The 57,671-nt window shown below is 35.7% G+C and carries 48 protein-coding genes, 2 tRNA genes and 1 other RNA gene (2 of these 51 cut by a window edge); 25 read left to right on the plus strand and 26 right to left on the minus strand.

Annotated features, from left to right (window positions below):
* Nucleotides 1-466, minus strand: partial view of an ABC transporter ATP-binding protein gene (locus GQ45_RS06520; RefSeq protein ID WP_047416113.1) — the beginning only. 1,301 nt of this gene lie to the left of the window's left edge; the window shows 466 of its 1,767 coding nt (coding positions 1-466); the start codon lies at nucleotides 464-466; its stop codon lies off the left edge, out of view.
* 3 nt (nucleotides 467-469) lie between these two features.
* Nucleotides 470-1,210, minus strand: coding sequence for a tRNA pseudouridine(38-40) synthase TruA (gene truA, locus GQ45_RS06525; protein ID WP_047416114.1), 741 nt, complete (start codon nucleotides 1,208-1,210; stop codon nucleotides 470-472).
* A 77-nt stretch (nucleotides 1,211-1,287) separates the two neighbouring features.
* On the opposite strand from truA, the gene GQ45_RS06530 reads away from it, so the two are divergent.
* Nucleotides 1,288-1,788 carry a metallophosphoesterase gene (locus GQ45_RS06530; protein ID WP_047416115.1) on the plus strand — a complete coding sequence of 167 codons (501 nt, stop codon included), beginning with the start codon at nucleotides 1,288-1,290 and terminating at the stop codon, nucleotides 1,786-1,788.
* A gap of 273 nt (nucleotides 1,789-2,061) precedes the next feature.
* On the opposite strand, the gene GQ45_RS06535 is transcribed toward GQ45_RS06530, so the two are convergent.
* Entirely contained in the window at nucleotides 2,062-2,472 is a 411-nt protein-coding gene (locus tag GQ45_RS06535; protein ID WP_047416116.1) for a DUF4293 domain-containing protein, read from the minus strand.
* A gap of 191 nt (nucleotides 2,473-2,663) precedes the next feature.
* Here GQ45_RS06535 and rho point away from each other — a divergent pair, with 191 nt between their 5' ends.
* The 3 genes from rho (at nucleotide 2,664) to GQ45_RS06550 (ending at nucleotide 5,882) form a co-directional block, all read left to right on the plus strand.
* Complete coding sequence (rho, locus tag GQ45_RS06540; protein WP_047416117.1) at nucleotides 2,664-4,343, plus strand: transcription termination factor Rho; 1,680 nt, start codon at nucleotides 2,664-2,666, stop codon at nucleotides 4,341-4,343.
* A 166-nt stretch (nucleotides 4,344-4,509) separates the two neighbouring features.
* On the plus strand, nucleotides 4,510-5,181 hold the full coding sequence (locus GQ45_RS06545; RefSeq protein WP_047416119.1) for a hypothetical protein: 672 nt from the start codon (nucleotides 4,510-4,512) through the stop codon (nucleotides 5,179-5,181).
* 2 nt (nucleotides 5,182-5,183) lie between these two features.
* Nucleotides 5,184-5,882 carry a hypothetical protein gene (locus tag GQ45_RS06550; protein WP_047416120.1) on the plus strand — a complete coding sequence of 233 codons (699 nt, stop codon included), beginning with the start codon at nucleotides 5,184-5,186 and terminating at the stop codon, nucleotides 5,880-5,882.
* Nucleotides 5,883-5,947: 65 nt separating this feature from the next.
* Here the strand turns inward: GQ45_RS06550 and rpsT are convergent, their stop codons facing one another.
* The 4 genes from rpsT to proS form a co-directional block, all read right to left on the minus strand.
* Complete coding sequence (gene rpsT / locus GQ45_RS06555) at nucleotides 5,948-6,199, minus strand: 30S ribosomal protein S20 (RefSeq protein ID WP_047416121.1); 252 nt, start codon at nucleotides 6,197-6,199, stop codon at nucleotides 5,948-5,950.
* Nucleotides 6,200-6,300: 101 nt separating this feature from the next.
* A tRNA-Glu gene (locus tag GQ45_RS06560) sits at nucleotides 6,301-6,372 on the minus strand.
* A 46-nt stretch (nucleotides 6,373-6,418) separates the two neighbouring features.
* Nucleotides 6,419-6,490: transfer RNA gene (locus tag GQ45_RS06565), tRNA-Glu, on the minus strand.
* Between the two features lie 76 nt (nucleotides 6,491-6,566).
* A complete protein-coding gene (gene proS, locus GQ45_RS06570) occupies nucleotides 6,567-8,042 on the minus strand; it encodes a proline--tRNA ligase (protein ID WP_047416122.1) in 1,476 nt (491 codons plus the stop codon).
* 92 nt (nucleotides 8,043-8,134) lie between these two features.
* Between proS and GQ45_RS17995 the strand changes: the two genes are divergently transcribed.
* Nucleotides 8,135-9,415, plus strand: a complete 1,281-nt coding sequence (locus tag GQ45_RS17995; protein ID WP_156125369.1) for a hypothetical protein — start codon at nucleotides 8,135-8,137, stop codon at nucleotides 9,413-9,415.
* Between the two features lie 26 nt (nucleotides 9,416-9,441).
* Nucleotides 9,442-10,941: an OmpP1/FadL family transporter gene (locus GQ45_RS06580; RefSeq protein ID WP_047416123.1), complete on the plus strand. Its 1,500-nt coding sequence runs from the start codon at nucleotides 9,442-9,444 to the stop codon at nucleotides 10,939-10,941.
* Between the two features lie 47 nt (nucleotides 10,942-10,988).
* Here GQ45_RS06580 and GQ45_RS06585 read toward each other — a convergent pair whose 3' ends face one another.
* Nucleotides 10,989-12,428 carry a T9SS type B sorting domain-containing protein gene (locus tag GQ45_RS06585; RefSeq protein WP_047416125.1) on the minus strand — a complete coding sequence of 480 codons (1,440 nt, stop codon included), beginning with the start codon at nucleotides 12,426-12,428 and terminating at the stop codon, nucleotides 10,989-10,991.
* Nucleotides 12,429-12,747: 319 nt separating this feature from the next.
* Between GQ45_RS06585 and folE the strand changes: the two genes are divergently transcribed.
* The 6 genes from folE (at nucleotide 12,748) to GQ45_RS06615 (ending at nucleotide 18,091) form a co-directional block, all read left to right on the plus strand.
* Entirely contained in the window at nucleotides 12,748-13,428 is a 681-nt protein-coding gene (gene folE / locus GQ45_RS06590) for a GTP cyclohydrolase I FolE (RefSeq protein ID WP_047416127.1), read from the plus strand.
* A 16-nt stretch (nucleotides 13,429-13,444) separates the two neighbouring features.
* A complete protein-coding gene (gene cysS / locus GQ45_RS06595; RefSeq protein ID WP_047416129.1) occupies nucleotides 13,445-14,926 on the plus strand; it encodes a cysteine--tRNA ligase in 1,482 nt (493 codons plus the stop codon).
* Between the two features lie 63 nt (nucleotides 14,927-14,989).
* Nucleotides 14,990-15,211 carry a membrane protein insertion efficiency factor YidD gene (yidD, locus tag GQ45_RS06600; RefSeq protein WP_047416130.1) on the plus strand — a complete coding sequence of 74 codons (222 nt, stop codon included), beginning with the start codon at nucleotides 14,990-14,992 and terminating at the stop codon, nucleotides 15,209-15,211.
* Nucleotides 15,212-15,304: 93 nt separating this feature from the next.
* Entirely contained in the window at nucleotides 15,305-16,285 is a 981-nt protein-coding gene (gene lgt / locus GQ45_RS06605) for a prolipoprotein diacylglyceryl transferase (protein WP_047416131.1), read from the plus strand.
* A gap of 1 nt (nucleotide 16,286) precedes the next feature.
* On the plus strand, nucleotides 16,287-16,781 hold the full coding sequence (locus GQ45_RS06610; RefSeq protein ID WP_047416132.1) for a DUF192 domain-containing protein: 495 nt from the start codon (nucleotides 16,287-16,289) through the stop codon (nucleotides 16,779-16,781).
* A gap of 68 nt (nucleotides 16,782-16,849) precedes the next feature.
* Complete coding sequence (locus GQ45_RS06615; protein WP_047416134.1) at nucleotides 16,850-18,091, plus strand: ATP-binding cassette domain-containing protein; 1,242 nt, start codon at nucleotides 16,850-16,852, stop codon at nucleotides 18,089-18,091.
* A gap of 91 nt (nucleotides 18,092-18,182) precedes the next feature.
* Here the strand turns inward: GQ45_RS06615 and secDF are convergent, their stop codons facing one another.
* Together secDF and GQ45_RS06625 are read right to left on the minus strand one after the other, a co-directional pair.
* Entirely contained in the window at nucleotides 18,183-21,146 is a 2,964-nt protein-coding gene (gene secDF / locus GQ45_RS06620; protein ID WP_047416135.1) for a protein translocase subunit SecDF, read from the minus strand.
* 145 nt (nucleotides 21,147-21,291) lie between these two features.
* Complete coding sequence (locus GQ45_RS06625) at nucleotides 21,292-22,218, minus strand: malate dehydrogenase (protein WP_047416136.1); 927 nt, start codon at nucleotides 22,216-22,218, stop codon at nucleotides 21,292-21,294.
* A gap of 236 nt (nucleotides 22,219-22,454) precedes the next feature.
* Between GQ45_RS06625 and GQ45_RS06630 the strand changes: the two genes are divergently transcribed.
* A complete protein-coding gene (locus GQ45_RS06630) occupies nucleotides 22,455-22,814 on the plus strand; it encodes a hypothetical protein (protein ID WP_047416138.1) in 360 nt (119 codons plus the stop codon).
* Between the two features lie 87 nt (nucleotides 22,815-22,901).
* Here GQ45_RS06630 and GQ45_RS06635 read toward each other — a convergent pair whose 3' ends face one another.
* From GQ45_RS06635 to asnB, 3 genes are all read right to left on the minus strand, one after another.
* Complete coding sequence (locus GQ45_RS06635; RefSeq protein ID WP_047416139.1) at nucleotides 22,902-23,912, minus strand: DUF6588 family protein; 1,011 nt, start codon at nucleotides 23,910-23,912, stop codon at nucleotides 22,902-22,904.
* Nucleotides 23,913-23,986: 74 nt separating this feature from the next.
* A complete protein-coding gene (gene gyrB / locus GQ45_RS06640; RefSeq protein ID WP_052188359.1) occupies nucleotides 23,987-25,915 on the minus strand; it encodes a DNA topoisomerase (ATP-hydrolyzing) subunit B in 1,929 nt (642 codons plus the stop codon).
* A 319-nt stretch (nucleotides 25,916-26,234) separates the two neighbouring features.
* The gene (asnB, locus tag GQ45_RS06645; RefSeq protein WP_047416140.1) at nucleotides 26,235-27,908 is read right to left on the minus strand and encodes an asparagine synthase B; all 1,674 of its coding nucleotides are present in this window, start codon (nucleotides 27,906-27,908) and stop codon (nucleotides 26,235-26,237) included.
* Nucleotides 27,909-28,149: 241 nt separating this feature from the next.
* On the opposite strand from asnB, the gene GQ45_RS06650 reads away from it, so the two are divergent.
* Nucleotides 28,150-28,695: a DUF2911 domain-containing protein gene (locus GQ45_RS06650; protein WP_047416141.1), complete on the plus strand. Its 546-nt coding sequence runs from the start codon at nucleotides 28,150-28,152 to the stop codon at nucleotides 28,693-28,695.
* A gap of 78 nt (nucleotides 28,696-28,773) precedes the next feature.
* On the opposite strand, the gene GQ45_RS06655 is transcribed toward GQ45_RS06650, so the two are convergent.
* A complete protein-coding gene (locus tag GQ45_RS06655) occupies nucleotides 28,774-30,393 on the minus strand; it encodes an amidohydrolase (RefSeq protein ID WP_047416142.1) in 1,620 nt (539 codons plus the stop codon).
* Nucleotides 30,394-30,725: 332 nt separating this feature from the next.
* Here GQ45_RS06655 and GQ45_RS06660 point away from each other — a divergent pair, with 332 nt between their 5' ends.
* Entirely contained in the window at nucleotides 30,726-32,360 is a 1,635-nt protein-coding gene (locus GQ45_RS06660; protein WP_047416143.1) for an ABC-F family ATP-binding cassette domain-containing protein, read from the plus strand.
* Between the two features lie 63 nt (nucleotides 32,361-32,423).
* On the opposite strand, the gene GQ45_RS06665 is transcribed toward GQ45_RS06660, so the two are convergent.
* The 5 genes from GQ45_RS06665 to GQ45_RS06685 form a co-directional block, all read right to left on the minus strand.
* Nucleotides 32,424-33,032, minus strand: coding sequence for a YkgJ family cysteine cluster protein (locus GQ45_RS06665; protein WP_047416145.1), 609 nt, complete (start codon nucleotides 33,030-33,032; stop codon nucleotides 32,424-32,426).
* 80 nt (nucleotides 33,033-33,112) lie between these two features.
* A complete protein-coding gene (locus GQ45_RS06670) occupies nucleotides 33,113-33,679 on the minus strand; it encodes a PepSY domain-containing protein (RefSeq protein WP_047416147.1) in 567 nt (188 codons plus the stop codon).
* A 331-nt stretch (nucleotides 33,680-34,010) separates the two neighbouring features.
* Nucleotides 34,011-35,096 (minus strand): OmpA family protein, encoded by a 1,086-nt coding sequence (locus tag GQ45_RS06675; protein ID WP_052188144.1) that lies wholly within the window; start codon nucleotides 35,094-35,096, stop codon nucleotides 34,011-34,013.
* A 113-nt stretch (nucleotides 35,097-35,209) separates the two neighbouring features.
* Nucleotides 35,210-36,967, minus strand: coding sequence for a TonB-dependent receptor (locus GQ45_RS06680; protein ID WP_047416149.1), 1,758 nt, complete (start codon nucleotides 36,965-36,967; stop codon nucleotides 35,210-35,212).
* Between the two features lie 25 nt (nucleotides 36,968-36,992).
* The gene (locus GQ45_RS06685) at nucleotides 36,993-40,010 is read right to left on the minus strand and encodes a tetratricopeptide repeat protein (protein WP_047416151.1); all 3,018 of its coding nucleotides are present in this window, start codon (nucleotides 40,008-40,010) and stop codon (nucleotides 36,993-36,995) included.
* A gap of 149 nt (nucleotides 40,011-40,159) precedes the next feature.
* Here GQ45_RS06685 and GQ45_RS06690 point away from each other — a divergent pair, with 149 nt between their 5' ends.
* The 4 genes from GQ45_RS06690 to ppgK all read left to right on the plus strand — a co-directional run bounded on the left by GQ45_RS06690 (nucleotide 40,160) and on the right by ppgK (nucleotide 43,129).
* Complete coding sequence (locus tag GQ45_RS06690; protein WP_047416153.1) at nucleotides 40,160-40,843, plus strand: cell division ATP-binding protein FtsE; 684 nt, start codon at nucleotides 40,160-40,162, stop codon at nucleotides 40,841-40,843.
* A 98-nt stretch (nucleotides 40,844-40,941) separates the two neighbouring features.
* A complete protein-coding gene (locus tag GQ45_RS06695) occupies nucleotides 40,942-41,259 on the plus strand; it encodes a YbjQ family protein (protein ID WP_047416155.1) in 318 nt (105 codons plus the stop codon).
* A 103-nt stretch (nucleotides 41,260-41,362) separates the two neighbouring features.
* Nucleotides 41,363-42,178, plus strand: coding sequence for an NUDIX domain-containing protein (locus GQ45_RS18355; RefSeq protein WP_369798274.1), 816 nt, complete (start codon nucleotides 41,363-41,365; stop codon nucleotides 42,176-42,178).
* A gap of 207 nt (nucleotides 42,179-42,385) precedes the next feature.
* Nucleotides 42,386-43,129, plus strand: coding sequence for a polyphosphate--glucose phosphotransferase (gene ppgK / locus GQ45_RS06705; protein ID WP_047416157.1), 744 nt, complete (start codon nucleotides 42,386-42,388; stop codon nucleotides 43,127-43,129).
* A gap of 55 nt (nucleotides 43,130-43,184) precedes the next feature.
* On the opposite strand, the gene GQ45_RS06710 is transcribed toward ppgK, so the two are convergent.
* Together GQ45_RS06710 and typA are read right to left on the minus strand one after the other, a co-directional pair.
* Complete coding sequence (locus GQ45_RS06710; protein WP_047420136.1) at nucleotides 43,185-44,087, minus strand: hypothetical protein; 903 nt, start codon at nucleotides 44,085-44,087, stop codon at nucleotides 43,185-43,187.
* 108 nt (nucleotides 44,088-44,195) lie between these two features.
* Complete coding sequence (gene typA / locus GQ45_RS06715; protein WP_047416158.1) at nucleotides 44,196-45,995, minus strand: translational GTPase TypA; 1,800 nt, start codon at nucleotides 45,993-45,995, stop codon at nucleotides 44,196-44,198.
* Between the two features lie 439 nt (nucleotides 45,996-46,434).
* Here typA and kdsA point away from each other — a divergent pair, with 439 nt between their 5' ends.
* Nucleotides 46,435-47,253: a 3-deoxy-8-phosphooctulonate synthase gene (kdsA, locus tag GQ45_RS06720; protein WP_047416160.1), complete on the plus strand. Its 819-nt coding sequence runs from the start codon at nucleotides 46,435-46,437 to the stop codon at nucleotides 47,251-47,253.
* A 194-nt stretch (nucleotides 47,254-47,447) separates the two neighbouring features.
* Here kdsA and GQ45_RS06725 read toward each other — a convergent pair whose 3' ends face one another.
* Nucleotides 47,448-48,650, minus strand: a complete 1,203-nt coding sequence (locus GQ45_RS06725) for an NAD(P)-dependent oxidoreductase (RefSeq protein ID WP_047416162.1) — start codon at nucleotides 48,648-48,650, stop codon at nucleotides 47,448-47,450.
* Between the two features lie 426 nt (nucleotides 48,651-49,076).
* Between GQ45_RS06725 and ssrA the strand changes: the two genes are divergently transcribed.
* Nucleotides 49,077-49,474: a transfer-messenger RNA gene (gene ssrA, locus GQ45_RS17780) on the plus strand.
* A 194-nt stretch (nucleotides 49,475-49,668) separates the two neighbouring features.
* The gene (locus GQ45_RS18360) at nucleotides 49,669-49,854 is read left to right on the plus strand and encodes a DUF5694 domain-containing protein (RefSeq protein WP_047416164.1); all 186 of its coding nucleotides are present in this window, start codon (nucleotides 49,669-49,671) and stop codon (nucleotides 49,852-49,854) included.
* Nucleotides 49,855-49,988: 134 nt separating this feature from the next.
* Here GQ45_RS18360 and GQ45_RS06735 read toward each other — a convergent pair whose 3' ends face one another.
* The gene (locus GQ45_RS06735) at nucleotides 49,989-51,548 is read right to left on the minus strand and encodes an amidohydrolase family protein (RefSeq protein ID WP_047420138.1); all 1,560 of its coding nucleotides are present in this window, start codon (nucleotides 51,546-51,548) and stop codon (nucleotides 49,989-49,991) included.
* A 469-nt stretch (nucleotides 51,549-52,017) separates the two neighbouring features.
* Here GQ45_RS06735 and GQ45_RS17525 point away from each other — a divergent pair, with 469 nt between their 5' ends.
* Both GQ45_RS17525 and GQ45_RS06745 read left to right on the plus strand, forming a co-directional pair.
* Nucleotides 52,018-52,881: a BspA family leucine-rich repeat surface protein gene (locus tag GQ45_RS17525; RefSeq protein ID WP_052188145.1), complete on the plus strand. Its 864-nt coding sequence runs from the start codon at nucleotides 52,018-52,020 to the stop codon at nucleotides 52,879-52,881.
* 318 nt (nucleotides 52,882-53,199) lie between these two features.
* A complete protein-coding gene (locus GQ45_RS06745; RefSeq protein ID WP_047416167.1) occupies nucleotides 53,200-54,498 on the plus strand; it encodes a dipeptidase in 1,299 nt (432 codons plus the stop codon).
* A gap of 95 nt (nucleotides 54,499-54,593) precedes the next feature.
* Here GQ45_RS06745 and GQ45_RS06750 read toward each other — a convergent pair whose 3' ends face one another.
* The 3 genes from GQ45_RS06750 to GQ45_RS06760 all read right to left on the minus strand — a co-directional run bounded on the left by GQ45_RS06750 (nucleotide 54,594) and on the right by GQ45_RS06760 (nucleotide 56,742).
* Entirely contained in the window at nucleotides 54,594-55,049 is a 456-nt protein-coding gene (locus GQ45_RS06750; protein ID WP_047416169.1) for a GNAT family N-acetyltransferase, read from the minus strand.
* Nucleotides 55,050-55,052: 3 nt separating this feature from the next.
* On the minus strand, nucleotides 55,053-56,345 hold the full coding sequence (locus tag GQ45_RS06755) for a phosphoribosylamine--glycine ligase (protein ID WP_052188146.1): 1,293 nt from the start codon (nucleotides 56,343-56,345) through the stop codon (nucleotides 55,053-55,055).
* Nucleotides 56,346-56,424: 79 nt separating this feature from the next.
* Nucleotides 56,425-56,742 (minus strand): hypothetical protein, encoded by a 318-nt coding sequence (locus tag GQ45_RS06760; protein WP_047416171.1) that lies wholly within the window; start codon nucleotides 56,740-56,742, stop codon nucleotides 56,425-56,427.
* A gap of 409 nt (nucleotides 56,743-57,151) precedes the next feature.
* On the opposite strand from GQ45_RS06760, the gene GQ45_RS06765 reads away from it, so the two are divergent.
* Nucleotides 57,152-57,671, plus strand: the 5' end (the start) of a protein-coding gene (locus GQ45_RS06765) for an exonuclease domain-containing protein (protein ID WP_047416173.1). Its footprint extends 869 nt past the window's final position; only the first 520 of its 1,389 coding nucleotides appear in the window; its start codon is at nucleotides 57,152-57,154; the stop codon falls past the right edge of the window.

A 57,671-nucleotide genomic window follows, 5' to 3' on the forward strand; every position in this document is an offset into this window, starting at 1 on the left:
CGGCCATCTTTAATAAATCAGCGACAATAACAAAAAAACCTTGGCTAAAAATTTCACCGATTCGTTGCATATCAGCAACGGCCCTTGTGACTAAAATTCCGATCGAGGAGTTGTCAAAATATTTCATTTTAAAACCCATCATTTTCGAAAACAAATCGATCCGAACATCTTTAATTACCGATTCGCCCAACCAATTGGCATAATAATTAAACCCTAACTGACTTACTACCTGCCCTAGTAAAACACCAAGCATAGCCATCGTTAAATACCATAGTTTGTCAACATCTTTTAGGGTGATGGCTTCATCCACAATATCTCCCACAATAATAGCGGTCATTACCGCAAAACCTGATAATAAAATAGCAGCGATAGCCACACCATAAAAAGTAGTTTTATAAGGCTTAGTGTAGTTTACTAATCTTTTAAACAAGCTAAAGTCAAAAGCTTTTCCTGATTTGTTGTCCATGTACTATTTAGTTCTTTTTGGATATGAAACTTGTGTCAAATATAAGCCTTTTGCGGGTACTGATGGGCCTGCATTACTTCGGTTTTTACTTTTTATAATTGTTTTAACAGCCTCAATTTCTAATTTGCCCAAGCCTACTTCAAGTAAGGTACCTACAATAGCTCTGACCATATTTCTTAAAAAACGATCTGCAGTAATCGTAAAAACCAGCACATCCTTGTTAAGGACCCATTGCGCATGGCTTATGGTACATAAATATGTGTTTACATCAGTGTTCGACTTTGAAAAACATTCAAAGTCCTTATAGGTTAACAATAGTTCTGCCGCTTGATTCATTTTCTCAATGTCTAAAGGATATTTTACATAGTGTGCAAAGGGTATCAAAAAAGGATTTTTTTCTTGTACCAACCAATATTCATAGGTTCTTGAATGCGCATCAAACCGGGCGTGGGCATCGTCAGCTACCTTGTAAATATTCTGCACTGCGATATCCGCAGGTAAAAAAGCATTTAAGCGATATAGTAAATCTTCAATATCCCTACTTATAACAGCATCAAAATGTGCAACCATTTGTTTTGCATGTACGCCTGCATCTGTTCTACCTGCGCCAATTAAATCGATTTTTTCTCCTAAAAGTGTTGAAAAAGCTTCTTCCAAAACTTCTTCAACCGTAATAGCATTGGGCTGAATTTGCCAACCATGGTATTGTTTTCCGGAGTACGAAAACACAACAAAATATCTCAATGGAATAGGTTATTTTTGTGAAAAACAAAGATAGTACCATTTCAACATGTAGACCCTAGACATTTGACATATTTTTAATGAAACGAATACTTTTACTTTCTGATACCCATAGCCACATGGATGATACTATTTTAAAATATGCAAAAAAAGCAGATGAAATATGGCATGCTGGCGACATTGGTAATTTAGTGGTTACAGATACCTTACAAAAGCTAAAACCTTTACGCGCTGTATATGGTAATATTGATGACCATAAGGCCCAGTTAGAGTTTCCCTTAGATAATAAATTTATGTGCGAAGGTGTGGCTGTTTGGATCACACACATTGGCGGTTACCCTAACCGCTATAATCCTAGAATTAAAGAAGAAATAAAAAAAAATACGCCTAAATTATTTATTACCGGACATTCGCATATTCTAAAAGTGATGTGGGATAAAAAACTTAACTTATTGCATATGAACCCTGGAGCTTGCGGTAAACACGGTTTTCATCAAATAAGAACAATGTTACAATTTGTAATTGATGGAGATAGCATCAAGGATTTAGAAATTATTGAGCTAGGACAAAGAGCCGGTTAATTTAAAAAAATCGCAAGGAAAATATGAAAACTTGAGGGCTGAGTAAAGCCTACAAATAGATTTATTAGGTTATGCCCTCAAATCCTAATTAAGGATAATATCCTGAAAAAAAGAGGTATGCCTTATAAAACAGATTCCAGTTTCGGCAAAAAATAAACATACATGCAAGGCGTATTTTAAATTCATGGCTTGAATACTTTTCAAAATAATACCAAATAAAAAACCCGGGAACAACCCCGGGTTTAACGCACTAATACTACTAAGATGTTAGGTTTAACGTAAGCGATCAACAGATTTTACAAGATCCTCATCCTTTCTAATAGCCTTGTTGGCCAAGACTAAAAATACGATAGAAAAAACAGGAATCAGCATCCCAATACCTTTCTCAGAAACCTCAATTTCTCCAGATAAATTTAGCGACCGATAAACGAAAAATCCTAGTAAAAAAAGATTTAATATCATATTCAATCTGTTTACTACAAATTGGTTTTGTCGTTTCTTATACCATAAAATAGCAACTATTGCTAATACTGCGGCACCCATAAATGCGCCTGAAATTAAAATTTCATTTTGGGCAAAAATTTCTTTCCCATTAGCATCAGACCATAGATTTACCCAAAACGGTAAAGCACCCGTTAAAAGTATCACTAATAACAAATAAAATGTCTGTATTCTTTGAATCATTTCTCAATTCTATGTTAGAGACTGCAAAATAACTGTCTTTTTAAGAAATATCAATGAAATATTGAAAATAATTTGTAATATTGCCTTGTTATAATCTAACACTTACCAATTTTAAGGACTTCGTTCCTATAAATATATCTAGATTTACTACACTTCAATTATTTAGAGACGTATAATTTATTCAACAATTAATGTTTGAGATTTCAGATTTAAAATCAAAAAAGCTTCCTGAGTTGCAGGAAATTGCAGACGGTTTAAAAGTACCCAAGTACAAAACCTTAAAAAAATTAGACCTAGTTTATCAAATTTTAGACGTTCAGGCTGCAAACCCAAAAGTAGTTCAAGAGGCACTCGGTAAAACAGTAACTGCCCCTGCCGAAAAACCACAAGTCAGAACACCAAGACCTAAGAAACCAAGAGTTCAAAAAACGGCAAATAATCCTGAAAAAAAAGAGGACAAAAAGGAAAGGATTGTCGCTAACAAACCAAATCCAAGACCTGTAAATAAGGACAATACTTCAAAACCAGCACAAGAACAAAAGGCTGAAACTACAAAAGAAGTACCAACCGCTCCAAAAAAGAATACGAACAATCCGAATCAAAAAAAGGATTTTCAAAAAAAGACACCGGTTCACACCAATCAGAATCAAAATACCAATCCGAATCAAAATAAACCTAATCCACGCCAAAAGCAGGAAAAGAACAATAATTTTGATAAAGATCTTAAAAACAGGTATAAAGAGCCTGAATATGAGTTCGACAGTATTATTGCTAGTGAAGGAGTTTTAGACATTATGCAAGACGGCTATGGTTTCTTGCGCTCCTCAGATTATAACTATTTATCATCTCCCGATGATATTTATGTTTCACAATCACAAATTAGATTGTTTGGATTAAAAACTGGTGACACCGTTTTAGGAAATGTACGTCCACCAAAAGAAGGTGAGAAATATTTTCCTTTAATAAAAGTGAATAAAATAAATGGTATAGATCCTCAAGTGGTTCGTGATCGAGTTTCTTTTGAGCATTTAACACCTTTATTCCCTCAAGAAAAATTTAATTTATCAGACCGTCAAGGCACTATATCCACCAGAATTATCGATTTGTTTTCTCCCATAGGAAAAGGACAAAGGGGTATGATTGTAGCGCAACCAAAAACGGGTAAAACCATGTTGCTAAAAGACATTGCAAATGGTATTGCAGCCAACCACCCTGAGGTATATCAGATTATTTTATTAATAGATGAACGCCCGGAAGAAGTTACAGATATGCAACGCAATGTGCGTGGTGAAGTAGTGGCTTCGACTTTTGATAAAGAAGCAACAGAGCACGTTCGCGTAGCCAACATTGTTTTAGAAAAAGCAAAACGACTGGTAGAATGTGGGCACGATGTGGTTATTTTATTAGATTCTATTACAAGACTCGCAAGAGCTTACAATACAGTTCAACCAGCCTCCGGAAAGGTACTAAGTGGTGGTGTTGATGCCAATGCACTGCACAAGCCCAAACGTTTTTTCGGTGCGGCTAGAAATATTGAAGGTGGCGGATCACTATCTATCATCGCTACCGCCCTAACCGAAACTGGATCTAAAATGGACGAAGTTATCTTTGAAGAGTTTAAAGGAACAGGAAATATGGAACTTCAGTTAGATCGTAAAATATCGAATAGAAGAATTTTCCCTGCTATTGATCTTACTTCTTCTAGCACCCGTAGGGATGATTTACTTTTAGATGAAACTACCATACAGCGCATGTGGATTTTACGTAAATATTTAGCAGATATGAACCCAGTAGAAGCAATGGAGTTTATTGAGCAACGCATTAAACAAACTAAAAATAATGAAGAGTTTTTATTGACTATGAGTCAATAAAAACAAACCTTATAGTATTAAAAGCCCGATAGTAACTTCTATCGGGTTTTTGTTTTTTTACCAAATCCTGTTTATTTCGTATATTTTCAAATATATTTACGGAGCATTAGAATAATCCCCCCTAAAATCAAATGTATTTTTATGTCGTACCTTAAACACTTAAAATATGAAAAATTTAGGACTCACCCTGGCCGCTTTTGTGTTTCTTTTAGCCTGTAATACAGAAAAGAAACATACCGACGATACCGATCAAGAACCCCAAGAAGTAAAAGCTCCAAAACAGCTCATTAGTATACCCGAGGCAAAAAATGGCTATGACAATTATACCAATAAAAGAGTAAAGCTAATTGAAGCTTCAGAAGACCCTTCCGAAGATGGTTCAAAATTTATAGCTTCAAGATTTGGAGAATACGATCTTGAAACGGTAAAAAACTACATTGCGTATGTTGAACAAGAAGCTAAGGCTTCTGGAGTAAAGGTTGAAACCTTACGTTTTTATTTTTCAACCTACCCAGATAAAAAAGAAGATGCGCAACATAGGGAAATTAAGCATCCCAGACAGAATACTTTTTTTATTTTACCCACCATGAAAGTGGACAGTATAAACCTGGGCTTTTATATTAAGCGCCTAAGTAATGGAAAAAAAGAAGCGCTATTAATTCGCGACTACCCTGGAATTTTAGGTAAAGGATTAGGCCAAACTACAACTACTCAAAAGTCGTTTGCATCGATGCTACCTATTTTTAAGAAAAATGCTTTTCAAGACGATGATGAAAGCCTAATATTGAATGATTCACATATGCAACCGCCGCCTGAACAAGGCTCAGATTTTAATTAATTATGTGGCGAATAGTTGATCTGTTTTTAGAAAATTCGTTTGTCCTGTTTTATGGCTTAACCCTAATTTTAGCTTTGGTTCAATACCCCAAGTATTTTGATACGCCTTTAAAATATTACCCTATTTTACTGATGTATACGTTTCTAAATGAATTATTAGGCTATTTAATCTCGAAAGATTTTGAATTCAACCCCTTATTTTCAGAACTATATTCAGATAACAATGTAGTTTTCTATAATAGCTATAGTTTTATTTATTTTATTTATTTTTTATATGTCTTTCGCAGTTTCATTTCATCGGAAACGAATAAAAAACAGCTCTTAATACTTGGCTTTGGTTTTATCGTGATGAGTATTTTAAACTCGTTTTTTCAGGACTTTTTATTAAAACCTCAAATTTACGCCTATATCTATGGAGGCCTTGCGCTCAGCTATAGCATCATCTTGTACCTAAAAGAAAATAAGGGTGTCTTAAGGCGTAAGATCATAAAACTAAGCTTACTATTTTGGATTAGTGTAGGATTGCTAATATTCCATATTGGGTATACTCCGATAAAAATTTATTATACCTTTTCAAGATTTTCCGATCTCGAACTATACTATGCATTAAGAAGAGTACACCTGACCTTAGTAGGTGTGATGTATAGCTTTATTATTTACGGCTTTTTACAATTAAAAGGAAAGTTTAAGACCATGAAATAAAAAAAACGCCCCATCAAAAGATAGGGCGTTTATTAGCCTAAAATTTTTCTACACAGTATAGCTGTTTATAACGAAGCTATTTGCTTAGATAATTTACTTTTTAAGTTAGCAGCCTTGTTTGAATGTATGATATTTCGCTTCGCTAATCTATCAATCATACTAACAACAGTAGGATATAAGGTCTCTGCAGCTTTTTTATCTTCTTCAGCACGCAATTTTCTCAACGCATTACGCATTGTTTTGTGTTGGTACTTATTACGTAAACGTACTGCTTCGTTTCTTCTAATTCTTTTTAATGCTGACTTGTGATTTGCCATTTCTTTTTATTTAAATTGATAATGAAAAATTAAAAATTAAGATCAGTCTTTACTAACTTTCAACTTAACATTTATAGTTTTCAATGTATACATTGAACTTGTAGTCCGTAGGGGAATCGAACCCCTGTTACCAGGATGAAAACCTGGCGTCCTAACCCCTAGACGAACGGACCATTAAACCAATACTGAATTATGAAACCATAATTCAGTATTTTCTTGTAGTCCGTAGGGGAATCGAACCCCTGTTACCAGGATGAAAACCTGGCGTCCTAACCCCTAGACGAACGGACCATCGCTTGTGCAATTGCGGATGCAAAAATACAACTATTTTTAACTATTGCAATAGGGAACTAATTTTTTTTTAAAATTAATATGCCTTAGCAAATAACACCCTTTTATTAGAGGGTTTTCCAGTTACCATACAAGCCCCTTCTTCCAGAACTGCATCTATGGGAATACAACGTATAGTAGCCTTGGTCTCGTTTTTAACTTTTTCTTCTGTCTCTTTACTACCATCCCAATGGGCCGCGATAAAACCACCTTTTGCCTCTAAAACTTTTTTAAATTCTTCGTAGCTATTTACCTCAGTAATATGATTTTCACGGAAATCGAAGGCTTTTTTGTAAATATTTTGTTGAATATCTTCTAATAAAAATTCAATTTTATCCAAAACAAGAGCTGCCGCTACAGTTTCTTTTTCTAAGGTATCACGACGTGCAACTTCAAAAGTTTGGTTATCCATATCTCTTTGACCGATAGCCAAACGAACTGGTACGCCTTTGAGCTCGTACTCCGCAAATTTAAACCCTGGTTTATACGTATCTCTATCGTCAAATTTAACGGAGATCCCTTTTGCTCTTAGGTCTTTTACTAGAGGCTGCACTCTTTCTGAAATTAAATCTAACTGCTCTAGTCCCTTGTAAATAGGTACAATTACTACTTGTATCGGTGCTAATTTTGGAGGTAAAACCAAACCAAGATCATCGCTATGGGTCATAACTAAAGCCCCCATCAATCGTGTTGAAACACCCCATGAAGTAGCCCACACATATTCTTGGGTTCCTTCTTTTGTAGCGAATTTTACATCAAATGCCTTTGCAAAATTTTGCCCTAAAAAATGCGATGTACCTGCTTGTAAGGCCTTCCCATCTTGCATCAAAGCTTCTATACAATAGGTATCTAAAGCTCCTGCAAAGCGCTCACTTTCTGTTTTCGTTCCTTTGATAACGGGCATTGCCATAAATTCTTCTGCAAACTCAGCATAAACCTCCATCATTTGCTTTGCTTCACTAATGGCTTCTGCTTCGGTGGCATGTGCCGTATGGCCTTCTTGCCATAAAAATTCAGCGGTACGCAAAAATAATCGCGTTCGCATTTCCCAACGCACCACATTAGCCCATTGGTTTATTAAAATTGGTAAATCTCTATAGGATTGAATCCATCGTCTATAAGTATCCCAAATTATAGTTTCAGAAGTTGGTCTCACAATTAGCTCTTCTTCTAATTTAGCATCAGGATCTACAATAATTCCGCTCCCATCTTCTGCATTTTTAAGCCTATAGTGCGTAACTACCGCACATTCCTTCGCAAAACCTTCAACGTGGCTCGCTTCTTTACTTAAATACGATTTTGGAATAAATATTGGGAAATAAGCATTCTCGTGACCTGTCTCTTTAAATCTTTTATCTAAAGCCGCCTGCATTTTTTCCCAGATAGCATATCCATAAGGTTTTATAACCATACAGCCTCTTACACCAGAGTTTTCAGCTAGATCAGCTTGTACAACTAATTCATTATACCATTTAGAATAATCTTCGCTTCTTTTCGTTAATTTTTTACTCATATTTAACAGTTTGGCACAAATCTTGCGACTTTATTTAGAAAATAGTTCGGTAAAACTAACTATTTTTACAATGTTCAACAATTAAATTTTTAATGATGACACATACCCTACCCTACAGCACTATTAAAACAACACTATTTATAGCAATAACATCCCTATTTATGGTCTCTTGTGGTTCTTATCAACAATCATCGTATTACGATACAGATGGTATTTATTCGAATCCCAATACTAATCGCGTTTTAGTTGAAAATAATCCGAGACAAGTACAAATTCAACAACAAAATGCTAGTAATCAATATGCCGATTACTTCGGAAGAAGAGCTGATCAATATCAAGAGATAATTGATAGTGAAATTTTCACGGACGTTGATGGGTATTACAGCCAACCGATTGATGATGGTTCGGGTGTGGCGTATCAAAACGACAATTACGATAACAATTTCAATGATTATAATGGCCAAGGTGGTTGGGGACAGAACCCAACTAGTGTGTCTATTAACTACTATGACAATTTTGGCGGCTTCGGCGGCTGGGGTTTTGATCCATTCTGGGGAGGCGGCTGGGGCGGCTTTAATCACTGGGGTGGTGGTTGGGGCTGGAACAACTGGGGCTGGGGTGGCGGCTTAGGTTGGAACAACTGGCGTGGTGGCTGGGGCTGGAACAACTGGGGTTGGGGCGGTGGCTTCGGCTGGAACAATTGGGGTTGGGGCGGTGGCTTCGGCTGGAACAATTGGGGCGGTGGTTATGGCTGGAACAATAATTTTTACAATAATAGAAATTTTGCCTACACCAATGGAAGAAGAGGCAATTACCGGACCAATACTGTAGGGACCAGATCCTATACGAACACAGCATTGAGAGGCAGAGCTGATGTAACAAATAATAGTCGCTACAGAAGTACTACAACAGGAAGAGATTCAAGAAATACTTCAGTGTACAGGTCAGGTACGTCATCGAACAGAAATACCAGTTATAGAACTGCCAGAAGCTCGAGAGTTCAACCCAATTATAATAGAAGTTCTCGAAATACAAGCATTTACAATAGAGGGAATACCAACAGGAGTACCTACCAAAGAGGTAACTCTTCAGGCACCTACCAAAGAGGTAATACTTCAGGCAGCTACAGGAGCTCAAGAAGTAGTGCACCAACTAGAACGTACTCTCCTAGCAATAGCTCAAGAAGTTCGTCTGGCGGAACGTATAGAAGCTCCGGAAGTAGCTCTCGAGGCTCCTCACCTGCTGTAAGAAGTTCAAGCAGCAGCAGAAGTTCTGCACCAGCAACAAGAAGCTCAAGCAGTAGCAGCAGAAGTTCCTCTGGATCTTCAAGGTCTTCCTCTAGCAGCAGCAGAGGCAGTAGTAGAGGAAATTAAAAAAGATAAAAATAAAAGAAATTCGAATGAAAAAATATCTTATCGTAACATCCCTATTGGTTTGTTCCTATGTTACTGCTCAAAACATAAATGATGTGTTAAGATACAGCACTGATAATACGCAAGGCACGGCTAGATACCAAGCCATGAGTGGGGCTTTTGGAGCTTTAGGAGGGGATTTGTCATCTCTAAATGTAAACCCGGCAGGCTCCGCTGTTTTCAACAATAGCTTAATAAGTTTTACTGGAAGCAATTATAATGTGAAAAATATTGCGGGAGCATCTCCTGAAATTTCTACTAATAATCCAGCCTTAAACCAAATTGGTGGTGTTTTTGTATTTAAAACTTTAAATCAAGACACGGATTGGAAAAAAATTAGTGTTGCTTTGAACTATGATCGAGTTCAGAATTTTGACAACAGCATTTCTTCGCGCTATTCAACAGCCACAGGAATTGACCAGTATTTTTTAAATTTTGCTCAAGGTACTCCCTTAGGCCCCATAAAATTACAGGATGGAGAATTCATTGAGGATGCCTATTTAGATATTGGCGCTAGCCTTGGATACGGCAATCAACAGGCTTTTTTAGGGATATTTGGAGGCATCATTGATGCAGTCGACCCCAATGATGATGCTAATGTTGATTATGTGAGTTTAACAAAATATAGCTCGACCGTAAATCAAAATTATAGAAAAACAAGTTTTGGGTATAATGACAAGTTTACGGCAAACGTGGCTACTCAATACCAAAACAATTTGTATCTCGGAGCTTCCTTAAATTTTCATAGTATTTTTTCTGATCAATTAACTGAAATCTCAGAGAGCGGTTATGATTCAGATTCTCAGGTACGTTCAGCTTCATTTGATAATTTTTTGAGAACACAAGGAACGGCTTTTTCATTCAGCTTAGGTGCTATAGCAAAGCTTAACGAAAACATTAGAGTTGGCGGAAGTTACCAATCGCCTACTTGGTATCGTTTAGATGATGAATTTTCACAACGCATTAATTCGAACTTAGCCGATGTGGATATTAATTTTATCAATTTTGACGTGATCAACTTATACGAAAGGTACACCATCAAAACACCTGAAAAATTAACGGGGAGTCTCGCTTTAGTTTTTGGTAAAAACGGACTTTTGAGCGTTGATTATGGATACCAAGATATGTCTAAAGCGGAATTAAAACCAGAATCTGATCCAAACTTCGCTTCTGAAAATAATTTTATTAGAAATCAATTACAAGCTGTTTCAAGCCTTAGAATTGGTGGGGAATACAGAATTGAGAGAGTTAGTTTACGCGGAGGATACAGGTATGAACAAAGTCCTTATATCAATAACACTATTGGTGATTTGAATGGAGCCTCAGGAGGTATTGGTTATGATTTTGGACCCAGCAGGCTTGATTTTGCTTTAAGTAGTGCCAAACAAGATAGATTAAGCTCTATTTTAAGTACTGACGCTTCACCCTCATTGAATATTGCCACTAGAAATACGAATGCTACTTTGACGTACACCGTAAATTTTTAATAGTAAAGAAATTTATTGTTTTAAAAGACCTACAGTTTGTGGGTCTTTTATCGTTTTAAGGAAAAGTGATTTTGAGTAGTTTTCGCAATGACAATACCACTTTCTGCTTCGTTATATTCAAAGCGAAACCAATAATCTGATGCTGGCATTTCTTTTCCTGTATACGTGCCATCCCAAGCACTAAAAGCATCTAATTGCTTTAATAATTTCCCATAACGATCAAAGATAAAAACAACGGGATCAGCTAGGGTCTCAATGCCTTTGATATTCCAAACATCATTCGTGCTATCTCCGTTAGGCGTAAAGAATTTAGGATACCCTACGACTAAAAACTCAATAGCATCTGTAATTCCACATCCATTTTTATCATTAATAATTACAGTATTTAAACCCGGAGGTACGTCTAAAAAAATGGAACTATCCTGAAATTCGCCACCATTTATGGCATATTCAAAAGAGCCATTGCCTCTTAAATCTTCAACAATAATTTCAATATTATTCTGATCGGGGTTATTCGTTAGGTTAGAATTTAAGGTAATCACCTCTTGTAAAACAGGAGGGCCAAAAATGGTTATTAAAATTCCTCCATCATCAACTACGGTCGGAGGTGTTCCTGAGGCTGTCGTAATTTCAACAAAGTAACGTCCTGAATTTGCTATTTGAGAAGGGATTACTAATTCCTCTGCTACCGCAGCTGGCCCGCTTAATAGGTTATTATTATCAATAATACCATCATCTTCATAATCTACAGACCATCGTATATTCGCTATATCTGGACCGGCTGGGGAGCGTAAAGCACTTAAGGTAATATCTGGATCTCCTTCACAAGCGGTAATATCTAAGCCTAAAAACTCATCACGCAAGGTACAATCTAAGGCTGTATTTTGATTGGTATTGACCGAACTACCTGTGAATGTAATAGAAAATGGCTCCGGGTCACCGTCAAAATTGGTATTAAAGTTATTGATTAAAATATAATAAATCTCACCGGCGGTAACCTCTAACCACTCATCATAAGTGTTTAGGTTTTGAGTTACACTAGGAGCACCAACTTGTCCGTTTTCAGGATTAACACCTAAACCTGTAAAATCGGTATTATTCACTTCGTAATTACAACGAATAGGTTGTGCTGTACCGTTGCTAATTGCCACACAATCCACATCTGGGCCATAAACCGCAAAATCCCATTCTGCCGTTGCAGATAGCGATTCCAAGTCAAAACCAACTTGTCCATCAGTTCCTGCCCTAAACACAAACCAAGAGGTATTGTGTTCTATGTTTGCCTCACTTACACTTCCCTTTTCTAAACAGCCCGACTCTGTAATCACGTCGGGATCAAAATCTTCGATATCGCCTATTCCGTCGGCTGATCCCAAATAAGGCATGTCTGCACATACCGGAATTGCAGTTCTACAATCAGGGGAGTTTTGTGCAGCTACACTAACAGTAAACCCTATACAGCAAAAAAAATATAATACTATTCTCATGATACGGCTGGATGTGTAATACTAACTCAATTTACGCGGTTTTAGTATTCTTTGTCGGATTTTTTTGCATTTAATCGATGAAATACAAATCGATGTCGTACGCCTCGATGTTTTAGAAAGAAAAAGTATTTTTATGACCTGGTTAAAGTAAAGGATTACTCCTGTATTTTTTTTAATCCCGTCCTAAATAATCCCTAACATTAAAAAAGCCAAGGTAGTATACGAGCGCGAGGTTTATTAATGTGACCTAACAAAACCAAATATGCTATTAAATATTAGATAATGCATATATTTGCAACTTATTAAGAGAAGAGTAAACATGAAAATTGATAGTACATTGGAAGAGCATTTTGAAGAAATGGGAGACAATCATGTTTCCTCGTCAGAAGATACTCCTTTACGCCCAAATGCTTTTGAATTAAGCGACGAAGAAAAAATCTCTAAAATTAGAGTCAATGTTTCTGAAATTATGGAAACACTAGGTTTAGACCTAAGCGATGACAGCCTTAAAGGAACTCCAAATCGAGTTGCTAAAATGTTTGTCAATGAAATTTTCTCTGGATTGCATCCGAGTAGAAAACCTAAATCTTCTACTTTTGATAATAAGTATCAATACGGTGAAATGTTAGTAGAAAAAAACATTACACTTTATAGCACTTGCGAACATCATTTATTACCCATAGTGGGTAGAGCTCACGTGGCTTACATATCGAATGGTAAAGTAGTTGGCCTTTCAAAAATGAACCGTATTGTGGATTATTTTGCAAAAAGACCACAGGTTCAAGAACGATTAAATATCCAAATTGTACGCGAGCTGCAAAAAGTACTAAACACTGAAGATGTTGCCTGTATTATTGATGCTAAACATTTATGCGTTAACTCAAGAGGAATTCGCGATATTGAAAGTAGTACGGTAACGGCTGAATATGGTGGTAAGTTCAAAGAGGAGCCTACACGGCGTGAGTTCTTAAACTTTATTAAATTAGATACCAAATTTTAATATTTTATCATTGAGAATGCAATTATATAAAAGCCAAAAACTAAAAGTTTATAACTCCCTTTCAGGTAAAAAAGAAATTTTGGAACCCATTACTGAAGGCGCTATTGGAATGTATGTTTGTGGACCAACAGTGTACAGCAATGTGCACTTGGGGAATTGCAGAACCTTCATGTCTTTTGATATGATTTTTAGGTACCTTAAACATTTAGGCTATAAAGTTCGCTATGTTAGGAATATCACAGATGCTGGTCATTTAGAAAATGACGCGGATGAAGGTGAAGATAAAATTGCAAAAAAAGCACGCTTAGAACGTATTGAACCTATGGAAGTTGTTCAGCGGTATACAGTAGATTTTCATACCATACTTCAAAAATTTAATTTTTTACCTCCTAGCATAGAACCAACAGCAACAGGTCATATTATTGAGCAAATAGAAATTATTAAAGATATTCTCGAAAAAGGATATGCCTATGAAATAAATGGCTCTGTTTATTTTAATGTCTCTAAATTTAATGAAACTCACGAATATGGTAAGTTGAGCGGCAGAAAATTAGAAGATATGATTACCAATACGCGCGAACTTACAGCACAGGACGAAAAACAAAGTCCTCAAGATTTTGCCTTATGGAAAAAAGCAGAGGCACAACATATTATGCGTTGGCCTTCGCCTTGGGGTGATGGTTTTCCTGGTTGGCATTTAGAATGCACCGCGATGAGTACTAAATATTTAGGAGAATCCTTTGATATTCACGGTGGTGGCATGGATTTAAAGTTTCCACACCACGAATGCGAAATTGCACAAGCTGAAGCCACTAACGGAGTTTCTCCTGTTAAGTATTGGCTTCATGCGAATATGCTAACGATGAATGGAAAGAAAATGGCAAAGTCCACGGGAAATAATATTTTACCCGAAGAGATTTTTTCTGGCGAAAATACCATACTATCCAAACCTTTTTCTCCTACTGTAGTACGTTTTTTTATGCTACAAGCGCATTATACAAGTATTTTAGACTTAAGTAATGAGGCCTTATTAGCTTCTGAAAAAGGCTATTTAAAATTAATGGAGGCCTTTAATAGCCTAGCAAGCTTGGCCATAGGTAATCCTGGCGATTTTGATGTTCTTTCTTGGCAACAAAAATGCTATGATGCCATGAATGACGATTTTAATACCCCTACCCTAATTGCTCATTTATTTGAAGCCGTAAAACATATAAATGCTATAAAAGACGGGAAAGAAACTATTTCTGAAGAGGATAAGCAACTTTTAACACATGTGCTAAGTGCATTTATATTTGATGTTTTAGGCCTTGAAAACAAAAATCAAAGTGGAGCAGATACGGATAAACTAGCCGATGTTGTGTCCTTATTTATTCAGCTTAGAAAAGAAGCACGAGATAACAAAGATTTTGCGACTTCTGATAAAATAAGAGATCAATTGGCTGCCTTGGGAATACACTTAAAAGATGGGAAAGATGGCACTACGTTTAGTGTTGACTAAGTTTTATTTAAAATTGAACTTGATTTTTAAAAGTCAAATACTGTCGGCTTAAAAGTTAAAATCATGAAAAAAATACTGATCGCACCTTTTGTTTTTTTAGTACGCTTTTATCAGCTTGTTATTTCCCCACTTACGCCTGCTAGTTGCCGCTACTCACCTACCTGTTCTCAATACACACTTGAAGCTTTAAAAAAGCATGGTGTACTAAAAGGTGGATTTTTGGGATTAAAACGCATTTTTAGTTGCCATCCTTGGGGAGGAAAAGGCTACGATCCTGTTCCCTAATCCTCGACCTAAACAGTAATATATATTTTCTTTACAAAGCTAAGGGCTGACTACTTTCTATTTTCTTATCTTAGCCTTTCAAAATTATTCAGAATGTATTTTTTAGGTTTTACTTGGAATCCAGACGACACACTTTTTAAAATCGGATTCGTTCAAATAAAATATTACAACCTCTTATGGATTGCCGCCTTTGCTGTTGGCTGGTACATGATGAAAAAGATTTTTCTGAAAGAGAAAAAAACGGTTGAACAATTAGATTCCCTTTTTATTTATACGGTTTTGGCCACTATGCTTGGTGCGCGCTTAGGGCATGTATTTTTCTATGATTGGTCGTATTATAAAAATCATATGCTAGAAATTTTACTTCCTATTCGAGAAAGTGCGAGTGGAAGTCTTTTTGGTTTTATCAATGGTTATGAATTTACAGGCTTTACAGGGCTAGCGAGTCATGGAGCAGCTATTGGTATTATTGTAGCCATGTATTTATACGTGCGAAAAAATCCAGAATTTAAAGTCTTATGGATTTTAGATCGCATTGTTATTCCTGTGGCCATAGGAGCATTTTTTGTGCGTTTAGGAAACTTTTTCAATTCAGAAATTGTAGGTAAAATAGTAGATAAGTCTTTTATATTTGCCACTAAATTTGTTAGAAATACAGTAGATCCTAGTGTTGAAACTGGGGACCTAAAATATGGAGAAGCGCTACGACTCACAAATGCGAAAACCTCAAATATCGCTTACGATTTAATTGAAAATAACAAAAATTTCGCGGAAAGATTAGCAGCAATACCCTACCGTCATCCAGCACAATTGTATGAAGGTATTAGTTATATTTTTGTCTTTATAATTCTTTATTACTTTTATTGGAAGACCGATAAAAAAGATAAACCAGGGTTTTTATTCGGTACTTTTTTAGTGCTACTATGGTCTATTCGGTTTTTTGTGGAGTTTGTAAAAGAACGTCAAAATTCTTTAGACGAATCTTTAGAATTGTTATCCATAGGGCAATGGTTAAGCATTCCTTTTGTGCTTATTGGCCTCTACTTTATGTTCAAGCCGAAAAACGTAAAATAACATGAAAATACTACCCAAAATTATCACTTTCTTTTTTATCGTGTTAAGCGCTAATTTTTTGGGTTGTAAGGAAGAATCTAAACTAGAAGTAAAAACTACTCCCATTGAATTTAAAAAAGAAGGAGCACTATTTATATATAAAAGCAAGAGCGACAGTGTCGTTGCGAAGTTTGATATAGAAATAGCTGAAACACCTTATGAAACCGAAACTGGTTTAATGTATAGAAAATCGATGTTAGGCAACAGAGGTATGTTATTCATTTTTCCTGATGTAGCAATGCATTCGTTTTACATGAAGAATACAGAGATTCCTTTAGATATTATCTTTATAAATGAAGATTTAAAAATCGCTAGTTTTCAAAAAAATGCCGAACCTTTTAATGAAAACGGACTTTCATCACAAGTACCTATAAAATATGTTTTAGAGGTGAATGCAGGTTTGGCTGATAAATTTCTTTTAGAAGCTAAAGATAGTGTTGTTTTTACTAGAGACTAAAAAAGCATAGAGATGGATAATTTTTTCCTCTGAACTATTTCTTTTGAACCTTTGATTTTATCAAAATAATGAACTCAAAGCATTGGACCATTTATATTGATCGGACGGTGGATAGCCGTAATTTTATTGCTGATCTAGTGGATGGAAATCCTCCGAAAGCTTTAGCCTATTTAAAAGACTTAAATGGCACAGTACTATCTAAAGTATCTATTGATGCCTTTATACGAGAAGAAGAGCTACATGAAATAAAATACACCACTACACAAACGAAGCAATCTTTAAAATCGATGTCGAGTGGGGAACAACAAAAAAATGTGCTGAATTTCTTGTTAACTAGAGATCCCGACTATCTTATTTTGGATCATCCCTTTGATACTCTAGATGTAGCTTCAAGAAAAAATTTAAAAGTAAGATTAGAAAATATTGGGTTACATACCATTATTATAATCCTAATAAGCCGAAAAAATGACGCTTTAAATTTTATTAAAAACAAAGCCTATTTAACATCAGACGGAAATTTTGAAAAACTAGATAAACTTTCGAATCTTATAAACAAAGAGGACGAAAAACTATTCTCACAAAAAATTCCTAAACCCGCGCTTCCATCAGCGTACAAAGAGGCTATTTTAATTGACCTTAAAAATGTTCAGGTAGCTTTTAATGCTATTCCCATTCTAAAAAATATAAATTGGACTATTTCTACAGGAGAGTTTTGGCAATTAAAAGGCTGTAACGGAAGTGGAAAAACTACCTTACTTTCAATGATTACGGGAGAAAATAGTAAAGGTTATGGCCAAGAATTATATCTTTTTGGAAATAAAAAAGGGAGCGGAGAAAGCATTTGGGATATCAGAAAAAATATCGGGTATTACGCTCCAATGTTAACCCATAATTATAAAGGGCAGAATACCACCGAAAACATGCTTATTTCGGGCCTTAACGATTCTATAGGTTTATACCAAATACCGACTGAGCAACAAAAAAAACTTGCAGACGAGTGGCTAAAGGTTTTAGGTTTAAAAGCATTTAAAGACACTTTATTCTCTGATTTAACCCAAGGAAATCAAAGGCTAGTCATGGTGGGCAGAGCTATGATAAAACAACCCCATTTATTAATTCTAGACGAGCCCACTGAAAATTTAGATGACCAAAGTGCCGCGCTTTTTGTTGCCCTTACTAACAAAATAGCCCAAGAAACGAAGACTACAATTATTTATGTATCCCATAGAACCGAAGTTGGCCTGGAACCAAATCGCATCTTTGAACTTCAAAAAACCAAGGAAGGATCTATTGGCATGGTTTTAAAATAAACCTACCTAAAAAGCTCTTAGTGAATTACTTTTTAAGGCATAAAAATAGCCGCATGTAGCGGCTATTTTAGTAGATTCTTAAAAGGACATTTTATTGCCCCTCTTGCTCTTTCTTGTTCAACGTATCAAACATTACAGGTGTTGCAATGAACAACGACGAATATGTTCCTACTACGATACCTATTATCATTGCAAACATAAATCCTCGTAATGAATCCCCACCAAAAGTAAATATAGCTAGCAATACAATAATCGTTGTTAAAGAAGTATTTAAGGTTCTTCCTAAAGTACTATTCAAGGCCAAATTGGTGTTTTCACCAGCTTTCCAACCTCTTTCCGCAATAATCTCACGAATACGGTCAAATACAATTACAGTATCGTTTAATGAATACCCAATAACGGTTAGAATAGCTGCGATAAACGCCTGATCAATTTCCATATTAAAAGGCATTATTTTACCAAAAATAGAAAAGATACCAAGTACAATTAAAACGTCATGAAAAACTGCCACTACCGCCCCTAAAGAGAATTGCCATTTACGGAAACGGAATAAGATGTATAAAAACACGACACCTAATGAGCCTATAATTGCCCAAAATGCATTGTTCTTAATATCATCTGCTATGGTTGGCCCAACCTTTTTAGAAGACATAATTCCAATGGCCTTACCGTCGTTAGCTATTGAAAAATCTTCAAAGCTAGTTCCGTCTGGCAAGTACTTTTGTAAAGTAGTATATAGTTTATCTTGAATTTCAACATCAACCTCAGTACCTTCAACATCAACTTTATAAGGTGTCGTAATCATTACTTGATTATCCTCACCAAAGGTTTTAACATTGGTACCACTTCCAAAAATTTGGTTTAATTCTGTTGCCATTTCTGATGCACTCACCGCTTTCTCAAAACGAACTTGGTATGATCTACCACCCACGAAGTCAACACCTTGTTGCAGTCCAGGTCCAAAAAATAAAGAATACAACCCAACTAAAACAAAAAAGGTAGATAACACATAAGCTATTTTTCTTTTTGATAAGAAATTTATGTGAACATTTTTGAATAAGTTTTTAGTTAATCCTGTATAGAAATCTAATCTTCTTTCTTTAGCTCCTAAATACCATCCGATTAACAATCTGGTTACAAAAATCGCTGTAAATAACGAGGTTAAAATACCAATAATCAAGGTAGTAGCAAAACCTTTGATAGGTCCTGTACCAAATACGAATAGTATAATTGCCGTAAGTCCAGTAGTAATATTTGCATCTAAAATCGAGGATAATGCATTTTTAAAACCATCAGCAATCGCTAAGGATTTACCCTTGCCTTTTAATATTTCTTCTTTTATACGCTCAAAGATAAGCACGTTCGCATCCACAGACATACCGATAGTTAAAACGATACCAGCAATACCGGGTAAGGTTAAAACAGCTTGGATACTGGTTAATACACCGAAGATTAACAAAATATTGAATATCAATGCGATATCTGCAAAAACACCTGCTTTACCGTAGTAAAAAATCATCCAAACTAAAACAAAAACCATGGCAATGGCAAAAGAGTTGAAACCACTATCAATAGCTTCTTGCCCTAAAGAAGGCCCTACAATTTCTGATTGTACAATCTCTGCTTTTGCAGGCAATTTACCAGCTCTTAAAACATTGGCAATATCTTTGGTTTCATTTAATGTAAAAGTCCCTGTGATTTCAGAACGCCCCCCTGAAATACCACCAACTTGTGATACTCCTGGTGCGGTATATACCTTGTTATCTAAAACAATCGCGATCCCTGTGTTATTAAGATTGGCTTCGCTAGTTAATTTTTCCCATTCTTTAGCGCCACGCGTATTCATACTCATACTAACGGCGGGTCTATTACGCTGATCAAATACATCACTTGCATCACTAACCACATCACCACTAATTCTTGGTGTAGCCATTCTGTTTGATTTTACAGCAAACAATCCTACAATTTCAGAACCTTCTGTTGGTCTTTCCCATAAAAACTTTACGAACTGTAATTCTTTAGGGATTAATCTGCGAATTTCAGGCATGCCTAAATACGCACTAATCTGAGCCGTATCCTTAGTTGCTGCTCTAACAAATGAATAGCTGTTTGGATCTCCCGGGATCAATAAATTTCCTAGAGGATTTACTTCACTGGCGAAATCAATTGAATCTTGTGCAACATCGGATAATAGCGAGTCTATTTCAGATTCTTCCTTTACTATACTTTCAGGCTGGTCTACCTCGACAATAGTTTTTAATTTCTCATTTGCATCAAATAAGAACTTACTTAAAAATTGATTATCCGGTCTGTAGGTTTCCCAAAACTCTAATTGTGCTGTACTTGAAAGCAATTCTTGCGCTCTAGAAATATCTTTTGCTCCTGGCAATTCTACCAAAATACGACCCGAAGTACCTTCACGTTGAATGTTTGGCTGTGTAACACCAAAACCATCGATACGCTCTCTTAGTACTTCAAAAGCAGATATGATTGATTCATCAATTTTAGTTCTGATAATAGGTTTCACCTGCTCATCAGTCATTTGAAAATTAATCAAATCACTTAGTCCTTTGTTTGCAAAAATCTCAGGAGACGCTAACTTTGTATCGCCTTTTAAATTATCAAATGCTTGAAAAAATAAATCAACATAAGTATCGCTGCTGCTTTTCGAAGCCACATCGGCTTCTGCCAAAGCTTTATTAAAAATGGCATTGGTTGTATTATTGGCTAAGCCCTTTAAAATATCCTTTACCGATATTTGAAGAGTCACGTTAATACCTCCTTTTAAATCTAAACCTTTGTTTAGCTCTTTTTTCTTTGCTTCATTGTAGGTAGTAAATCCTAGGATAGATTGCTCCCCTATGGAGTCTAAATACCTAGTTTCAACCTCTTTCCTAAGATTAGAAAAATCATTTTCTGTACTGGAAATTGTGTTTTCAGCAAAGCTTGCTGCCTTTTCTTCAACATTGTTTGTGATGAATGTGTAAGATAATTGGTAGATACTTACCAATCCAAACAAAAAAGCGAAAAGCTTTATAAGTCCTTTATTTTGCATTAGTTACTATATTAAATTCTGGTTTTTTTTTGTAAGCGTGCAAATATATCATTTAAGATAGGAATTGACAATATATTTTACATTTAAAAACAAGGGCAGTAATCTAACTGAAAACTGCCCTTGCTCGTTTTGTATACTACAGCTTTTAAAGCGCTAATAAATCATTGGTCTTCTTTACTCCATCTGCACTTTCTTGCATTTTTGCTTTTTCAGCATCACTCAAAGGAATGGTAATAATTTTTTCAATTCCGTTTTTGCCTAAAAGTACTGGTACACCAATACAAATATCGTTTAAATCATATTCACCCTCTAAGAAAGTAGAACATGGAAACATTTTCATTTGATTACAAGCTATGGCTTGAACCATACTTGAAACTGCTGCTCCAGGAGCATACCAAGCGCTTGTACCTAATAATTTGGTTAATGTGGCTCCGCCTACTTTTGTATCTTCAGCTACTTGATTTAATCTTTCCTCAGACAAGAACTCAGAAACTTTAATACTGTTCCGTGTGGCATGTGAAGTAAGTGGTACCATACCTGTATCACTATGACCTCCGATAACCATACCATCGACATCAGAAATTGGAGCTTCTAAAGCTTCAGCCAATCTATATTTAAAACGAGCACTGTCTAAGGCACCACCCATTCCTATAATTTTATTTTTTGGAAGATTTGTAGTCTTATGAACCAAATAAGCCATGGTATCCATAGGGTTACTCACCACTATTAAAATTACATTTGGTGAATGCGCTATTAAGTTAGAGGCTACTGACTTTACAATACCAGCATTAATTCCTATAAGCTCTTCTCTTGTCATTCCTGGTTTGCGAGGAATACCAGAAGTAATCACTGCAATATCACTACCAGCTGTTGCAGCATAATTATTAGTAATCCCTGTTATTTTGGTATCAAAACCATTCAAGGACGCCGTTTGCATCAGGTCCATTGCTTTACCTTCGGCAAAGCCTTCTTTAATGTCTAATAAAACTACTTCTGATGCGAAATTTTTTATAGCTATGTATTCAGCACAACTTGCACCCACAGCGCCTGCTCCTACTACTGTAACCTTCATTTGTTTATTTTTAGTATTGATTTTATTTAAGTAAACTCAAAATTACTGAAATTAAAAACGAAAACCACGTTTTGAAATCATTTTTTAACCGCTTCCTTTATTTAAAATAGTTTTAAATGTTAAAGAAAAAAGTAATACATCGAAAATGTGGGGTTTAGGGATGTCATACATCGAAAGAATTGTTGCTGCTTCTTAATATTTTGTACATTTCACATCCCAAATTAAACCTACTTATCATGAAGAAAATCTGCAGTATTGTAGCATTTTGTGTCATTTTTGCATTCACGAATTGCTCTAAACCAGCTATTAACAACGACCCTGTTATTGGTATTTGGACCAATGTTGTCTCAAATCAATCCATGGAAAACACAAAATCAAAAACCGAATTCGAATGGATATTTAACGATGCCTATTTAGGGAGATATCATCAATACACAAACAATAATCTAATTGTTCAAACTGATTTTTCTTGGAAAAAAGAGAATGATGTGTATACGATTTCTTATCCAGGTACCGATATTCCCGATGAAGAAGTAAAATTAATTGTCACAACACTTCAAAAAACAAATGGCGCTATTTTTGCCATAAGAGAATAAGAAGAATATCACAAAATATACTACCTAAAAAAAGGGACATTAGTTGATAACTAATGTCCCTTTTTTTATGATGTATTTGATACTCTATTACCTAAATCCAAAATTAATACCTACCGATAAGCTATTAAACTCAGCAATAGTATAATCCGCATTCAGTCTAAAAAAACCAAGCTTTAATTTTGTTCCAACATTTGCAGTGACACCACTTACTTCACGATTTAAACTAAAAGGATCTTCTACACTGGGTGACGTAATAAAGCCACTTTCATAGGTACCTAAAAAATCGATTGTAGATTTACCCTTTAAGTACCCTAAGCCACCGTAAAAATTAATCACCGGTAATTTTGTAGAAACCACAGCCTGAAATACCCAACTATTCATATCTGTTTCAATTCTCTGATCAGACCCTGCTATAATCCCTGTATTTGTAAAATCATAGGAGGCATCAAGATGAGTATATCCAATTACTCCAGATATCGCCACTGGCCAAATTTTATCTACGGGTAAAAGGCTCGTAAACTCGTGCTGAATACCTACTCCATAGAAACCGACAGAAACCTCATCCGTAGCTATTTTAGGTAAAAAACGCGCCTTTAGCTCTGTTCCTTTAAAAACCCCTACACTTGCTTGAAGAAAAGCAGAGGGAACAAAATTTATACCTTCTCCTGATAAACCAGACGGCAATTCAAATTGCTGTCTTTGTGTGATTCCGGGTGCTATCTCACCTTCCACAAAAACGGTAATGCCTTCGATATCTCCTAAGGCAGTTGACACTTGTTGAGATACACTGCCATCTTCAAATTGTAGATTTTCATAGTCAGCCGTATTTAAAACAAATGACTTTTTGTTGTTTTTATTCTTAAAAGAAGCCATATTCCCCACCAAAGAGATCTCAAAACCTAAAAGCGGCTTCGCTTTTCCTGAATTGTACCAGCCATTAGATATGCTGTATAAGGCGCCTTCTGAAAGGGGGCCAAAATAGTCATTTGAAAATCGTTCTGCATCCGCAACACCTGCGGCAAAAATATCGTTAGCGTTTGATTGTGCTTTCCCAAAGGTGCAGGACCCTACGAGAACTGCTAAAAAAAAGTATTTCATAAGATTTTTAATTTGGGGTAAAACTAAAAAACTCGCACGTAGTGTGCGAGTTTTTGTTGTGAAACTATGATTTCTTATGCATCAATGTTGGCATAAACCGCATTTTTCTCAATAAATTCTCTTCGTGGTGGAACTTCATCCCCCATTAACATAGAGAAAACACGATCTGTTTCTGTGGCATTATCTATAACAATTCTTCTTAAAGTTCTGAACTCAGGATTCATGGTCGTATCCCATAGTTGTTCAGCATTCATTTCTCCTAGACCTTTATAACGCTGAATACCTACACTACCATTAAAGCTTTCTGCAATTTCATCACGCTCTTTATCATTCCAAGCATAGCGCTTCTTATTTCCCTTTTTAACTAAATATAAAGGCGGTGTTGCGATATAAACGTGCCCGGCTTCTATTAACTCACGCATGAATCTAAAGAAAAAGGTAAGAATCAAGGTTTCGATATGACTACCATCGACATCCGCATCACACATGATGACTACCTTGTGATATCTTAACTTATCTAGATTTAAGGCTTTACTATCTTCTTCAGTACCTATAGATACCCCTAAGGCTGTATAGATATTTTTAATCTCCTCGTTTTCAAAAACTTTATGTGTCATGGCCTTTTCAACGTTCAAGATCTTACCTCGCAAAGGCAAAATAGCTTGGAACATTCGGTCACGACCCTGTTTAGCCGTACCTCCCGCCGAATCTCCCTCGACAAGAAAAACTTCACAATTTACGGGGTCCTGATCGGAGCAATCTGATAATTTTCCAGGTAAACCACCTATACTCATAACCGTTTTACGCTGTACCATTTCACGCGCTTTCGTCGCTGCGTGTCGGGCAGTTGCTGCTAAAACTACTTTTTGTACAATTATTTTAGCATCCTCAGGATTTTCTTCTAAATAATCAGTCAACATTTCCGAAACTGCTTGACTCACAGCTGCAGAAACATCTCTATTTCCTAATTTAGTTTTCGTCTGTCCTTCGAATTGTGGTTCTGCCACCTTTACAGAAATAATTGCCGTTAAGCCTTCTCTAAAATCATCTCCCTGAATTTCAAACTTTAATTTATCTAACATTCCAGAGGCGTCTGCATACTTCTTCAAAGTACCCGTTAAACCCCTTCTAAAACCAGATAAATGTGTACCCCCTTCGTGGGTGTTAATATTATTTACATAAGAATGTAAATTTTCAGTGTACGAGGTATTATAAATCATAGCTACCTCTACTGGAATTCCGTTTTTCTCTCCTTCAATAGCTATAACTTTCTGAATAAGAGGCTCACGATTACTATCTAAAAACTTAATAAATTCCTTTAGGCCTTCTTCTGAAAAGAAGCGTTCTTGGACAAAACCACTTGGACTGTCTTTATCCTTTTGACGTTTATCCATAATGGTGATAGAAAGCCCCTTATTTAAAAATGAAAGCTCACGCATTCTATTGGAAAGCGTTTCATAACTAAACTCTATTGTTTGCGTAAAAATAGTATCATCTGGAATAAAAGTTACCTCAGTGCCCCTAAGATCTGTTGTACCAACGCTTTTAACAGGATACATGGCTTTACCCTTTTCATATTCTTGCTCGTAAATAGTACCATTCCTAAAAACCGTTGCTTTTAAATGGTTTGAAAGTGCATTTACGCAAGATACCCCAACACCATGTAAACCACCAGAAACTTTATACGAATCTTTATCGAATTTACCACCGGCACCAATTTTAGTCATGACTACTTGTAACGCAGAGACACCTTCTTTTTTATGAATATCAACAGGAATACCACGACCGTTATCTCTAACGGTTACAGAATTATTTTCATTGATGGTCACTGTAATTGTATCACAATGCCCACCCATGGCTTCGTCAATTGAATTATCAACAACTTCATATACCAAATGGTGCAAGCCTCTAATACCCACATCACCAATATACATGGAAGGTCTCATGCGCACATGCTCCATACCTTCTAACGCCTGGATACTATCCGCCGAATAATCTTTCATAGGCAAATTTTCATTCTTTTTTGCTTCTTCAGACTTTTTATTTTCTAGGTCGTCATTTTTTGCTTCTTCGCTCATAAATTAATGGTTTCGTTGTAATTTTAGCAATCTTACAAATATAAAGATTACCTACTAGAATTAGGCGTTTAAACCAAATAGCAACAGCTAAGTTATCAACAAAAATTGTGGAAAATATATAGGCCTATTTATATTTTTAAAGAAAAAAATAGTAGTAAACTCAGGCCTTTAACCCAAAGAAGCACCCTACAGGGTGCTTCTTACGGACTACATATCATTAAAACTAAAAATGATCATGCAAAAATTAAGCTTTTACATAGGCGTCAGCATGCACATTAGCCACGGCCCTACCAGAAGGATCGTTCATGTTTTTAAATGCCTCATCCCACTCTAAAGCTATTTTAGTACTACAAGCAACGGATGCTTCTTGAGGAACGCAAAGCGCTGCAGCATCTGACGGAAAATGTGACTCAAATATAGAACGGTAATAAAATTCTTCCTTTGATGTTGGTGTCTGCAGTGGAAACCTGAATTTAGCATTCGCTAATTGTTCGTCACTTACCTCTACTTTAACTACCTCTTTCAGGGTATCAATCCAACTGTACCCTACCCCATCCGAAAATTGTTCTTTTTGACGCCATGCGACGCTTTCAGGTAACATTTCTTCAAAAGCTTTACGTACCACCCATTTTTCCATGCGTTCGCCATTAATCATTTTATCTTGTGGATTGATGCGCATAGCTACATCCATAAATTCTTTATCTAAAAATGGCACACGACCCTCTATTCCCCAAGCAGCTAATGATTTATTCGCTCTTAAACAGTCGTACATGTGTAATTTACTTAATTTACGGACCGTTTCTTCATGAAATTCTTTAGCATTAGGTGCTTTATGAAAATACAAATAGCCTCCAAACAATTCATCTGCACCTTCTCCAGAAAGCACCATTTTTATCCCCATAGATTTGATAACTCTAGCCATTAAATACATGGGCGTTGAAGCTCTAATCGTAGTGACATCATAGGTTTCTAGATTGTAAACGACATCTTTTATAGCATCTAGGCCTTCTTGAATCGTAAATTTAATTTCGTGATGAATGGTACCGATATGATCGGCGACTTTCCTAGCCGCTGCTAGATCAGGCGATCCTTCAAGACCTACTGAAAATGAGTGCAACTGCGGGTACCAAGCCTCTGCAGTATCATCTGATTCGATTCTTTTTTGGGCGTATTTTTTAGCAATAGCAGAAGTCACTGAAGAATCTAGCCCTCCTGATAACAAAACACCATAAGGTACATCAGACATTAATTGTCTGTGAACGGCCGCTTCTAAAGCCTCTTTAATGGCTGCAATGCTGGTTGTGTTATCTTTTACAGCCTCGTATTCCATCCAATCACGAGAATACCATTGTTTTAATTCGCCATCCGAGCTGTGCATATAATGTCCCGGAGGAAAAAGTTCTATTTTAGTACAGGTTCCTTCTAAAGCTTTTAATTCGGAGGCTACGTAAAAAGTGCCATTTTTATCCCAACCCATATATAAAGGAATTATTCCCATATGGTCTCTTGCTATAAAATATTCATCTTTTTCCACATCATAAATGGCAAATCCAAAAATGCCATTCATTTCATCCAAAAAGTGAACTCCTTTTTTTTGATACAATGCCAAAATCACCTCACAATCGGATTCAGTTTGGAAATTGTATTTTCCCTCAAACTGCTTTCTAAGTTGCCTGTGGTTATAAATCTCACCATTGGCAGCGAGTATTAATTTTTTATCTTCACTAAATAAAGGTTGTTTTCCAGAAGCTGGATCTACAATAGCCAAACGCTCGTGAGCTAATATGGCTTTATCATTTGCAAATATTCCACTCCAATCTGGCCCTCTATGTCTAATTTTTTTTGACATCTCAAGCAACTGAGGTCTTAATTCTTCCGTACTCTCTTTTACATCAAACGCACATACAATTCCACACATAACATATCACTTTATAATCAATAGTAAAGCAAAGATGGGTTTAATGTTTCTTTTAAAAAACATAAACACTAAAAACGATTACAATTTAAAACATATAACTATTTTTTAGTATTTTATTGTAACTATTATTAGTGCAAAATAAGATCAAATTTCTTTTTTTGTAAGTTTAAAAAAATGTTACGACTTTAGCAGGCAGAAACTAAGCTAGATTGCTCAAGTAAAAACACTTAAACAAACAACAATGAAAAAATTTATCAAAATTGCCTTAATTTCAGCTTGCTTTATTTTTACTGCAAATCTAAGTGCACAAAAATTCAGCAGCTTAGACCAGAGTCCTATGGATGCAGCTTCTTATCCAAGCAGTTATAAAATTGCCGACAAATTAGCAAAAGTTACCTACAGTAGACCTCAATTAAAAGGAAGGTCTGTTTCTGAACTAGCTCCTGCAGGTAGTGTTTGGCGAACAGGCGCAAATGAATCGGTAGAGATCACATTTTATAAAGACGCTACTTTTGGAGGTACATCAGTTAAAGCTGGTACTTATTCGTTATTTACAATTCCAGGCGAAAAAGAATGGACAGTTATTTTAAACAAGAACTTAAACCAGTGGGGAGCTTATACGTATGATAAAGCTGCTGACTTGGTGCGCGTAAAAGGAACTGTTAGCACTGGTAAGGAATCTTTAGAAAATTTATCTATGATTTTCCATGATGGTACTACAGGTCCAGAATTAGTTATGGGTTGGGGAACAGTTATCGTTACCGTTCCTGTAAGCGAAAAAAAATAAAAGAAGCACAGCCTTAACCTAAAAAGTCCTGAAGTTTTGAACTTCAGGACTTTTTATTGTTTTGACCTACCTATTCCCTTACTTTAAACTTTTACCGGCTATAAAAACGCGCGATGCAGTTGTCGTTGCAATTTCTTCTTCTGGGATAGTCATAATATCTTTTTCTAGGATTACAAAATCAGCAAATTTACCCACTTCAATACTCCCTTTTTCTTCTTCTTCAAAGTTACTATAGGCTGCCCAAATGGTCATTCCTTTAAGCGTTTCTTCTCTAGTTAATTTATCATTCGATTGAAACCCTCCTTCAGGAAATCCATCGGTATCTTTTCGTGCTACTGCAGCATAAAAAGTTAAAAACGGACTTACCTGTTCTACAGGAAAATCGGTTCCTAAAGCCACTATTCCCGCCTTATCTAAAAGTGTTTTATAGGCATAAGCACCCTTTACGCGCTCAGCTCCTAGCCTATCGGCAACCCAATACATATCGCTAGTGGCATGAGTTGGCTGTATAGACGGAATAATTCCTTCTTCAAAATAGTCAAAGTCTAAAGGTGCAATGACTTGGGCGTGTTCAACTTTCCAACGTCTATCCTTTTTACCTTTTAAAGCATCTTTATACGCTTTTAACACCACAATATTCGCTGAATCACCAATAGCGTGCGTATTCATCTGATACGAGCTTGCTGCAATTCGATGGGCTAATTTTTCAATTTCATCAACAGGCGTTACCATAGCTCCGAAGTGATTATGCTGGTCAGTATACGATGCTTTTAAAACAGCCCCACGAGAACCCAATGCGCCATCTCCATATACCTTTACAGAGCGAACATTTAAATAATCGGTTTTGATGATACCTTTGTCTAAATAATAATCTAAGTTCTCAGGAGCATTAGAAATCATGGCATATACGCGCATGGATAAGTCCCCTGATTGTTGTAAACTGTCTATAAGCTCAATCACTTCTCGAGACAACCCTGCATCATTTACGGTGGTTAACCCGTTGTTTATAGCAATTTGTTGCGCATCTTTTAGCGCTTGAATCATCACTTTTTTAGAAGGTTTAGGCAAGATAGCGTCTACCAAATCCATAGGACCATCGACTAGAATACCTGTTATTTTTCCATTCATTTTTATAATTTCACCACCTATTGCTTTTGTATCCATGGTGATTCCGGCTAAGTCGAGCGCTTTCTGGTTTACGATATACGCATGCCCATCAATACGCTGCAAAACTACTGGCGTTTCAGGATATAAGACGTCTAATTGTTCTTTGGTAGGAAACTCTTTAACTTCCCAGTCGTTTTGATCCCAACCACGACCGATGATAAAATCTCTTTTATTTTTTAATTGAAAGGTTTTTACTTTTTCCAGGATCTCATCATAACTCTTGGTGCCCACTAAATCAAGTTCTTGTTGGTCGATTCCCAATCTAAAAAAATGACAATGTGCATCGATTAAACCCGGCACAACAGCCTTACCTTGAGCATCAATAAATTGCTCCGTACTATACTTTTCTGAAATTTCTTCATTGGTGCCTATAGCTATAAACTTACCATCTTTAACCGCAAAGGCTTGGGCTTTAGAAAAAGAAGCGTCCACAGTATAAACCGTAGCGTTTGTAATTATCAAATCAACCTGTTCTTTCACTGATTCACAACTGCCTATAAGTATGGAAAAAAGTAGCAATATTCTTTTCATGTTTTTGGTTTTTTTAGCTAAAAATAAATTAATTAGGATAGTGTTTTATAGCGGTAATTTTTGAGGCTACAAAGTACAACATTTATCTATAATTCATAAAATATTGAATTTTTTTTATGGATATTTAGGACTGATTTCCGAAGATGGAATGTTTAAATTTTTCTCTGTTTAAAGCTTTTAAAGCTCTAATGATTATACTTTCACCACGTTTCAATGGTTTAGCATACGCTTAAAATTGAAAATTTAAACTTCAGTCATTTAGTTTGGGACGATAAAAAATACTACGGAGATATATCCGTTTTAACTAGCTTTGCGCTTTTAAAAATTAAACTATGATTTCTGTTGATGCTATTGCTGTTGAATTTAGTGGAGATACCCTTTTTAGTGATGTTTCTTTTGTAATTAATGAGAATGATAAAATTGCCCTTATGGGCAAAAATGGTGCTGGAAAATCGACCATGATGAAAATTATCGCTGGTGAGCAAAAGCCCACACGTGGTCATATTCGTTTTCCTAAGGATGCTGTTATTGCCTATTTGCCGCAACATTTATTAACCGAAGACAACTGTACCGTTTTTCAAGAAGCTTCTAAGGCCTTTGCGCAAGTTTTTGAAATGAAAAATGAAATGGATGAACTTAACAAAGCTTTAGAAACCAGAACAGATTATGAATCTGATGCCTATATGAAGTTGATTCAAAAGGTATCAGATTTAGGAGAAAAATATTATGCGCTAGAAGAAATTAATTACGAAGCAGAAGTTGAAAAAGCATTAGCAGGCTTAGGTTTTAAGCGCGAAGATTTTCATCGGCAAACCAGTGAATTTAGTGGTGGTTGGCGTATGAGAATTGAACTCACCAAAATTTTACTACAAAAGCCTGATTTAATTCTTTTAGATGAGCCCACAAACCACGTTGATATTGCTTCTGTCATCTGGTTAGAAGACTTTTTACTCAACAAAGCCAAAGCTGTTGTTGTCATCTCACACGACAAAACCTTTATTGACAATATTACCAACCGAACTATAGAGGTGACCATGGGTCGAATTTATGACTATAAAGCAAACTATTCGCATTACTTACAATTGCGCGAAGACCGCAGAAGCCATCAAATTAAAGCCTACCAAGAGCAGCAGCGATTTATAGCTGACAATCAAACCTTTATTGATCGATTTAAAGGTACCTATTCGAAAACCAATCAAGTTACATCTCGAGAAAGAATGCTTGAAAAGTTAGAAATTATTGAAATCGACGAGATTGATACTTCTGCCTTAAAATTAAAATTTCCGCCTGCGATGCGTTCTGGAGATTATCCTGTAACTGCTATTGATCTTACGAAAACCTACGGAGACCTTGTTGTTTTTAAAAATGCGAATATGAGTATCTCACGTGGCGAAAAGGTTTGTTTTGTGGGTCGAAACGGAGAAGGGAAATCTACCATGATTAAAGCCATTATGGGCGAAATAGACTTCGAAGGCAAATGTACGCTAGGCCATAACGTAAAAGTAGGTTACTTTGCACAAAACCAAGCATCCTTATTAGACCCAGAGTTAACAGTTTTCCAAACCGTTGATGAAGTTGCTCAAGGCGAAGTGAGAACTCAAATGAAGAATATTTTAGGCCGATTTATGTTTAGCGGTGATGCCATAGATAAAAAAGTAAGCGTGCTTTCTGGAGGAGAAAAAACAAGATTGGCTATGGTAAAATTACTCTTAGACCCTGTGAACCTGCTTATCCTTGATGAGCCCACCAACCATTTAGATTTAAAGTCTAAAGATGTTTTAAAAGAAGCTTTACTTGATTTTGATGGCACGCTGATTCTTGTTTCGCATGATAGAGATTTTCTGCAAGGCTTAGCCGAAAAAGTATTTGAGTTTAAAGAAAAGCGTGTTATTGAACATTTTGAAACTGTTGATGCCTATTTGGTTCGAAATAGGATTGAGAATTTGAAGGAGATAGACCTGAAATAAGATTCTAGACCACTAAAAGTTCTAATAAACTAGAGAATATCATCTTGACTCTTGACTCTAAAATTACGCACAATTCTTAAAACCTCTCGGAAATGGTCGGTAGGCATAATACTGTAAAACTTCTTCTAGCGCCAGCTTTAAGGCTGTATTTACTGGAACAATAAGGTTTCCTAATCTAAAATCGATCTGAGAAAGCTTCATATAATAATCGGTAAAAATGGGGACGTATAATCCCTCTTTCATCGCTTTTTGCGCCGCTTCGAAATTTTCTGCTTGAGATTCTTTGATAATTTTACAGGTAGCCAAACGCATTTCGCCAAACTTATCGCGATTGGCGCCATACCCAAAAAGACGACAAATTAATCCGCGGTATTGATAATCGCTACACTTACCGCTACCACTATCTACTACTGAAAGGGGTTCGTAAATATGGCAAATAGCAGAAGTTTTAGTCTTTAAATGGTCTAAAGTTGTTGCTGCTGTACCCTTTAAAAATAAATGTAAAGCCCAAGGAAGAAATTCTAACGGCGACGCATCAACCTCAGCATGCGTACAACATTTTCCACAACCTGCTTTACAATGAAGCGAGCTTTTAGATTGAAAAACAGCGATTTCTTTATCTAGAACTGCATATAATGAATCAACAGCTCTAACCTTCTTTAATATAGACATTTATAGTTTTAAATAGCGCGCAAAAATAAACTAAAAAACCATCTGTTTTACAACTATATTTTCTAAAATACTTCTATTTTTTAAGTGGTATTCCTCATGCGTTTTGGACCATACCAAAGCCAAAAGCCCGTGATGGTAAAAATCAATAATGCGACGCTCATGATGGTACTATAGGTTAACTTTATATAACCGCCTGAAATATTAAAAAATCGATCTAAAATAGAGCCATCGTGAATGTTTTCAACCAGATCGGCATTTCGCTTGCCAAATTCTAAAAGCTTTCCCGTTCCTCCATCGAGTTGCAAACCGTAATAATCATCAAAAATAAACTTCACAACGCCCTTGTCTTTGCGAATATCTACGCGATCTAAAGCAATGGGCTTTTCTGAAACTACTGAATCTTGAATTATAGTATATGCCTTTTGATATAAAACCTCTAAGGGCAACCATTCGGAAAATTCGGAAGTTGTTCCTTTTTGAGTTTCTGCCAACAGCAACCCGTTGCTGTTTTTTTTCCAACCCAATAAAAGTCCCGAGATAGAAATAAAAAAGAAAAAAATAAACAACACCGCCCCAGTGTATCGGTGAATTTTTCTAAAAATACGTAAAACTTTAGCTTGTTTTTTTCTGCTATTGGTTGAACTCATGATAAGCTATTCAATACGGTAAGAAGAAACTCTTACTTTAAATTTTGACTGCGGAAGATAGAAATATAAAACTAAAATTTTCTCAAAGAAATGCTAAAATTAGAGTCACTTCGAAAGCGCCATAAAAGGCTAATCGATACCGATTTGGCATGGTCGTCTTACATTCAAAAAACAATAAAAAAGAGAGGTTTAACTAGTCGAGTAGTTTGCAGTGGTCAAAAGAGGAAAAACTCTTTCTAAAAATTGATGATGCCCATGCACTCAGAATTACAAAAAAAGAGCAGCGCACTAAAAAAAACCTGGAGTAAAACACATATACCTCTAAAACAAATTAATCCTCATATACTGTTTTAGCATAATCGCTATGTAGTTCAGAAATTAAAAACTCAACCCGTCTGTTTTTAAAACGAAGTGTTTCTTCGTTATTATCAACGATCGGTTTTTTAAGACCAAAACCTTTCCATTCAATTCTATTTTTAGGCACTCCGGCTTTGATTAAAAAATTAGCTATTGTTTCAGCTCGTTTATGCGATAAGGTATCATTATAGTCGTCAGACCCCAAAGCATCTGTATGCCCATACAAGTTCACTTTTAAACTTGGCTTTGCTTCTAGGTAGGCTACTAAATCGTTTAATTGACGGGAATATTTAATTTCAATGGTCGTTTCGTCAAAATCGAACAATACATCGTCAAAAACATATAGTTCATTCAAATTAAAAAAGGGCATGGCCTCCACACTGACCATATCAATAAAATAATAGGCCGATTTTTTTGAGGTTTTTTTTACAACTTCCACCATGGTAGATTCATTGCTTTTAAAATTCCCAATAGTTAAAAAGCGCTCATTTCCCTTTGCTACAAACGTGGTTGAAATTTGCGTCCAATCTTCCGTGTTATTGTAAAAAGTACTGTTTGTAATTTCCTTAAAGTTGTTTGTAAAATCTGCAGGTAAATAGGCTAAATCTATATATTTTGAGGTACTCATTTCAAAAGCGGCTTTTGACAGTAACACGTCGAACCTATTCACAGCAAATTCTACTTTATCTGCTAGGTTAACCAAAAAAGAAACTTTGTATAGTTTTCCCTGCGTTAAGGGAGTATTCAATGATGCGGTAATATATTCTCTATAATCATTTGGTGCATACATATACATTCCGGCATAAGCATCCCCATCAAAAGGGAGTTGTGAACCTATAAAATTATTTTCAACAGGTAATTCTTGGCTGCAGGTGTGAAAATAATCGGTAGTACCTAAACTTGGAATCTTCCAATCTGTTGCATCTAAACTCAAGGAGCCGTATTCCTTAGGGCATTGGTGGTACGCCTCAAAACTAGGGTTTTTGACTAAATTTTGACTCTGTCCGAGAAAATTAGCCAATCCAAAAAATACGTATAACAACTTGAAAAATATTTTCATTATACACCAATAAGTCGATTAAACTATACACCAGTTGTATAAAATTAAGCATATAATCTTAGTTTTTGTCTAAATAGAAAATATTTTAGACGAAATACATAAGACTTACTTACCTAAAAATCAAACTTATAGGTTGCACCTGCGATCACTTGCAGCCCTTGTACGGGGTAGTTTGCCCAACGCTGATAATTACTATTGGTCAGGTTATTTCCTTTTAGAAAAACAGAAAGTTGGTTATTAAATCGATATCCTAAATGCGCATTGACATCCCAAAAAGCATTTAAAGAAATTTCTTCTGATGGAAAATTATCTTGTGGCGTATTTTGAACGACTTCTGATAATAAATCGTCACGTTGACCCATATAAAAAAGAGAAGCACCTAAATACCATTGCTGTGTAATTTGATAGTCCATAAATGCAGAACTCGTAAATTTTGGTAAGTTCCATGCAGGGCGATCCGTTTCTGTGGTATAATTGAATGCTTCTGCATTTAAGCCCAATGAAAAGTTTCGTTTAATATCCACATTCAATTCTCCAAAAATACCCAAGGTTTTTACGTCATCATAAAAAACCTCAAACGAATTACGATAGGTGTAGGCCTTATCATCATCTCTAAACGAATTTAAAGGGTTCCATTTAAACAATGGCTTTCTATTTTCTGTTTTGTACGTGGCTCTAATGTTATAACTCAAGTTAGGTATCAATTGTCCTTTAATACCCGCATAGGCATTATATTTTTGATCGGTTGGTTGAATTGTTAAGGTTGGTGACACAAACGGATTTTCCTCAACAAAGTCGTAATACGAATTCTGCAGCAATTCACCTTGAATACCACCATAAGCAATAACTATTTCTTCTAAAACGCGATAGCTCGCTGTAATATTGGGATAGATATAAAAATTACTATCGCTATTTTCAGCATCTAAACCAAAAACAAGGTTTGCTCCTAAATTTAAAGTCAAATCATCACGAATAATTTCAATACTTGGCCCAAATCCTGCTTGAAAAAAACGGTAATTATTTCCCGCTAAATTTTCTACACTATTTACATCTGCATTTTTAAAGCTTCCACCCAGATAATCGAGCTTTACATTAATTTTAATATTTTCATCTTGAACTGGAAAGGCTGCTATACCTTTGATCATCGCTCTATTTTCTGCTGATTTTGTGGCATCAAAAAAACGACGAAACAAAGCTTCTCCCCTTTCAAAGTATGTATCTTCAAGGTTGATATGTCCCGCAATTTCGGCGTTAAAATAATTTTGTTTTGAATCTAAGTCCTCAATTTGCTGATCCGTTAAATTCCCTAATGGTACTCCATACCAGTTGTATAGTTGATGTTGTAAGCCCAAATTAAGGCCCCAATCCAAATCTGTATCACTTTTAGCATAAGCGGCTACCAATTTAGTGTCATAAAAGTCATTATTTAGTGCAATACTATCAATTTGACCTCTTGAAGAATGGTGGGTAAGGCCTAAATCTAAGCGTTCATCTCTATTGATACTTCTACTGGTGTATACTTCTGCCAAAGCATTATCATAGGTGCCAAAACCCAATGAAGCATACGAATTGAAGAGTACGGGTGGAGCCACCTTATCGACCGTAGCCGCTTTTCCTTTTGCGGGTGTAAAGGTAGAAGCTACAGGAACGGAGAAAATAGTATAGTCAATTTTTTTCTTTTTTAAAACGATAGAATCGTTGATAACAGGTACCGATTTGATCTTAAAAGCATCTGCTACGGTGGGCTTGTAGGCCTTTACAACAGTCACTGTTTCGGTTCCTATAATGCTATCTTTATCTTTTTTTTGGGCTACAAGCGATTGGAAAAACCCCAAAAAAACAAGCATGAATAATTTTATATATTGCTGCATATTGTGTCTCTTTTGCAATTGGAAATTAATTTTGAGGGTTGACGGATGAATTGCTTTTCGCCTCTTTCGATTTAATTTTGAAGGCTTCTTGTTTCGCTTCTGCAACTATTTCGGGATACTGCGCAAAATTAACAATAACGCTATCTAAAATATAAGTAGCCTGATATGCATCGCCAAGGGCGTCGAAGTTTTTAGCCATTAGCACTAAACCTTTTCCACCCCATTCTTTATAGGCAGAAAAATCTTTGGCTAATTTTTGTACCGATTCATTTGAAGCTTCATTATTGCCTTCTTTATGCTTAAAATAGGCATCATAATATAAGGCTTCGGCAGCTAATGATCCTGTAGCAATACTCAATACCTCTGCATACGCTGTTTTTGCTCTTGCTTCATTATTGGTTTGAATAGCCGAACGAGCAATCATTATTTGAGCATCACTCTTAATCCGGTTATCTATTTTACTGGTAGCTAATACCTTTTCAGCATAGGCGATGGTTTTGGCATATTGCTTTTGTTCAAAATAGCCTTTCATTAAGTTAGACTGTGCAAAGGTGATATTCTGCTGAATATTTGCTGTTTGCTCTAATTTTTCAAGAAATGGTATGGCCGTATTGTAATCGTTTTTACTTACATAAATCTCGCAAACCCTAGTTAAGGCTTGTTCAGAATATTCACTAGTGCCTCTTTCAGCAACGTTTTTGTAATTGCTTAGTGCTTTCTCTTTATCGTTGTTAGCATAATACAATTGTGCTAAATTAAAGTTGGCTTTCAAAGCGTGGATTCCCTTTGGAAATTCTTTTAGGTAATTTAGATAGCCCCGCATCGCCTGGTCTGTATTGCCTTCTAAATATTTTTGATCGGCAGAACTAAAGGTAGCATTGTCTAATTCTGTATCTGTTACCTCTACAAAATCTAGACCACGAACCCACTCGGCATATTCACCAACTCTACCCAAATCAACATAAATAAGCTTGGCCGTAGTCACCGCTTGTATGGCCTCTTGCGTATTTGGGTAATCACGAACAACCATTTTAAATTTAGTCAAGGCTTTTTCACTTTCATTGGCATTATAATGAACCAAACCTTGACGCACGATGGCTTGAGGCACTAAGGAGCTCCCTTTATACTCGCTAATAAGTTTATCGTAAATACGCAAACCCTCATCTTCCTTATTTGCCCGTACATACGAATTAGCCAATTCGAAAAGCGCATCGTCCTTTAGGGTTGATTTTGGATACTTTAGCACAAAAGAATTCAAATCTTCTATTTTAGTAGCTACACGATCAACAAAACCATAACTCAATGCTTTTTGAAAAGCTGCGTAATCTTTTTCACTTCCCTCTCCTTCTAAGGCAGCGTTATACGCTTCTATGGCGGGCCAATATTTGCTTGAGGCAAAATAACTATCTCCCAAACGTAAAAAGGCATCGTGTTTTTTATCCGCTTCTTTGTTCAGGGTCGTATAATTAGAGAGGTAGGTTGCCGCATTTGCATAATCCTTTAACTTAAAATACGTATACCCTAAGTTGTAATCAAAATCTTCATAATCAGGTGTGGATTTTGCTTGTGGATTTTTTTGAAAATCTTTAAAACCAACCAAAGCCTCTTCAAATCTATTGCTATTATAGGCTGATTCTGCCCTCCAAAAAGTAGCCCTAGCTTTAAATTTTGGATCCTCTGCCTTGTCTAATGATTTGTCAAAAGCAGCTATAGCTCCAGCATAATCGGCAGCTAAAAATAACTCTACACCCCTGTAAAAGGCAACTTTCTGATAGGTTGCTTTACTTGCATAGGACTTATTGTTTTCTAAAAGTTCTAAGGCTCCAGCAAAGTTTTTTGAGGTAATGTATGAATCGACCAATAACTCTTGTATTTCCTGAGCATTTTCATCTTTAGGATAATTCTCTAAGTACTTGGTCAGTACAGTAGGTACATTTTCGTAAGGATTTCCTACTTCATAACTTAAACGTGCATAATTTAGAAAAGCATCTTTTTGAATTTGTTCCGAATAGGGCATTTGCGACGCATTTCTAAAAGCATTTAAAGCTTCTGACTTTTTATTCAGCTTTAAATAACATTCTGCCAAATGGTAATAAGCGTTCTGAGAAACATCGGTACTGCCACCAATAATTTTATTAAATTGTTGAATGGCGTTCGTATAATCTCCTTGCTTATAGTAACTATAGCCTAATAAATAATAATCGGTATTGCTCCATTTACCAGCTTTTCCATTGTACTCTAAAAGATAGGAAACGGCATTATCGTATTGTTTTAGATTAAAATAACTTTCACCTATAATTTTATTTAATTCTGATTTTTCTAAGCGATCCGCTTTTTGTAATTGCTTTTTAGCAAGGCCAATAGCTTCTTCGAATTTTCCCAATTTAAAATTCATGTCTGCCTGATAATAGGATAGCTTTTCATCTAAAACCTTTTGATCTGTGATTTGATCAAAACGCTGATTCGCCCCTACATAATCATCTTGCTGATAAGCGATAAACCCCAAGTAATATTTAGCTTGTGAGCCATAAATAGGAGAAGTAGTTACCTTATTTAGATATGTTTCTGCTTCTTTGGCGTTTTTTGAAGAGAATAACGCATACCCGTAATTAAAGTTAAATTTATCAATTTCTGCCCTAGATAATGAGCTTTGATCTACACGTTTGTACCATTTTAAGGCGTAGGGGTATTTTCCAGTTTCAAAATAGTACTCAGCCACATCGGTATATGCCGCGTTGCGTTTGGTCGACGTGGGGTAATTCTCCACAAAGTCTTCCATTAATTTATCTGCACCCAGTTGGTTTAAGCGAACCGCAGCATTTGCAGCATAATAGGCACTATTAGCTTCGGTCTCCGGATCTTTAGTGGCATATTTAACCTTCTCAAAAATAGCTTGTGCCGCTTGAAATTGTTCATTATTGTAGAGTGTCAGCGCTTGCTGATACTCTTTTTGATCATGGGTATAAATTTTTGATTTTTGTGCACTTAGAAGATGCCAAGACCCAATAAGGACTAGCAATAATGCGAATTTTTTCTTTAACATAGTGTTCTCCAACAATTAAGAAATGTCTCGTTTAGTAGTACCATAACGACAAAAAGAATGCTTAAGTATGCGAAGATACTTTTTTATTTTGAACAAAATTTTGTTTAATATCACCTTAAGGTATTACTTTTATAACAACATTAGGCACTATGACTGAAAGTATTTTAAAATTAACCGACGTTGCTATTTTTCAGAAAGACAGTTTAGTTCTGAATGAGGTCAATATTGAGGTAAAAAGGGGTGAATTTATTTATTTAATAGGTAAGACAGGAAGCGGGAAAAGTAGTTTTATGAAAACACTTTACGGGGATTTACCTTTAAAAGAAGGAACTGGTAGTGTGGTTGATTTTGACTTGAGAGCCCTAAAAGAAAAAGACATTCCGTTTTTAAGGCGTAAACTTGGCATAGTTTTTCAAGATTTTAAGTTACTCCCAGACCGAACGGTAAACAATAATTTTCTCTTTGTTTTAAAAGCTACAGGCTGGAAAGACGCCTCGAAAATGGAAGCTCAAATTGAAAGTGTTTTGGACAAAGTAGGCATGAAAACAAAAGGGTTTAAATTTCCACATGAGTTATCTGGTGGTGAGCAACAACGTATTGCCATCGCCAGGGCTTTATTGAATGATCCTGAGCTTATTTTAGCCGATGAACCTACGGGAAATCTTGATCCTCAAACCAGTGTAGAGGTAATGAAAGTATTACAAGAAATTAATAAAACTGGGCGTACTATTTTAATGGCCACCCACGATTACGCTTTACTACTTAAATACCCATCAAAAACGCTGAAGTGTGATGGCAACAAGGTATTTGAAGTGGTGCAAAAGGCGGTTTAATTTCTATTGGCTGGTCGCTAAAACTATTTCAAGTTTCGGGTTTAAGTTTTTTGAGGTAAACCAAGGACCTTTATTGTTTTAAATTTTTAAATATTATTATGATTTTAACCACTACAAACAGCATTGAAGGAAAAACAATTACCCACTATTTGGGCATTGTATCTGATATTACCTACACAGCTACTTTCAGCGGTTCTGGCATGTCTTTAAAAGATATGTTCAGCAGTAAAAAGTACTATGCTGCCTATGAAAAATCGCTCTTAGAGGCGAAAGAAGCAGTATTTCAAAAATTAAGAACACATGCTGAAAACTTAAAAGCTAATGCTATTGTAGGTATAAAGGTTGATGTAGAACCTATTTCTGGCTCCATGACAAGTATGATTTCAGTTGTAGGCACTGCAGTAGTTGTGATTTAGGGGGATGTTGGGCGTTGGGTGCTATATTTTGGGTTTTGGGTTAAAATCTTTTTGCTTTTTCATTTTTCATTTTTAAAAAAACTTACCTTTTAATACAACCAGTTTGATTCTAAAAAAACAAGCCTACAAACCCGATAAAAAAGCGAATCCAATTATTGGGATTTTGTTGTTTTTGATTTCTATTGTATTGGTAGCGATAACAACACCAATTGGTTTTATATATGGTGTATTGCACAGTGTTTTTACGAAAGGGTTTAGGGGAATTGGAGAATTCAGTTTAAACATGGCCATTTCGATTGATCAATTAGGAAATGTGATCATGCAGCATCTTTTAAATGTTTTATGGATTCGTCCAAACGGCTATAAATTTGGAAATAGAGACGAAACTATTTCTAGTGCTTTAGGAAGGAACAAACAGTTAAATACATTAACCAAATTCGGAAGCTTCATAGATGCTATTCTTGATAAAATAGACCCTAATCACTCTTTAAATTCTATCGATTATTACATAGAACCTTCAACCCAAATCATTGATAAAGTTGCATGGATTTATATTGAAGATTTTAAAATTTTAAGTACAAAAAATAAAGGTAAAACCAAGTTTTATATTCCAGGAGGTAAACGAGAACACCAAGAAACAGACCAAGAGACCCTTTTTCGAGAAATCAAAGAAGAACTACAAGTAGACCTGATAAGCGATACACTAAAATTTATTGGTATTTTTGAAGCACAAGCAGACGCGCATAAACCGGGAGTATTTGTAAGGATGACCTGTTATTCGGCAGCTTACTCAGGCCAATTAAAGGCTGACAATGAAGTTGAAGAACTTGTTTGGTTAGCCTATAAAGACAAACATTTAATTTCTGAGGTAGATACCTTGATATTTGATTTTTTGTTTGATTTAGGTTTATTGCGCTAGTCTATTATATTTTTTTGAAGGCTTATCGATGCTGATTTCTCAACGAATTGTTTCAAGCTAAACGTAATTCAGATAAATAAATTTAAACTTAAAGACCATTCTCTTTTTAGCGACTGTCTTTTGAATCTCCTGTATTTTGAACTTCGCATTTTTTACGCATAATTTTTAATTATTCCCTACTTTTGTTAAAAATTTAGTCTAAAACGTATGATATTATTAGGGATTGATGTAGGTGGATCTGGGATGAAAGGGGCATTAGTAGATACTACAACAGGTGAATTAGTAACCGAACGTTTTCGAATTCCCACGCCAAAATCAAGAAAACCAGAAGAAATGGCTGAAGTGTTTGCGCAAATCGTGAAACATTTTGATTATAAGGGTCCCATTGGTTGTGGTTTTCCTACGATTATTAAAAATGGCACCTGCAAAGCCCATGGAAATTTAAGCAAAAAATGGCTAGGCCTTAACGCAGAAGAGCTTTTTAGTGATTATACGGGTATGCCAGTTACGGTGATCAATGATGCTGACGCTGCAGGGTATGCCGTAATGAATTATGGTATCGGAAAAGGAAAGAAAGGTTTAGTTCTTATTATTACGATAGGGACTGGTTTAGGTAGTGGTGCCTTTTGGAATGGTGAGTTACTTCCGAATTTTGAATTAGGACAAATTCCATATCGCGAGCATAAAAAATTTGAATTATATGCCGCTGCCTCTATTAAGGAGCAAGAAAAACTAAGTTATAAGAAGTGGGGAAAGCGCTTTAATAAATTTTTAGAGCATGTGGATTTGATTATATCCCCTGATTTGATCATACTTGGCGGAGGTACTTCAAAAGATTTTGATCAATTTAAAGATCACGTTAAAATACAAACTCCTGTAGTCGCTGCTGAATTAGAAAATTATGCAGGGATTATTGGTGCCGCCATAGCAGCGCTAAAAAAGAAACCCTAATCGTATTTTTATCAAAAAAGCCTCGAATGAATTTCATTGGAGGCTTTTTAATTTTTTATTTTTCTGAAGCTAGTTTTGCATCCGCAGGTTTTGAAAAAAATTGATCAGGCACTTGAGGAACAAAGGCCACATCACTGATCTCAATTTTGGTAACATATTCACCCATTTCTTCGTTTTCTGTCAACATATATGTTTTTAAACCATTGGGTAGTAGTATACTATTCGTTACTGTTTGGCCTGTAACTTCCATAATCTTTTCTGGCGAATGACCACCATTTGGGAAATACTCAGGATAAGAAACAATATAGCGTATGGCACTTATGATATGTGTTTCTACATCAAAATAAAGTACGTAATAATCATCTGGTGCATCACCAACATTGGCATCAAAAGTAATTTTTACCACATCTTGTAATTTACCTTTGTACACTTTCTGTTTTAGAAGTTCTAATTGAACACCTTCTCCATCCAAAACAAAGGGGTAAGCTGCTAAATATAGTGGTGTTAGGGCCCAAAATTTAGTATCATATTGAAAGGTTGTACTATCTTTAGCCTTTACCCAAGCTTCCTTGCCATCCCAACCAAAACTTGAGGTGGTATCAGCATAGGCGGTGTGCTTGGCTTTGTTATTCCAAGTGTCTATAACTTGATAGGTATTTCTTCGTGTAGAACCGTCTAAAGGTTGATAATCAAATCTAAATGATACATATCCATTGGCATACCAAGTATCTAGTCCACCATGCGCCTCCATAGACTTCCATACTATTTTTCCTGCCTCGGTTACATTTAAATTTTCTTTTGCAATGGCTACTCTATTTTCTATCCATTTTTGAGGTATCGCATAGCTTGCAGCTAATAGTTCTTGCGAATTTTCAGTTTCTAAATCTTTAGGCGCTTCCTTACAAGAAACTACAAAAAGAAAAAAAACAAGTATTGCAAAATTAAGTATCAGTTTCATTTCATTCGTTTTAATGGTTGGTTTGTAGTCGTTTGCCATTGTACTACATTACAAAAAAACCCAAGAGAATTCTCTTGGGTTTTTTTATTGGTAATCTTTGTTTGAAAATTAAGCGATTTTATTACGCTTACGTTCATTTTCAGTTAAATGAATTTTTCTTAAACGAATAAACTTCGGCGTTACCTCAACATATTCATCTTTTTGAATATACTCCAATGCTTCTTCTAATGAAAACTTTATTGCCGGAACAATTTTAGCCTTATCATCTGCTCCTGAAGAACGCACGTTTGATAGTTTTTTAGTTTTAGTAATGTTGATCGTCATATCATCGCCTCTAGAATTTTCGCCGATCACTTGACCTTCGTAAATATCTTCTCCTGGATCTACGAAAAACTTACCTCTATCTTGTAATTTATCAATAGAATAAGGAATAGATTTTCCTAATTCCATAGACACCAACGAGCCATTTTGACGCTGTGGAATATCACCTTTCATAGGCTGGTATTCTAAAAATCGGTGCGACATGATAGCTTCACCAGCCGTAGCTGTTAACAACTGATTTCTCAAACCAATAATACCTCTTGACGGAATTAAAAATTCACAGATCATTCGGTTGCCCTTCGCCTCCATACTGGTCATTTCTCCTTTTCTTATAGATACCATCTCTACAGCTCTACCCGAAACTTCTTCAGGTAAATCTATCGTCAATTGTTCAATTGGCTCACATTTTACACCATCAATCTCTTTGATAATTACTTGTGGTTGGCCAATTTGCATTTCGTAACCTTCGCGACGCATGGTCTCAATTAAAACCGATAAATGCAATACACCTCTACCGAATACTAAAAATTTATCTGCACTGTTTGTTTCATTCAAACGAAGCGCTAGATTTTTTTCCAACTCACGCTCTAAACGATCTTTAATATGACGAGAGGTTACAAATTTTCCATCTTTACCAAAAAACGGACTATCATTAATCGTAAACAACATACTCATGGTTGGTTCATCGATAGCTATTGTTTTTAAAGCTTCAGGATTTTCAATATCAGCAACAGTATCGCCAATTTCAAATCCTTCTAAACCTACAATAGCACAGATATCACCTGTTTTTACTTCTTGAACTTTAAGACGCCCAAGACCCTCAAAAGTATATAATTCTTTTATTTTTGTTTTTACAATTTTACCGTCTCTTTTTACCAAAGAAACTTGTTGATTTTCTTTTAAACTACCTCTTAACAATCTACCAATGGCAATACGTCCGGTAAAAGAAGAGAAATCTAAAGAAGTGATCAACATTTGTGTATTCCCCTCTTTAGCTTCGAAAGTAGGAATATGTTCTATCACCATATCCAATAATGGCTCAATATTTTCGGTCTGATTTTTCCAATCATCGCTCATCCAGTTATTTTTGGCAGAACCATAAACGGTAGGGAAATCTAACTGCCATTCTTCAGCACCAAGCTCAAACATCAGATCAAAAACTTTTTCATGAACTTCTTCAGGAGTACAGTTTTCTTTATCCACTTTATTAATCACAACACAAGGCTTTAAACCTAAATCAATAGCCTTTTGCAAAACAAAACGCGTTTGCGGCATAGGTCCTTCAAAAGCATCTACTAGCAAAAGAACACCATCTGCCATGTTTAGAACACGCTCCACTTCACCACCAAAATCGGCGTGACCAGGAGTATCAATGATGTTGATTTTAGTACCTTTATACACTACTGAAACGTTTTTTGAAGTAATGGTAATACCTCGTTCACGCTCTAGATCGTTATTATCTAATATTAAATCACCTGTATTTTGGTTCTCTCTGAACAACTGACAGTGATACATAATTTTATCGACCAAGGTAGTTTTACCGTGATCTACGTGGGCAATAATCGCAATGTTTTTTGTTGCTGACATAATACTTTATTAAAGGAATTCTCTTTGCGAAAATTCCGCGCAAAGGTACTGCTATTTTTCGAAGTGGAAACTAAAGTTATGATTTTTTTAGTATGCTGATTTAGAGGTAGTTTACTTTTTAATTTTAAAAGCTAAAACCCAAGCTAATTTAGCACTTCAAATAATACCATAACAAATATTAAAATCCTCTTTAAAAAAATTTAGTCTTGCTTGTAGTCTAATCTAAAACCCTGCTGGATAAACTACCGTTGGCGGCCAAAGGTTTTTTGCGAACTTGCCGCCTCGCTACCTTTTTTATTTTCTGAGCAAAGGATCATAAGACCGAAAGTTAGAGCTGCACTACTACTTAATTTTATATATTATTAGATGGTTTAGATTTTTCTATTCCTTTAAATACCAGTCCAAAAATAGTATCTTTGCTACTCAAAATTTATTTCAAATGAAGCTCGATAAAATTCCTCAACTAAAATATACGAATCGTAATAATTTTTTTCTTTTATGTGGCCCATGTGCTATAGAAGGTGAAGAAATGGCCATGAGAATTGCAGAACGCATTATGACCATTACCGATAAATTAGAGATTCCCTATATCTTTAAAGGTAGTTTTAAAAAGGCAAATCGCTCTCGTGTGGATTCATTTTCTGGCATAGGTGATGAAAAAGCGCTGAAAATATTGCGAAAAGTATCAGAGACTTTTAAAGTACCTACGGTTACCGATATTCATGAAACTAGTGATGCCCTGATGGCTGCTGAATACGTCGATGTTCTTCAGATTCCGGCTTTTTTAGTGCGCCAAACAGATTTGGTGGTGGCTGCAGCAAAAACAGGAAAGGTCGTAAACCTCAAAAAAGGACAATTTATGAGTCCTGAAAGTATGCAACACGCCGTTACTAAAGTTACCGATTCTGGAAACGAACAAGTAACGATTACCGACCGCGGTACTATGTTTGGCTATAAAGATATGATTGTTGATTTTAGAGGCATCCCTACCATGAAAGCTTATGCGCCTGTAGTTTTAGATGTTACGCATTCTTTACAACAACCCAACCAAACCAGCGGTGTTACAGGCGGGAGGCCTGATATGATTGAAACCATTGCAAGAGCGGGTATTGTTACCGGTGCAGATGGTATTTTTATGGAAACACATTTTGATCCCTCCATAGCTAAAAGCGACGGTGCCAATATGTTGCATTTAGATCATTTAGAGAAATTACTAAGCAACTTGGTCGCTATCCGAAAAACGGTGAATAGCCTGTAAGTCGTTATAAGCTATGCAGGACTAATCTAAAAGTCAATACACGCACGGCATTATTATGGGGCAAAAATTCAATAACTTTTTATAGCTATTTGTGACAACACCATGAAAACACATTAAAAAAGAGTTTCTTTTATCTTAATGATTTAGCCACCATATCTCAGTTATACCCATTCAAAAAGTTGAAAATACTATTTTTAATTCCCATCTACATACTCTTGTAAATACGCATAACGTGGTGTGAGTTTTCCATTTTTTGTCATTCTAGCACGTTCTAAAACCCCATTTTTATCTCCATTAAAAAAAGCAGGAATTACATGCTTTAAAAAAGCGTCTCCAAAACCTTCACTGGCATCACGAGGCAATTCACAAGGTAAATTATCTACAGCCATAACAGCAATAGCCTCAGGGTGTTTAAAGTCTGTTACTGTTTCAGTTTTTGGGTCATAACCATAAATTGGATCAGCAATAGTAGAAGGTTTAATAGTTGTTGCTACTGGCCCATCGATGTCACAACTTACGTCGGCGACCACCTTTATTTTAAAATCAGGGTGTTTTACATCTTCTCTTGTATACAAATAAGGAGCTCCTTGACCGTAAAAATGCCCTGCAATATAAAAATCTGTTACTTTAGTAAACCTAAAAAAGTTAGATTCATATTGTTCTGGATGGGCAAAAAAATCTTGCTTATTACCTCGAACACCATCGCTACGCTTATTATATTCTGAAGCATCAATCTGACAATATACAGGTTCTAAAAATTGTTTTTCCAGATATTCCTTAACCGAAACTTTTTTCAGGTGCATAGCGTCTAACATTTCTTTTGCACCATTACCCACTCTACCCCTGCCCGTCAATAAAATTTTAATATTTGGGAGCTTAATTTTTCGAAGTTCCGCAATCAAAGCTTCTTGATTTGCTAAATTTTCAGCTTTAGGAAGTTCAAAAGCTTCAAACTTGAGTCCGTATGCTCTAAAACCATTATACGCGCCTACGATACCAGCATACCGGCCAAATGCTACCAAACGCTGCCCACTTTCATTCGTAATTACTTCATGATCGTAAAGTTCAATATTTTTAGCTAAAACAGCTTGTAACAAGCTACGGTTGTACGACTGCTTTTTTATGGTGTGTGAAAAGAAAAAATATTTTTTATCAGGGATTAGATTTTCTATAGGGACTTCCTTTACACCAAGCAAGACCTCACAATCTTCCATACGCGAAGCAACGGTAACATCTTGTTCCTTATAAGCAGCATCTTGATAGGTTCTTATGGGTGATGGCTCGACAATAACAGCTGCATCAGGAAAATTTTTTAACAATTCTTTACAGGCTTCTGGAGAAAGAACAACGCGCTTATCTGGTGGATTCTTACGCTCTCTAATAATGCCAAATTTCATAGTTGATGTATTTTGAGTAAAAATAATTAAAAATCAAAAAAGAGCAATTCCCAATCAGAGAAACTTGTTTTCTTTGCTTTGGGATTCATGAGTTATTTGGTACTTTTTTTCTTTCCTTTTGAATGTGTTGCTGGTTGAAAGCTTTAAGCTAAACACCAACTTTTTACATGAGCAGGGTTAAAAAAAATAGTAATTTAACTATTGTTAGGTGTATTGTTGTAAATATAACACAAGACAAGATGGCACGCAAAACTTTTTTTGGAATACTTTTTGAAGTATCTTTGCTGGCTATGCTGGATAAATAAACAATTCATTTGGCATTTTCAAGTTCGTTGACAAGAATAAAAAAGTGAAGTTAAAAAGTGTGTTGATTTAAAATCGACAATACTCCTATATTCACCTTGACACCATCGTGTCTAATTCAATGGGGCCGACTGGTTTTGACAGCGAGACCAATGGCAATGTAAGCATGTCGAGCGCTGGGCTACAGCTCGTAAATCTCATTTTCCACACTTTTAATTGGCGAAAATAATTACGCTCTTGCCGCTTAATCTGAATTACAGTAGGATTTAGCCTCGTCTCTACTAGGTAGAGAAGCGAGATGTTCCTGAATAGCCCTTGTTGGCGGCGATTCTTTAAGGAGCACCAGAAATGTCAACACAAGGGTAGTATTGCTTTGATGCTATCACAAAAATTTAAGAAGCTAAGTGTACAATAGGCGGTTTTCAGTCGGTTGTGCATCGAAAAATAAATGAAAACTAAACATGTAGAAAGCTTTGTAATTGCTTGTTTGGACGAGAGTTCGATTCTCTCCGGCTCCACGATTAAAGCGCAACTGGTTTGCGTATTGAAATCATAAAAATCTGTCAGGTATTTTCACTTTGGCAGATTTTTTTTGTTTTAATACGCCTGTCCAAAAAGTACCTTCATTTGTATGCACAGGACGTAAACTTTGGGCAAATCCGAAGGTAAGCCTTCCTACGCCACTTTTTGAGTATCAAAACGCAACAAAAAAGCTTTGCATACTCAAAACAATTTTGAAGGCTCAGCTATCATAGCAGATTTGTACAAAAGAAATTTGAGAATGTACACTAATTTTTTAAATATCCCTTTCACAAAACAGGACAGCGTTTTAATCATTATAGAGGCAACGCACAACGCCTTTTTTGACATTTTCACTGGAAACAGTTTAAATATATTTTAGAAAATTCTGCTGAACACACAAATTTTACGGAAAAGAACTACCCATAAAAACATAGCCACTATAACTTTTTCGAAAGCTAAGCGTTTATTGGCACGCTACATTTTATTAAAGAGACCTAACTAAAAAAAATAAAATTACTCCTTCATCCCAGGTTGCACTAACTTGAAATTTGTATTTTCTTTTTCAACAGCTACCATGTTCTTAACATCGGCAAGTAGCTTTTTAGCATCGTAAATAATACCGTCTTTAATTGTGTATTTTACGCCCCCAACTCTCACAACCTTATTATCATCTGTTAATCGCACGGCTCCAGTACCATATAAAACTTTTAAATTTTGTAATGGATTTTCTTCAACAATTACTAAATCTGCTAATTTTCCAATTTGAACAGAACCAATTTTATCTTGCCAACCCAAGGCCTCTGCTCCATTTAAGGTTGCTGATCGAATTATTTCTAATGGATGAAAACCTGCTTCACGCAACAATTCTAGCTCTCGTATATACGCAAAACCATACAACTGATAAATAAATCCAGAATCTGAGCCTGTGGTAACTCTACCCCCTCTATTTTTATATTCGTTGATAAAAGTCATCCATAATTGATAATTATTTTTCCAAGCCACTTCTTGTTCCGTTCCCCAATTGTGCCAATAAGATCCGTGTGAAATTTTGCTAGGTTGATAAAATTTCCACAAAGATGGCAAGGTATACTCCTCATGCCATTCTGCTCTTCTGGCTTTGTGTAAATCTCTACTTGCTTCGTAAATATTAAAGGTAGGGTCTAAGGTAAAATCTAAAGCTAATAATTCATTCATCACATTATTCCAATGTTCTGAATACGGTTTTGCTGCTTGTGCCCAAAGCTTTCCTGCTTCCTCAAAACGATGTTGTTCATTTTGGTAATTATAATCCAAGGGGTAGTTTTGCACCGTTTTGTCCTCAAATAAAGCTTCCGGCAAACCATACCAATGCTCCATGGAGGTTAAACCCGCTCTTGCTGAATGCAACACATTCCAACGAGCTACACTTAGTTGCGCATGATGACAGGCGGAGCCCAAACCTAATTTTTTATTTTCTTCTAAAGCAGCTTTCATAATTTCTGGTTCAGCACCAAAAAATTTAATACCGTCTGCACCATTCTTAGCATTCTCTCTTACCCATTCTCGAGCTTGTTCAGGGGTATTAATTTCATTTTTTGCGCCTGAACCAAAACCAACATAATCAAAAATTCTTGGGGCTATGATCTTATTTTTTGCACTTAATTGTTTCAATTCTTTGGCATTAATACCACTAGGCTGTCTAACCGTCGTGACGCCATGAGCCATCCATAATTTGAATACATATTCTGGACTTGCACCTTGCGCATTTCCTCCTATATGTCCGTGCATATCAACAAATCCTGGCAATAAATACATGCCATTGGCATCCAATTCTTTACCTCCGTTTTTTAATTTTGGACGTTCTTTTTCGTCAATGGGTACTCCTGGATAACCAACTACTTGAATGGCAACAATTTTATTGTTTTCAACCACAATATCAACAGGTCCGCGTGGTGGTGAACCATCGCCATTTATCAAGGTAACGCCTCTAATAATTAATTGACCATAAGGACCTTCACCTAAATAATTTTCTTGAGATTGCATGGTAAAATGAATCGCAAAAATGGCGATCCAAAAGAGATAAAGTCGTTTCATTTTATTATTTTGTGTTTGTAATGTAAGCATAAAAAATAAAAGGGTACTAATTTTAAAACCAAACTATTAAAGATATACCATCTGGTGTATGAACATAAAGCTTTGACATTATGCCATTTCAAAGAAAAAATTAATTCTTTAAATGGTATCACAAATAATTTTAAATGCTCACCTAAGGTAGACACCCTAAAGTATTGTCATAAAAATCATGATAAACAAACTTATGCTTCATTAAACCTTACACTATTAAAACCACATTCCTGCACGAAGTTCTCCTAATACACTTGTAACTCCAAATAAATCAAAACTAAAATTTTACCCATAAAGAAGTTTAGATTTTTCAATTATGACATATTTACTTTAAATTTGTTTAAAAAAAAGCTCATTATTAGAACATTGCAAAATGAAAAAGCATTACTTCATACTGTGTATCACTACTTTTCTGCTGTCTTGCAGTTCAAATGAGTCTATGCCGACAGATTCAGAAATTCCGACTGAAAACCAGACATTTAACATTACTATAATGGTTCAGGGTGAAGGAACCGTGTCAGAAGAGGCCATTAACGCTGCAAATGGTCCTAGCTATAACCAAGGAACAAGGGTTCAACTCACGGCCATACCTTTAGAAGGTTGGGCGTTTGTAGGTTGGCAAGGAGACTTGGTGCTAACGGAAAATCCAACAGAAGTAGTCATGAATAGTTCTAAAAGTATCATTGCAGTATTTGAGACTATACCCGATGATACTGGAGGTCCGGTCGACCCCCCTCCTGGAGAAGATTCACTCATCTTTTTAGATTCAAATGGATTAACGATCAGAGCTTATTCTAATGCGCAACCAGGAGATACGGCTATTTTAAATGGTAATCAGTACCTCATAGTGGATAATGAACTTCTTAGAGAAATTGTTGTAGATCAACGTCAAGACCTTTCTACCCTAGTAACTACCTACGTCACAGATTTGAGCAGTATGTTTAGAGACAAACAAACAATAACGCCTGATATTACTGCATGGGACACTAGCGGGGTAATAAATATGAGTTATATGTTTTTTAATGCATCGGTGTATAACGGAGATCTTAAACTTTGGAATACAGCCAAGGTTACCAATATGGCTTATATGTTTGCCCAAACCAATGCTTTTAATCAGGATCTTGGTAATTGGAATACAGCAAATGTTGTCAATATGGAAGGCATGTTTAATAATGCTATTGCCTTTAATCAAGATTTAAGCAAGTGGTGTGTTCCTTTAATTGCCAACAGACCTATAAATTTTGCAACCTCATCGAATCTTCCAGAAAACTTTATTCCCAGATGGGGCACTTGTCCTGAATAAATAAGGTATTCTCCCAATAAAGACCTAGGTTGAAATACTTTTTCCTTAAAGAAATGTTTCGATTATCTGGAACCTATTACTTTTAGGAAATACTTTGCTAATTTTTAACAAGCTTTCTCAAAAGTATAGAGAGCTTCCTTTACACTTCGGAAAACACATTAGGAGATCATAAAGTTTTTTTCTTGGCTCCCTTTAAAGAACTCCTAAGCCAAGGGTTGATTAGCTTTTTAGTTTAGCGTAGACAAAATTGTTGATTATTTTAAATTATTCTTTTTATATCCTAAAGAAAATGAGTATGTTTAAATTCAAATAATTCGTATGAAAAATCTAAAAAACTGTACTGCCATTGCACTAATGGTTTTGTCCTTATTTTCCTGTAAAGAAAATCAAAAATCAATGGTAGAAACCACTCTTGAAAAAGCGCAACGTATTCATGAAAAAGTAATTACCATAGACACGCACGATGATATTAATGTTGCTAACTTTACCGATAGTATTAATTACACACAACGACTTGACAACCAAGTAAACCTTCCAAAAATGAAAGAAGGTGGTTTAGATGTAGCCTGGTTAATCGTGTACACCGGTCAAGACACTTTAACGAGTGAAGGCTACGCAAAAGGCGCTGAAAATGCACTAGCAAAGTTTAAAGCAATTCGTCAGCTATGTGAAGAATTTGCTCCTGATCAAATTGGTCTTGCGCTGAACTCCGATGACGTTCGTAAGCTTGTTGCTGAAGGTAAAAAAGTAGCCATGATTGGTGTAGAAAATGCCTACCCTATGGGCGAAGATTTGGCAAATTTTGAAAAATATTACGATTTAGGGGCTCGTTATATTTCGTTAGCACATAATGGCCATAGCCAATTTTCAGATTCAAATACCGGTGAAAAGGATTCTATTTGGTTACACAATGGGCTAAGTGAACTGGGCAAAAAAGCGGTTGCCGAAATGAACAGACTTGGTATTATGATTGATGTATCCCACCCTTCAAAAGAAGCTATAAAACAAATGATTGGCTTATCAAAAACACCTATCATTGCCTCACACTCATCGGCTAGAGCCCTATGTGATCACAGCAGAAATTTAGATGACGAGCAATTGTTATGGATGAAAAAAAATGGTGGTGTAGTACAAACGGTTGCCTTCAGTTCTTATTTGAATACCGAAAAACATGAAGCCAGAGCGGCATATCTAAAAACTATGCATCAACATATTGCTGATTCCTTAGAAATAAAATGGTACGAACGCTCACAATTAAGAGCGCTACCTGAGGAAGATCAAATTGCTTTTAGAGAAAACTACTCCAAAGTACTGAAAATAGGAGAAGAAATGCTTGCCACGCAGCCCAATGTTCCGCCAGCTGTTGATGTGGCAGATTTCGTGGATCACATAGATTATATCGTGAAGCTTATTGGTATAGACCATGTAGGGATTAGTTCAGATTTTGATGGTGGTGGTGGCATTGAAGGCTGGTCCGATGCTTCTGAAACCTTAAATGTAACACTAGAACTCGTAGAGCGCGGCTATACCGAAGAAGAAATAGCACAACTTTGGGGCGGCAACTTATTACGTGTGTTAGATGAAGTTCAGGCCTTTGCCAAGGCACAAAAGAAATAAAGAACTAGCGTCATGCTAAAAGCGCTATTTTAAAAGTTATGATCCTTTTAAAATAGCGCTTTCTTTTTGAATATACTCCCTAAAATTAAAAAGGTTTATTTGTTTTCATACACGAGAACCCATTCAATGGCATTCGCTTTTTGGAGTTTTTTTATCAATCGAAAACCATTTTTAAGATAAAAAGTTTTTAATTTTTCCTCTTCAATCGTTAACCAGAAATTGGTATGAGGATGGTATTTTAATAATTCTTTTATCCATTGGGATCCTAAATTTTGTCCTCTCTTTGACTTCACCACCCACACATAACCAATATAAAAATAGCCCCTATCGAACCAGTGTTTAGCTTCATCCTGAAAGTCTTTTACATCTTCCGAAAGACCTTTAAAAATAACGCCACCAGCGACAATACTTCCATTTTCTTCAAGCGTATAAATTTCAGCCTTCCCCGTGTAGGTTTGCCAATAAGGCACGATTCCATTTTGCCAAGATTTGGGTAGCAACTTAAAGAAAAGCTGCGGATCTTTTATATGTTGTTTAAATAGCAATTCCATTCGTTATAGTAAGCCCCAAGACCATAGTTTATCAGAATCTACATACCATCGATCACCAATATCCGTTCGGTAATAACAGTTATTGATAATAACTGTTTGAATGCGGTTATACATCATTTTTTGAGCATCCTTCATAGTTAAACCTGTTCCTGAGACCATCAATGCTATTCCTGTATTCCCAGTGATTAACCATTGGCCATTTACATTTTTTAAATGCATAGGATGAATTCCATCTACCGAATCTTTCTTTAAAACAACTACAGCATCTTTTGAAAATAATTCAAATGTTTTTTTATCGTCATAAGGAAAAGGAGGTACCACTACAAAAGCCCCCACTTGAAACCCTTTTTTTACTTGTATTTGAAAACTCTTTCCCGCTGCCACTTTATACAACACCTCTCCAAAAGGCTCTGTAATACCGGCTCTTTGAATAAAAATCTGTGGAAAACCAAAACGAGACGTAAATTCTAAGGGATAAATACCATTACCATTTACAATGCAATTGATATCAATATGCCCAAAAAATTTATTTTTAGCCAAAATAGGTTCAAACTTTTTTAGAGTTTTATCAAAAATAGGCGAATCTTTTACCCAAAACATACTACTGCCCATTTCGCCTGTAGAAACGCCCAGCTCTTTTGGAAATAGCTTTTTATGCTCGAAAGTGATGTTTATAGGGGTTAAAAACTGCGTTCCATTAAAGAAAGCAGAAACCGAAATTTCAACACCTTTTACTTTTCGTTGCAACTGAAAGGTACCAAAAGCATCGCCCCAAGACTTTTCATAGGCTTTTAGAACACGTATTACATCTTGTCCAGAATCATCGTTCCCCACAAAAAGTAGTTGTTTTAATTCTTGTGTTTCCCCAGATGGTTTTATCACATAAGCATTGGGGTTAGCTTCAACATACTTTATAGCCTCTTTAAAGGTTGCAAACTCTTTAAACGGTAAAATATTAATCTTATGTCTTTTTAACTCTTCTTGTCCAAAATTTCGATCTAGCTCTAAGGAGTCTGTATAGCTGGTGCCTCCAAAAACAAGTTTACCTTTTGCACGTAATTCTTCGCATATTTTACCGTGGCCCGTATAATCGAAAATTAGCACATCTGCCCAGTCTATATGCTTTTTCCAATCTTGTACTTTTTTAATAAAGCCATAGCCTATTTCTCGCGATGCCTTGTCTTCAATATACATTTTAACCTCATTACCTTCTTGCAAAGTGGCCAAAGCAATGTCTAAGGATTCTCCCCAACGGGATATAAAAAGGAATTTTCTATTATTAATTTCTTTACTCAATGTAATTTTTGTTTAAACTTAATTTAAATAAAAAGGCTTTACCATTAGGTTATCTAAATTAATACCCTGTAAGTATACCTTATTTTTTTTCAATTAGCGTTATATCTTTTAGTGTTAACACTTGGTAAGGTTCATTATCTTCATCTACAAGTTCTTCTGCGGTATAGGTTACTTTAAATATTTTCCCTATTAACTTGCGGTCTGCTAACACATATTTTTTGCTTGCAGCCTCTTCTATAGTGGCAAAAGCATAGGTGGTGAAATCTTCTTCTGAAGAAAAATAATACACCCCTTCTTCCAGGCCTTCGTAAACAATGGTTACTGTAATTTCTTCTTGTGAGAAAGAAACTAATGAAGTTAAAAAAAATAAAATAGAAATACTTAGTGTTTTTATCATGATTTTAAAGTTTTAAATTGAACAAATTGAATTTCTCAACATCTAGATTACCCCTTGTACCTCGTACAACATAGTAACAAAACAATAAAAATTACTTAGCGCGGTAAAAATATATTAGTGAAATACCTAGGAACCCTCAAGGCTGTACCTAAACAGATAAAGGGTATTATAGCGTGATGAAATGAAATCTGCTGATTTATTTGGTAATCCACCCCGTAGATTGTTTTTGAAAATGATTTCAAAATAGTCAAAAACCCAAATTTAAGTAGTATTCTCAAAGTGCTCTCCAAGTAGGTTTGAACACATTTATTTAGCCCACAAATGACGTAAAAAAAACAATATGTTGTACAGAATTAATTAGAAAAATAAGTTTCTAAAAAAACCAGTAACTTTACCTAAAAATTCATTTTTGTATACGATAGTTGACATAGAAACAACCGGAAACGGAGTTAAAGAAAGTAAAATAACCGAAATTTCTATCTTTAAATATGATGGTTATACGGTGGTTGATGAATTTACAAGCTTGGTCAATCCAGAATGTGAAATTCCTTTTTTTATTACCGGACTAACGGGGATTGATAATGACCTGGTTCGAAATGCTCCTAAATTCTGGGAAATAGCAGACAACATTTTAAGCATCACAGAAGGTACTATCTTTGTTGCACACAATGTAAACTTTGATTATCGTATTATTCAGAATGAACTAAAAACACTAGGGCTTGATTTTTCAAGAAAAAAGCTATGCACGGTTAGACTTTCAAGAAAGCTACTCCCCGGATATAATTCTTACAGTTTAGGAAAATTATGTACTGCTCTAAAAATACCCTTAAAAGACAGGCATAGAGCACGGGGAGATGCACATGCAACGACTATTTTATTTGAAAAATTATTGCGAACAGCTGATGCCCCTGAAGTTTTTAAAACTTTTT

This window comes from Cellulophaga sp. Hel_I_12 (genome assembly GCF_000799565.1).
Classification (GTDB): domain Bacteria; phylum Bacteroidota; class Bacteroidia; order Flavobacteriales; family Flavobacteriaceae; genus Cellulophaga.

Bases quoted from the DNA above. Each gene is read 5' to 3' on its own strand.
- secDF (WP_047416135.1), bottom strand. From the start codon at position 21,146: ATGCAAAATAAAGGACTTATAAAGCTTTTCGCTTTTTTGTTTGGATTG.
- folE (WP_047416127.1), top strand. From the start codon at position 12,748: ATGAAAATTGATAGTACATTGGAAGAGCATTTTGAAGAAATGGGAGAC.
- GQ45_RS06660 (WP_047416143.1), top strand. From the start codon at position 30,726: ATGATTTCTGTTGATGCTATTGCTGTTGAATTTAGTGGAGATACCCTT.
- GQ45_RS06585 (WP_047416125.1), bottom strand. From the start codon at position 12,428: ATGAGAATAGTATTATATTTTTTTTGCTGTATAGGGTTTACTGTTAGT.
- GQ45_RS06685 (WP_047416151.1), bottom strand. From the start codon at position 40,010: ATGTTAAAGAAAAAATTCGCATTATTGCTAGTCCTTATTGGGTCTTGG.
- GQ45_RS06690 (WP_047416153.1), top strand. From the start codon at position 40,160: ATGACTGAAAGTATTTTAAAATTAACCGACGTTGCTATTTTTCAGAAA.
- GQ45_RS06580 (WP_047416123.1), top strand. From the start codon at position 9,442: ATGAAAAAATATCTTATCGTAACATCCCTATTGGTTTGTTCCTATGTT.
- GQ45_RS06650 (WP_047416141.1), top strand. From the start codon at position 28,150: ATGAAAAAATTTATCAAAATTGCCTTAATTTCAGCTTGCTTTATTTTT.
- GQ45_RS06610 (WP_047416132.1), top strand. From the start codon at position 16,287: ATGAAAATACTACCCAAAATTATCACTTTCTTTTTTATCGTGTTAAGC.
- GQ45_RS06675 (WP_052188144.1), bottom strand. From the start codon at position 35,096: ATGAAAATATTTTTCAAGTTGTTATACGTATTTTTTGGATTGGCTAAT.
- GQ45_RS06695 (WP_047416155.1), top strand. From the start codon at position 40,942: ATGATTTTAACCACTACAAACAGCATTGAAGGAAAAACAATTACCCAC.
- GQ45_RS06735 (WP_047420138.1), bottom strand. From the start codon at position 51,548: ATGAAACGACTTTATCTCTTTTGGATCGCCATTTTTGCGATTCATTTT.
- GQ45_RS17995 (WP_156125369.1), top strand. From the start codon at position 8,135: ATGATGACACATACCCTACCCTACAGCACTATTAAAACAACACTATTT.
- yidD (WP_047416130.1), top strand. From the start codon at position 14,990: ATGAAAAAAATACTGATCGCACCTTTTGTTTTTTTAGTACGCTTTTAT.
- cysS (WP_047416129.1), top strand. From the start codon at position 13,445: ATGCAATTATATAAAAGCCAAAAACTAAAAGTTTATAACTCCCTTTCA.
- GQ45_RS06760 (WP_047416171.1), bottom strand. From the start codon at position 56,742: ATGATAAAAACACTAAGTATTTCTATTTTATTTTTTTTAACTTCATTA.
- GQ45_RS17525 (WP_052188145.1), top strand. From the start codon at position 52,018: ATGCCGACAGATTCAGAAATTCCGACTGAAAACCAGACATTTAACATT.
- GQ45_RS06550 (WP_047416120.1), top strand. From the start codon at position 5,184: ATGTGGCGAATAGTTGATCTGTTTTTAGAAAATTCGTTTGTCCTGTTT.
- typA (WP_047416158.1), bottom strand. From the start codon at position 45,995: ATGTCAGCAACAAAAAACATTGCGATTATTGCCCACGTAGATCACGGT.
- GQ45_RS06535 (WP_047416116.1), bottom strand. From the start codon at position 2,472: ATGATTCAAAGAATACAGACATTTTATTTGTTATTAGTGATACTTTTA.
- GQ45_RS06625 (WP_047416136.1), bottom strand. From the start codon at position 22,218: ATGAAGGTTACAGTAGTAGGAGCAGGCGCTGTGGGTGCAAGTTGTGCT.
- GQ45_RS06750 (WP_047416169.1), bottom strand. From the start codon at position 55,049: ATGGAATTGCTATTTAAACAACATATAAAAGATCCGCAGCTTTTCTTT.
- GQ45_RS06680 (WP_047416149.1), bottom strand. From the start codon at position 36,967: ATGCAGCAATATATAAAATTATTCATGCTTGTTTTTTTGGGGTTTTTC.
- ppgK (WP_047416157.1), top strand. From the start codon at position 42,386: ATGATATTATTAGGGATTGATGTAGGTGGATCTGGGATGAAAGGGGCA.
- lgt (WP_047416131.1), top strand. From the start codon at position 15,305: ATGTATTTTTTAGGTTTTACTTGGAATCCAGACGACACACTTTTTAAA.
- GQ45_RS06530 (WP_047416115.1), top strand. From the start codon at position 1,288: ATGAAACGAATACTTTTACTTTCTGATACCCATAGCCACATGGATGAT.
- GQ45_RS06630 (WP_047416138.1), top strand. From the start codon at position 22,455: ATGAAGAAAATCTGCAGTATTGTAGCATTTTGTGTCATTTTTGCATTC.
- GQ45_RS06615 (WP_047416134.1), top strand. From the start codon at position 16,850: ATGAACTCAAAGCATTGGACCATTTATATTGATCGGACGGTGGATAGC.
- GQ45_RS06655 (WP_047416142.1), bottom strand. From the start codon at position 30,393: ATGAAAAGAATATTGCTACTTTTTTCCATACTTATAGGCAGTTGTGAA.
- GQ45_RS06745 (WP_047416167.1), top strand. From the start codon at position 53,200: ATGAAAAATCTAAAAAACTGTACTGCCATTGCACTAATGGTTTTGTCC.
- proS (WP_047416122.1), bottom strand. From the start codon at position 8,042: ATGAGTAAAAAATTAACGAAAAGAAGCGAAGATTATTCTAAATGGTAT.
- rho (WP_047416117.1), top strand. From the start codon at position 2,664: ATGTTTGAGATTTCAGATTTAAAATCAAAAAAGCTTCCTGAGTTGCAG.
- kdsA (WP_047416160.1), top strand. From the start codon at position 46,435: ATGAAGCTCGATAAAATTCCTCAACTAAAATATACGAATCGTAATAAT.
- GQ45_RS06670 (WP_047416147.1), bottom strand. From the start codon at position 33,679: ATGAGTTCAACCAATAGCAGAAAAAAACAAGCTAAAGTTTTACGTATT.
- GQ45_RS06725 (WP_047416162.1), bottom strand. From the start codon at position 48,650: ATGAAATTTGGCATTATTAGAGAGCGTAAGAATCCACCAGATAAGCGC.
- GQ45_RS06665 (WP_047416145.1), bottom strand. From the start codon at position 33,032: ATGTCTATATTAAAGAAGGTTAGAGCTGTTGATTCATTATATGCAGTT.
- GQ45_RS06635 (WP_047416139.1), bottom strand. From the start codon at position 23,912: ATGAAATACTTTTTTTTAGCAGTTCTCGTAGGGTCCTGCACCTTTGGG.
- GQ45_RS06710 (WP_047420136.1), bottom strand. From the start codon at position 44,087: ATGAAACTGATACTTAATTTTGCAATACTTGTTTTTTTTCTTTTTGTA.
- rpsT (WP_047416121.1), bottom strand. From the start codon at position 6,199: ATGGCAAATCACAAGTCAGCATTAAAAAGAATTAGAAGAAACGAAGCA.
- asnB (WP_047416140.1), bottom strand. From the start codon at position 27,908: ATGTGTGGAATTGTATGTGCGTTTGATGTAAAAGAGAGTACGGAAGAA.
- GQ45_RS06545 (WP_047416119.1), top strand. From the start codon at position 4,510: ATGAAAAATTTAGGACTCACCCTGGCCGCTTTTGTGTTTCTTTTAGCC.
- gyrB (WP_052188359.1), bottom strand. From the start codon at position 25,915: ATGAAAGATTATTCGGCGGATAGTATCCAGGCGTTAGAAGGTATGGAG.